This window comes from Streptomyces sp. NPDC050264, from assembly GCF_040655895.1.
In the GTDB taxonomy this organism is placed as follows: Bacteria; Actinomycetota; Actinomycetes; order Streptomycetales; family Streptomycetaceae; genus Streptomyces.
In genome coordinates this window covers 1-55753 of sequence record NZ_JBFAKV010000014.1, presented here as the reverse complement: position 1 = coordinate 55753, position 55753 = coordinate 1, and the positions used below count along the sequence as shown (strand labels likewise).

Annotated in this window: 50 protein-coding genes and 5 pseudogenes (1 of these 55 cut by a window edge); 26 read left to right on the top strand and 29 right to left on the bottom strand. The window is 70.5% G+C overall.

Annotated features, from left to right (window positions below; genetic code table 11):
- Positions 1-743 carry the 5' portion of an ABC transporter permease gene (locus AB0J02_RS24670; RefSeq protein ID WP_363196058.1) on the bottom strand. Its footprint begins 13 nt before the window's first position, so only the first 743 of its 756 coding nucleotides appear in the window; the start codon lies at positions 741-743; the stop codon falls past the left edge of the window.
- A gap of 5 nt (positions 744-748) precedes the next feature.
- Entirely contained in the window at positions 749-1531 is a 783-nt protein-coding gene (locus AB0J02_RS24665) for an ATP-binding cassette domain-containing protein (RefSeq protein ID WP_363195922.1), read from the bottom strand.
- Between the two features lie 81 nt (positions 1532-1612).
- Here AB0J02_RS24665 and AB0J02_RS24660 point away from each other — a divergent pair, with 81 nt between their 5' ends.
- The 4 genes from AB0J02_RS24660 to AB0J02_RS24645 all read left to right on the top strand — a co-directional run bounded on the left by AB0J02_RS24660 (position 1613) and on the right by AB0J02_RS24645 (position 6565).
- The gene (locus tag AB0J02_RS24660) at positions 1613-2251 is read left to right on the top strand and encodes a TetR/AcrR family transcriptional regulator (protein WP_363195921.1); all 639 of its coding nucleotides are present in this window, start codon (positions 1613-1615) and stop codon (positions 2249-2251) included.
- A 174-nt stretch (positions 2252-2425) separates the two neighbouring features.
- On the top strand, positions 2426-3277 hold the full coding sequence (locus AB0J02_RS24655; protein WP_363195920.1) for a 3-hydroxyacyl-CoA dehydrogenase family protein: 852 nt from the start codon (positions 2426-2428) through the stop codon (positions 3275-3277).
- 177 nt (positions 3278-3454) lie between these two features.
- Positions 3455-3778, top strand: coding sequence for an STAS domain-containing protein (locus tag AB0J02_RS24650; protein ID WP_363195919.1), 324 nt, complete (start codon positions 3455-3457; stop codon positions 3776-3778).
- Between the two features lie 249 nt (positions 3779-4027).
- Positions 4028-6565 (top strand): ATP-binding protein, encoded by a 2538-nt coding sequence (locus AB0J02_RS24645; protein ID WP_363195918.1) that lies wholly within the window; start codon positions 4028-4030, stop codon positions 6563-6565.
- A gap of 70 nt (positions 6566-6635) precedes the next feature.
- Here AB0J02_RS24645 and nucS read toward each other — a convergent pair whose 3' ends face one another.
- Positions 6636-7307, bottom strand: a complete 672-nt coding sequence (gene nucS, locus AB0J02_RS24640; protein ID WP_363195917.1) for an endonuclease NucS — start codon at positions 7305-7307, stop codon at positions 6636-6638.
- A 295-nt stretch (positions 7308-7602) separates the two neighbouring features.
- Here nucS and AB0J02_RS24635 point away from each other — a divergent pair, with 295 nt between their 5' ends.
- On the top strand, positions 7603-7995 hold the full coding sequence (locus AB0J02_RS24635; protein WP_363195916.1) for an SCO5389 family protein: 393 nt from the start codon (positions 7603-7605) through the stop codon (positions 7993-7995).
- Between the two features lie 83 nt (positions 7996-8078).
- Here AB0J02_RS24635 and AB0J02_RS24630 read toward each other — a convergent pair whose 3' ends face one another.
- A complete protein-coding gene (locus tag AB0J02_RS24630) occupies positions 8079-9119 on the bottom strand; it encodes an LLM class flavin-dependent oxidoreductase (RefSeq protein WP_363195915.1) in 1041 nt (346 codons plus the stop codon).
- A gap of 212 nt (positions 9120-9331) precedes the next feature.
- Between AB0J02_RS24630 and AB0J02_RS24625 the strand changes: the two genes are divergently transcribed.
- A complete protein-coding gene (locus AB0J02_RS24625; RefSeq protein WP_363195914.1) occupies positions 9332-9661 on the top strand; it encodes an ATP/GTP-binding protein in 330 nt (109 codons plus the stop codon).
- Positions 9662-9730: 69 nt separating this feature from the next.
- On the opposite strand, the gene AB0J02_RS24620 is transcribed toward AB0J02_RS24625, so the two are convergent.
- The 8 genes from AB0J02_RS24620 to mce form a co-directional block, all read right to left on the bottom strand.
- Positions 9731-10603, bottom strand: a complete 873-nt coding sequence (locus AB0J02_RS24620; protein ID WP_363195913.1) for an ABC transporter permease — start codon at positions 10601-10603, stop codon at positions 9731-9733.
- The gene (locus AB0J02_RS24615) at positions 10600-11727 is read right to left on the bottom strand and encodes an ATP-binding cassette domain-containing protein (RefSeq protein WP_363195912.1); all 1128 of its coding nucleotides are present in this window, start codon (positions 11725-11727) and stop codon (positions 10600-10602) included. Before AB0J02_RS24615 ends, AB0J02_RS24620 begins: the two co-directional genes overlap by 4 nt.
- A 124-nt stretch (positions 11728-11851) precedes the next feature.
- A complete protein-coding gene (locus tag AB0J02_RS24610) occupies positions 11852-12610 on the bottom strand; it encodes a hypothetical protein (protein ID WP_363195911.1) in 759 nt (252 codons plus the stop codon).
- A gap of 27 nt (positions 12611-12637) precedes the next feature.
- Positions 12638-13408 (bottom strand): ABC transporter permease subunit, encoded by a 771-nt coding sequence (locus tag AB0J02_RS24605; protein ID WP_363195910.1) that lies wholly within the window; start codon positions 13406-13408, stop codon positions 12638-12640.
- A 1-nt stretch (position 13409) separates the two neighbouring features.
- Positions 13410-14414: an ATP-binding cassette domain-containing protein gene (locus AB0J02_RS24600; protein WP_363195909.1), complete on the bottom strand. Its 1005-nt coding sequence runs from the start codon at positions 14412-14414 to the stop codon at positions 13410-13412.
- An 81-nt stretch (positions 14415-14495) separates the two neighbouring features.
- Positions 14496-15431, bottom strand: a complete 936-nt coding sequence (locus tag AB0J02_RS24595) for a cellulose-binding protein (RefSeq protein ID WP_363195908.1) — start codon at positions 15429-15431, stop codon at positions 14496-14498.
- A 184-nt stretch (positions 15432-15615) separates the two neighbouring features.
- Positions 15616-19602, bottom strand: coding sequence for a polarized growth protein Scy (gene scy / locus AB0J02_RS24590; RefSeq protein WP_363196057.1), 3987 nt, complete (start codon positions 19600-19602; stop codon positions 15616-15618).
- 241 nt (positions 19603-19843) lie between these two features.
- Positions 19844-20284 (bottom strand): methylmalonyl-CoA epimerase, encoded by a 441-nt coding sequence (gene mce / locus AB0J02_RS24585; protein WP_363195907.1) that lies wholly within the window; start codon positions 20282-20284, stop codon positions 19844-19846.
- Between the two features lie 137 nt (positions 20285-20421).
- Between mce and AB0J02_RS24580 the strand changes: the two genes are divergently transcribed.
- The 3 genes from AB0J02_RS24580 (at position 20422) to AB0J02_RS24570 (ending at position 23961) form a co-directional block, all read left to right on the top strand.
- Complete coding sequence (locus AB0J02_RS24580) at positions 20422-21624, top strand: acetyl-CoA C-acetyltransferase (protein WP_363195906.1); 1203 nt, start codon at positions 20422-20424, stop codon at positions 21622-21624.
- A gap of 39 nt (positions 21625-21663) precedes the next feature.
- On the top strand, positions 21664-22620 hold the full coding sequence (gene meaB / locus AB0J02_RS24575) for a methylmalonyl Co-A mutase-associated GTPase MeaB (RefSeq protein WP_363195905.1): 957 nt from the start codon (positions 21664-21666) through the stop codon (positions 22618-22620).
- A 138-nt stretch (positions 22621-22758) separates the two neighbouring features.
- Positions 22759-23961, top strand: a complete 1203-nt coding sequence (locus AB0J02_RS24570) for an MFS transporter (RefSeq protein WP_363195904.1) — start codon at positions 22759-22761, stop codon at positions 23959-23961.
- Between the two features lie 64 nt (positions 23962-24025).
- On the opposite strand, the gene AB0J02_RS24565 is transcribed toward AB0J02_RS24570, so the two are convergent.
- Positions 24026-24652: a PepSY domain-containing protein gene (locus tag AB0J02_RS24565; RefSeq protein ID WP_363195903.1), complete on the bottom strand. Its 627-nt coding sequence runs from the start codon at positions 24650-24652 to the stop codon at positions 24026-24028.
- A gap of 127 nt (positions 24653-24779) precedes the next feature.
- Between AB0J02_RS24565 and AB0J02_RS24560 the strand changes: the two genes are divergently transcribed.
- Positions 24780-25451 (top strand): response regulator transcription factor, encoded by a 672-nt coding sequence (locus AB0J02_RS24560; protein ID WP_363195902.1) that lies wholly within the window; start codon positions 24780-24782, stop codon positions 25449-25451.
- Positions 25448-26866 carry a HAMP domain-containing sensor histidine kinase gene (locus tag AB0J02_RS24555; RefSeq protein ID WP_363195901.1) on the top strand — a complete coding sequence of 473 codons (1419 nt, stop codon included), beginning with the start codon at positions 25448-25450 and terminating at the stop codon, positions 26864-26866. The genes AB0J02_RS24560 and AB0J02_RS24555 overlap by 4 nt, the downstream gene beginning before the upstream one ends.
- Positions 26867-26942: 76 nt before the next feature.
- On the opposite strand, the gene AB0J02_RS24550 is transcribed toward AB0J02_RS24555, so the two are convergent.
- The 4 genes from AB0J02_RS24550 to AB0J02_RS24535 form a co-directional block, all read right to left on the bottom strand.
- Positions 26943-27419 (bottom strand): MarR family transcriptional regulator, encoded by a 477-nt coding sequence (locus AB0J02_RS24550; RefSeq protein ID WP_363195900.1) that lies wholly within the window; start codon positions 27417-27419, stop codon positions 26943-26945.
- Between the two features lie 128 nt (positions 27420-27547).
- On the bottom strand, positions 27548-28297 hold the full coding sequence (locus AB0J02_RS24545; protein ID WP_363195899.1) for an AIM24 family protein: 750 nt from the start codon (positions 28295-28297) through the stop codon (positions 27548-27550).
- A 23-nt stretch (positions 28298-28320) separates the two neighbouring features.
- A complete protein-coding gene (locus AB0J02_RS24540) occupies positions 28321-28980 on the bottom strand; it encodes an AIM24 family protein (RefSeq protein WP_363195898.1) in 660 nt (219 codons plus the stop codon).
- Positions 28980-29618: an AIM24 family protein gene (locus AB0J02_RS24535; protein ID WP_363195897.1), complete on the bottom strand. Its 639-nt coding sequence runs from the start codon at positions 29616-29618 to the stop codon at positions 28980-28982. Before AB0J02_RS24535 ends, AB0J02_RS24540 begins: the two co-directional genes overlap by 1 nt.
- A gap of 139 nt (positions 29619-29757) precedes the next feature.
- On the opposite strand from AB0J02_RS24535, the gene AB0J02_RS24530 reads away from it, so the two are divergent.
- From AB0J02_RS24530 to AB0J02_RS24505, 6 genes and pseudogenes are all read left to right on the top strand, one after another.
- A complete protein-coding gene (locus AB0J02_RS24530; RefSeq protein ID WP_363195896.1) occupies positions 29758-30111 on the top strand; it encodes a DUF3817 domain-containing protein in 354 nt (117 codons plus the stop codon).
- Complete coding sequence (locus tag AB0J02_RS24525) at positions 30108-30404, top strand: MTH1187 family thiamine-binding protein (RefSeq protein WP_363195895.1); 297 nt, start codon at positions 30108-30110, stop codon at positions 30402-30404. The genes AB0J02_RS24530 and AB0J02_RS24525 overlap by 4 nt, the downstream gene beginning before the upstream one ends.
- Positions 30405-30476: 72 nt before the next feature.
- Positions 30477-30986 carry a MarR family transcriptional regulator gene (locus AB0J02_RS24520; RefSeq protein ID WP_363195894.1) on the top strand — a complete coding sequence of 170 codons (510 nt, stop codon included), beginning with the start codon at positions 30477-30479 and terminating at the stop codon, positions 30984-30986.
- Positions 30987-31041: 55 nt separating this feature from the next.
- Positions 31042-31380, top strand: a complete 339-nt coding sequence (locus AB0J02_RS24515; protein WP_363195893.1) for a DUF3817 domain-containing protein — start codon at positions 31042-31044, stop codon at positions 31378-31380.
- Positions 31381-31463: 83 nt separating this feature from the next.
- The gene (locus tag AB0J02_RS24510; protein WP_363195892.1) at positions 31464-33164 is read left to right on the top strand and encodes a methylmalonyl-CoA mutase family protein; all 1701 of its coding nucleotides are present in this window, start codon (positions 31464-31466) and stop codon (positions 33162-33164) included.
- A 102-nt stretch (positions 33165-33266) separates the two neighbouring features.
- Positions 33267-33386, top strand: a pseudogene (locus tag AB0J02_RS24505) (leucine zipper domain-containing protein); the annotation flags it as partial.
- On the opposite strand, the pseudogene AB0J02_RS24500 reads toward AB0J02_RS24505, so the two are convergent.
- A pseudogene (locus tag AB0J02_RS24500) lies at positions 33374-33592 on the bottom strand (response regulator); the annotation flags it as partial. The pseudogenes AB0J02_RS24505 and AB0J02_RS24500 overlap by 13 nt on opposite strands.
- 127 nt (positions 33593-33719) lie before the next feature.
- Positions 33720-33827 (bottom strand): annotated as a pseudogene (locus AB0J02_RS24495) (DNA-binding response regulator); the annotation flags it as partial.
- A gap of 89 nt (positions 33828-33916) precedes the next feature.
- On the opposite strand from AB0J02_RS24495, the pseudogene AB0J02_RS24490 reads away from it, so the two are divergent.
- Both AB0J02_RS24490 and AB0J02_RS24485 read left to right on the top strand, forming a co-directional pair.
- Positions 33917-34096 (top strand): annotated as a pseudogene (locus tag AB0J02_RS24490) (glycosyltransferase); the annotation flags it as partial.
- Positions 34092-34763, top strand: a pseudogene (locus tag AB0J02_RS24485) (GDP-mannose 4,6-dehydratase); the annotation flags it as partial. The pseudogenes AB0J02_RS24490 and AB0J02_RS24485, both read left to right, overlap by 5 nt.
- 27 nt (positions 34764-34790) lie before the next feature.
- Here AB0J02_RS24485 and AB0J02_RS24480 read toward each other — a convergent pair.
- Positions 34791-35420, bottom strand: coding sequence for a TetR/AcrR family transcriptional regulator (locus AB0J02_RS24480; RefSeq protein WP_363195891.1), 630 nt, complete (start codon positions 35418-35420; stop codon positions 34791-34793).
- Between the two features lie 331 nt (positions 35421-35751).
- On the opposite strand from AB0J02_RS24480, the gene AB0J02_RS24475 reads away from it, so the two are divergent.
- The 4 genes from AB0J02_RS24475 to AB0J02_RS24460 all read left to right on the top strand — a co-directional run bounded on the left by AB0J02_RS24475 (position 35752) and on the right by AB0J02_RS24460 (position 40012).
- Positions 35752-36720, top strand: coding sequence for a tetratricopeptide repeat protein (locus AB0J02_RS24475; RefSeq protein ID WP_363195890.1), 969 nt, complete (start codon positions 35752-35754; stop codon positions 36718-36720).
- A 639-nt stretch (positions 36721-37359) separates the two neighbouring features.
- On the top strand, positions 37360-37977 hold the full coding sequence (locus AB0J02_RS24470; RefSeq protein WP_363195889.1) for a DUF6230 family protein: 618 nt from the start codon (positions 37360-37362) through the stop codon (positions 37975-37977).
- 156 nt (positions 37978-38133) lie between these two features.
- Positions 38134-38706: a DUF6114 domain-containing protein gene (locus AB0J02_RS24465; protein ID WP_363195888.1), complete on the top strand. Its 573-nt coding sequence runs from the start codon at positions 38134-38136 to the stop codon at positions 38704-38706.
- Positions 38707-38797: 91 nt separating this feature from the next.
- A complete protein-coding gene (locus AB0J02_RS24460) occupies positions 38798-40012 on the top strand; it encodes a hypothetical protein (RefSeq protein ID WP_363195887.1) in 1215 nt (404 codons plus the stop codon).
- A gap of 114 nt (positions 40013-40126) precedes the next feature.
- On the opposite strand, the gene pyk is transcribed toward AB0J02_RS24460, so the two are convergent.
- From pyk to pta, 3 genes are all read right to left on the bottom strand, one after another.
- Positions 40127-41557 (bottom strand): pyruvate kinase, encoded by a 1431-nt coding sequence (gene pyk / locus AB0J02_RS24455; protein ID WP_363195886.1) that lies wholly within the window; start codon positions 41555-41557, stop codon positions 40127-40129.
- A 74-nt stretch (positions 41558-41631) separates the two neighbouring features.
- Entirely contained in the window at positions 41632-42858 is a 1227-nt protein-coding gene (locus tag AB0J02_RS24450; protein ID WP_363195885.1) for an acetate kinase, read from the bottom strand.
- Between the two features lie 32 nt (positions 42859-42890).
- Positions 42891-44966 carry a phosphate acetyltransferase gene (gene pta / locus AB0J02_RS24445; RefSeq protein WP_363195884.1) on the bottom strand — a complete coding sequence of 692 codons (2076 nt, stop codon included), beginning with the start codon at positions 44964-44966 and terminating at the stop codon, positions 42891-42893.
- A gap of 257 nt (positions 44967-45223) precedes the next feature.
- Here pta and AB0J02_RS24440 point away from each other — a divergent pair, with 257 nt between their 5' ends.
- Complete coding sequence (locus AB0J02_RS24440; protein WP_363195883.1) at positions 45224-46249, top strand: ATP-dependent 6-phosphofructokinase; 1026 nt, start codon at positions 45224-45226, stop codon at positions 46247-46249.
- 14 nt (positions 46250-46263) lie between these two features.
- Here AB0J02_RS24440 and AB0J02_RS24435 read toward each other — a convergent pair whose 3' ends face one another.
- The 4 genes from AB0J02_RS24435 to AB0J02_RS24420 all read right to left on the bottom strand — a co-directional run bounded on the left by AB0J02_RS24435 (position 46264) and on the right by AB0J02_RS24420 (position 50153).
- Positions 46264-46965, bottom strand: a complete 702-nt coding sequence (locus tag AB0J02_RS24435; RefSeq protein ID WP_363195882.1) for a helix-turn-helix transcriptional regulator — start codon at positions 46963-46965, stop codon at positions 46264-46266.
- 88 nt (positions 46966-47053) lie between these two features.
- Entirely contained in the window at positions 47054-47881 is an 828-nt protein-coding gene (locus tag AB0J02_RS24430) for a carbohydrate ABC transporter permease (RefSeq protein ID WP_363195881.1), read from the bottom strand.
- Positions 47882-48688, bottom strand: a complete 807-nt coding sequence (locus AB0J02_RS24425) for a sugar ABC transporter permease (protein WP_363196056.1) — start codon at positions 48686-48688, stop codon at positions 47882-47884.
- Positions 48689-48785: 97 nt separating this feature from the next.
- Positions 48786-50153 carry an extracellular solute-binding protein gene (locus AB0J02_RS24420; protein ID WP_363195880.1) on the bottom strand — a complete coding sequence of 456 codons (1368 nt, stop codon included), beginning with the start codon at positions 50151-50153 and terminating at the stop codon, positions 48786-48788.
- A gap of 228 nt (positions 50154-50381) precedes the next feature.
- Between AB0J02_RS24420 and AB0J02_RS24415 the strand changes: the two genes are divergently transcribed.
- Complete coding sequence (locus AB0J02_RS24415; RefSeq protein WP_363195879.1) at positions 50382-51425, top strand: YncE family protein; 1044 nt, start codon at positions 50382-50384, stop codon at positions 51423-51425.
- Positions 51426-51434: 9 nt separating this feature from the next.
- On the opposite strand, the gene AB0J02_RS24410 is transcribed toward AB0J02_RS24415, so the two are convergent.
- Together AB0J02_RS24410 and AB0J02_RS24405 are read right to left on the bottom strand one after the other, a co-directional pair.
- Positions 51435-52112 carry a response regulator gene (locus tag AB0J02_RS24410; RefSeq protein ID WP_363195878.1) on the bottom strand — a complete coding sequence of 226 codons (678 nt, stop codon included), beginning with the start codon at positions 52110-52112 and terminating at the stop codon, positions 51435-51437.
- Positions 52109-53719 (bottom strand): sensor histidine kinase, encoded by a 1611-nt coding sequence (locus AB0J02_RS24405; protein WP_363195877.1) that lies wholly within the window; start codon positions 53717-53719, stop codon positions 52109-52111. The genes AB0J02_RS24410 and AB0J02_RS24405 overlap by 4 nt, the downstream gene beginning before the upstream one ends.
- Positions 53720-53925: 206 nt before the next feature.
- Between AB0J02_RS24405 and AB0J02_RS24400 the strand changes: the two genes are divergently transcribed.
- Complete coding sequence (locus tag AB0J02_RS24400) at positions 53926-55305, top strand: cation:dicarboxylase symporter family transporter (protein WP_363195876.1); 1380 nt, start codon at positions 53926-53928, stop codon at positions 55303-55305.
- The last annotated feature ends 448 nt before the right edge of the window (positions 55306-55753 follow it).

The window sequence follows — 55753 nt, the reverse complement described above, 5'->3', positions numbered from 1 at the left end:
GCGCGGAAGACACGTGTGCCCACCGTCACGGCGAGCGCGGCGAAGGCGATCGCGGCCAGGGACCCGTACAGCATGTGCGCCGTCGCGTACTGGCCGACGTACGCGTCCCGCATCGCGTCCACCAGGTAGCGCACCGGCATCACGTGCGAGAGCGCGTCCAGCCAGCCGGGCGCGAGCGCCATCGGCAGCATCAGGCCGGAGAGGAGCATCGACGGCATGGTGACCGCGTTGACGACGGGCCCGAACTCCTGCGGCGTACCGACCTTGAAGGCGAGCGCGTACGACAGGGAGGCCAGCGAGACCGTCAGGAGCGCGACGAACGCGAAGCCGATGAGGACACCGGCCGGCGGCGCCCGCAACCCCATCACCAGCGCGGCGAGCACCAGCAGGACCGCCTGGAAGAGGAAGAGCGCGGTGTCCCGCAGTACCCGGCCGAGCAGCAGCGCGAGCCGGCTGACCGGGGTGACGCGCATCCGCTCCACGACGCCGTGGTTCTTCTCCAGGATGATCCCGAAACCGCAGAACGCGGCTCCGAACAGGCCGAGTTGGAGCAGCAGCCCGGGGACCAGGACCTGCCAGGAGCTGCCCGTCGGGCTCAGCGGCAGATCGGTCAGGAGCGGCCCGAAGAAGAGCAGGTACAGCAGCGGCATCAGGATGCCGAACAGCATCTGGAACCGGGAGGAGAGCGTCTGGCGGGCGTACCGCCCGAAGATCAGGAGGGTGTCCGGGACGAGGTCCTTCATCGTGCTCACACCGCCACCGGGGTCGTGTCCACGGGCGCGGGTCCGCGCCCGGTGATCGCCAGGAACGTGTCCTGGAGCGACGCGTCGATCGAGCCGCCGTACGCCAGCTTCAGCGCGCTGGGCGTGCCCTCGGCCGCCACGACGCCCTTGTCCACCACGACGATCCGGTCCGCGAGCGCGTCGGCCTCGTCCAGATAGTGCGTGGTCAGGAACACCGTCGTGCCGTACTCGGCGCGCAGCCCGCGCACCAGGTCCCACAGGTCGGCGCGGCTGCCCGGGTCGAGCCCGGTCGTCGGCTCGTCGAGGAAGAGCACCTGCGGGCGGTGCGTGAGCCCCATCGCGATGTCGAGGCGCCGCCGCTGCCCGCCGGAGAGTGCGCCGGTCTTGCGGTCCATCAGGTCCGCGAGACCGAGACGGGACGCCAACTCCCGTGCTCTGGCGATTGCCTGAGGCTTCGTCAGGCGGTACAGGCGGCCCTGCGTGACCAGCTCCTCGCGTACGGAGACGGACGGGTCGACGCCGCCGGACTGGGCCACGTACCCCACCGCGCGCCGTACCCCCGCCGGGTCGGCCGCCAGGTCGTGGCCCGCGATGGTGGCCGCGCCGCCGGTCGGCGGCAGCAGGGTCGTGAGCATGCGCAGGGTGGTGGTCTTGCCCGCGCCGTTCGGGCCGAGGAAGCCGAGGACCTCGCCGGGTTCGACGCGCAGGTCGATGCCGCGGACGGCTGCCACCGGGCCCTGTTTCGTGTGGAAGGTCCGGGCGAGGCCGGACGCGCTGATGACTGGCATGCGGTCAGAAAAACAGAGTCACTGCAATTTTGCAACGTACCCAAAATTTCAGAGAGGCCAGCGATTGACTAGAATCGCCTCATGGCAGAGGGGCTCAGGGAGCGGAAGAAGCGCCAGACCAGGCAGTACATCTCGGATGTCGCGACCGGGCTCTTCCTGGAACGGGGCTTCGACGAGGTGACGGTCGCGGAGATCGCGGACGCGGCGAACGTCTCCGTGAACACCGTCTACAACTACTTCCCGGCCAAGGAGGACCTGTTCCTCGACCGCTCCAGGGGCGTCGTCGACCGGATGTCCCGCTGGGTGCGCGGCCGCTCGCCGGGCGAGTCCGCGGCCGCCGCCGTCCTGCGGGAGCTGCGCGAGGAGATCGAGGCGGTCTCGCCGCGCGTCGGCCTGATGGACGGCTACAGCGACTTCATGCGCGTCGTGCACGCCGCTCCCGCCCTGCGCTCGCGCCTCTGGGCCATCCAGCAGGAGGTCCACGACAACCTGACCGAGGCGTTGCGCCAGGAGACCGGCGCCGCCGCCGACGACCCGCTGCCCGATCTGATCGCGGGTCAGATCGGCTGGGCGCACCAGACCGTCATGGCGGCCATCGGGCGGCGCATGCTCGCGGGCAGTGCACCGGCCGCGGTCTCCCGCGAAATGCTCGGCGTCCTCGACGACATCGAGGAACTCCTGAGCGAAAAGGTGCTCAACTACGCCGTGCGCGACGCCTGATGCATGCCGACGGGTCCGTACCGGTGTGATGTCCGTCATTCGAGACGTGACGCGCATCTCTAAGCGGTCACACGGCCCCTCACGGGCGCTAGGGTCCGCAAAAGAGCAACGTACAAAAGAGCAACGTGAACAGTGGTCGAGCGGTATGCGGGTACGCGGTTAGGGGATTCGCACGTGGCAGGGAAGCTCGCCGTCATCGGCGCCGGTCTCATGGGATCGGGCATCGCCCAGGTCTCCGCCCAGGCGGGCTGGGACGTCGTCCTGCGCGACGTCACCGACGAGGCCCTCGCCCGCGGCACCGATGGCATCAAGGCGTCGTACGACAAGTTCGTGAGCAAGGGCAGACTGACCGCGGAGGAAGCCGAGGCCGCGCTCGCCCGCGTCACCACGACCACTGATCTGGACGCGGTCGCCGACGCCGACATCGTCGTCGAGGCCGTGTTCGAGAAGCTCGAGGTCAAGCACGAGATCTTCCGGGCGCTCGACAAGATCGTGCGCGCCGACACCGTGCTCGCCTCGAACACCTCCGCGATCCCGATCACCAAGATCGCGGCAGTGACCGAACGCCCCGAACGGGTCGTCGGGGCGCACTTCTTCTCGCCGGTGCCGATGATGCAGCTCTGCGAACTGGTGCGCGGCTACAAGACGAGCGACGAAACCCTCGCCACCACCCGGGAGTTCGCCGAATCCGTCGGCAAGACCTGCATCGTCGTCAACCGCGACGTGGCCGGATTCGTGACCACCCGCCTCATCTCCGCCCTCGTCGTCGAGGCCGCCAAGCTGTACGAGTCGGGCGTCGCCAGCGCCGAGGACATCGACATCGCCTGCAAGCTCGGCTTCGGCCACGCCATGGGACCGCTGGCCACCGCCGACCTCACGGGCGTCGACATCCTGCTGCACGCGACCGGCAACATCTACACCGAGTCCCAGGACGAGAAGTTCGCGCCGCCGGAACTGATGCGCCGGATGGTTGACGCCGGTGACATCGGACGCAAGAGCGGGCAGGGCTTCTACAAGCACGCGTGACGCACGTCTGACGCGATGTCACCCGTCGGGGTGAATTCGGTATCGGTTCGCTTACAGACGGCAACTTATGGCGACTCCAGCCAGTCAGTTGCAGTGACATACCCAGATCACCTGGATCATCCGGATCACCTGACCAACTGAGTACCCGAGTACTTCTGCCTTTCACGGGGAGCGCATATGCACATCAGGGGCGACCACGCCGAGCTGGTCGTCGGGGGCCGCCTCGACGTCCGCAGCGCGGCGGACGCCCGTACGGTCCTGCACACCGCCGTCGACGACGGACTCGGCGACCTGGTGCTCGACCTGTCCGAACTGGACTCGTGGGACGCGACCGGACTCGGCGTCATCATGGGCGCCCACCGCCGCGCCGGCCGCTGCGGACGCCGGCTCGTGCTGCGCGGGGTGCCGCCCCAGATGCAGCGCCTGCTGGTCGCGACCCGGCTGCACCGCATCCTCGCCATCGAAGGCGGCATCGGCGTCGAGTCGCTGCCGCGGGTCTGACACCCCGGCGGAACCGGTCCTCAGGGATGAATGGTTCGTTCCTGTGAGAAGCGCTCACAATCCTCACGAGACTGTGACGTCTCGGGCGGGGCGGGACCCCGAGTGTTCGTAGATACTGTGCGAAGGTCTAGGGTTCGGTCGCCCGCGGAATGACGAACCCGCCGCGCGGGACCGGACCAGAAGCGACAGCGCAGTGTGCACAGGCCGGGAGGGGCAAGGGGCACACCACGCTTTTGGGGGGCTTTGACCATGGACCCGATGAACCGGGGACCCGAAGAATTCGGCCAGGACCGGCGCGACGACACGACCGGCAGCGGCGGCCGTCAGCGCCCGCCGCGCGACCAGTACACACCCGACTTCGGCCAGCCGTCGCCCACGCTCGCACGCACCGTGCAGCTCGTCTCCGGCGACTACCTGCTGACCGTCAACCCGGTCGACGGCAGCGAGATCGAACCCTGCCCGCCCGGGGAGCGCCCCGGCCGGCCCGGCAAGTACGACGCCACGGAGCGCGCCGAACTCGCACGCGCCGCCCGGCCGCCGCTGCCGCCCGGGCCCGCGCTGCCCCGACTGCCGCTCCTGGAGCGCCAGGAAGAGCGCGAGCGGCTCGTCAGGCTCCTCGCCCGCGGCCGTTCCGTACGGCTCACCGGGCCGTCCGGCGCCGGGCGCACCGCGCTGCTCGACCAGATCGCCGAGGACTGTCTCGACATCGCGCCCGACGGCGTCATCCGCCTGTCCGGCCACCGGCGCACGGCGAACGACGTCCTGCACGAGCTGTTCGGCGCGGTCTACAACGCGCCGCTGCACCGCCCCGACCGCGCCCTGCTGCTCGAACTCGTCCACGAGATCGGCGCCGTCGTCGTCCTCGACGACCTCGAATTCGGCGGCGCCGCCCTCGACGAACTCCTCGAGGCGACGCCCGAGTGCGCGTTCCTGCTGTCCGCGACGCCCGACGTCGCCGCGCCGTCCGCCGACTCCCACGTGGAAGAGGTCTTCCTCGGCGGGCTCGGCCGCGGCGGCAGCCTGGAACTCCTGGAGCGCGCCGTCGGCCGCGTCCTCACCGACGACGAGGCGCAGTGGGCGGGCGACCTCTGGTTCGAGTCCGAGGGACTGCCCCTGCGGTTCGCGCAGGCCGGCTCGCTGCTGCGTCAGCGTGACCTGCTCCGCGCCGACCCGGGTGCCTTCGACGCGTTCGGCTTCTACGACGGGCCCGGGGCCGCACCCGTAGACGCGTCCTTCGACGCGGAGGACGGCCACGACGTACCGCTGCCCTCGCTCGCCGACGGAGCCGCGCCCGCCGCGCTGCTCGCGTCCCGGCTCAGCGAGTCGGCCCGCGCCACCCTGCGGTTCGCCGTCGCGCTGGGCGGCGAGATCCCGCACCAGGCGCACCTGCCCGCGCTCGTCGGGGACACGCACGCCGACGCGGCGCTCGCCGAACTCGTCTCCTGCTCGCTCGTCACCGCGGTCGGCGCCCGCTACCGCCTCGCGTCCGGGGTGCAGGTGCAGCTGGAGGCCGCGGGCTACGGCGACGACACCGTCGAGTACGCCCGCACCGCCGCCCGGCACTACGCCTGGTGGGCCGGGCACCCGTCCGTCGGACCCGAGCGGGTCGCCGCCGAGTCCGACGCGGTGCTGGCCGCGCTCGCCGTCCTCGTACCGGCGACGACACCGCCCACCGAGGACGAGACCAGCCCCTCGGTGGAGCTGGCCCGCGCGGCGGCGCCCGCGTTCGCCGCGGGGCTCGCCTGGAGCGCCTGGGAGCGCGCGCTGCGCTCCGGTCAGGAAGCGGCACGGCTCGCCGGCGAGGTCCCCGAAGAGGCCTATTTCCACCACGAGTTGGGGATACTGGCGCTGCTCGGCGGGCATCTCGACCGGGCCCGCGCCGAGCTGGAGGCCTCCATCGGCCTGCGCGGCGCCCTCGCCGACAAGCGGGGTTCGATCGCCGGCCGCCGGGCCCTCGCGCTCGTCGCGGACCGCTCGGGCGGCGCGCTGCCCGGCGGGCGTACGGCCGCGGGTGAGGAAGTCCCGGACGCGATGTACGAGGAGTCGGCGTCGCCGCCCCGTGGCGTGCCGGCCGCGTACCCGCTGCCCGAACCGCCGCGCGTACCGCAGACGGTGGTGAGCCGGCAGGCCCCCGCGGCCGCCTCGCCGGCCGGCACCGGCAAGGCACCCACGCGGAAGTCGATCGTCGGCGGCACCCGGCGCAATCTGGTCGCGGCCGGTGCGGGTGCGCTGCTCGCGGCCGTACTCGGCACGGTCGTGACGCTCGGCGCCACGTCCAACAACGACGAGCCGCCGTCCGACCGGGTGGGCACCAACCCCTCGGCGACAGCGGGGGAGAGCGGCGGCGACCTGGGAGCCGACACGGCCGACCAGGAGGACGGCGACAGCGGCGCCGGTTCCACGTCGGGGCCGACCGACCCCGGAAAGGACGGGATTCCGGGCACCGCGGACGATCCGGCGCCGTCGACGTCGGCCGGCCGGCCGTCGGACGAGCCGAGCGGGTCCAAGAAGCCGGACGACCCGACGAAGTCGCCCAGCAAGTCGCCCTCGAAGCCGCCGAGCACCAAGCCGCCCACCACGAAGCCGCCGACGACGAAGCCTCCGACGTCCTCCGAGCCGCCGCCGTCCTCCGAGCCGCCGACCTCCGAGCCCCCGACGACGCCGCCGGAGTCCTCCCCGGACACGTCCGACTCGGCGAGCAGCCCGGTCGGCAGCGCACCGGTGAGCAGCAGCGCGGCGGTCTCCCCGAGCGGGAGCGGGGCGAGTGACGGCAGCACCGTGATGTGACGCGGTGACGCGACGACGCGGACATGCCGAAGGGGCTGGAGAGATCCAGCCCCTTCGGCATGCCGGCCCGTCAGAACAGGCGGAGCTTGTCGTCCTCGATGCCGCGCATCGCGTTGTAGTCGAGGATCGCGCAGCCGATGCCGCGGTCCGTCGCCAGCACCCGCGCCTGCGGCTTGATCTCCTGGGCGGCGAAGACACCGCGGACCGGCGCGAGGTGCGGGTCGCGGTTCAACAGTTCGAGATAGCGCGTCAGTTGCTCGACGCCGTCGATCTCACCGCGGCGCTTGATCTCCACGGCCACGGTCTGTCCGTCGGCGTCGCGGCAGAGGATGTCGACCGGGCCGATCGCCGTCATGTACTCGCGGCGGATCAGGGTGTACCCCTCGCCGAGCGTCTCGATACGGTCGGCGAGCAGCTCCTGAAGGTGCGCTTCCACGCCATCCTTGATCAGGCCCGGGTCGACGCCCAGCTCGTGCGAGGAGTCGTGCAGGATCTCCTCCATCGTGATGATGAGTTTCTCGCCCGCCTTGTTGATGACGGTCCAGGTGCCTGCCTCGTCTCCGGTCCCCTCCTTCAAGGTGCACGGGGGCGACATCCAGTTGAGGGGCTTGTAAGCCCGGTCGTCCGCATGGATGGACACGCTGCCGTCCGCCTTCACGAGGATCAGGCGGGGGGCGAGAGGGAGATGGGCGGTGAGCCTGCCCGCGTAATCCACGGAGCAGCGGGCGATGACAAGACGCATGGTCGGCAACGCTACTCGACACTCGACGGTCCACGCGATTCGCCCACCCGCCACCCGCCTCCGCCCTGCCCGGGCACCTTCGCGGCGCCCCTTTTGTTTCGGAACCCACCCGTTCGTTAATGGCCGGTTGTGTGCGAACCATGCGCTGCACGCCCTGTTGCCGCCCCGATGCGTTGCATACCGTAGAAGCAGGAGGTCGCGGCGCGTGCACGCTGCGTGTTCGGAGGGTCGTACGCCCGTGGGCTCCTGGCCTGTCCGTCAGCCCCCGTTCCCTGGGGGTGCGAGAGGAGAACCCATGTCGCTCGACGTCTCACCGGCACTGTTGGAACAGGCCGAGCGAGGCGAGGTCGACGAAGCGGAATTCGTCGACTGCGTCCGGACCTCCCTGCCCTATGCGTGGGAGATGGTCAGCTCCCTGGTGGCCCAGCTGAAGGTCGACGGCGGAGAGTTCGCCGACAACCAGACGCCGCCGCCGGACGAGCAGGCACGCGGTCAGCTGCTGCGTGCGCTCGCGAGTGACGCGATACGTGGCGCACTGCAGCGGCACTTCGGTGTACGGCTGGCGTTCCAGAACTGCCACCGGGTCGCGGTGTTCCCGCAGGACCCGTCGGTGGACGAGACGCTGGCCCGCTTCACCTCGGTCCGCAACCAGCTGCTCAACCAGTCACCGGAATATCGTGACTGCTGACGGCTGAACCGGAATGTCTGTCGTCCTGTACGCGGGAGGTGCATCAGTACGGGACGACAGACATCAGGGCCCGTCAGGGACCTTCAGGCCGCGCCGAGTCGGGGAAGTACCTCGGCACCGAGCCGCCGCACGTTCTCCTCTGTCGTCGCCAGGTCGCCCGAGCCCTCGACGAGGAGCGCGAAGCGCGTGATGCCGGTCCGCTCGGAGGTGGCGGCGAGCCGGTCCGCGCACACCTGCGGGGTGCCGACCGGGTGGATCCCGCACAGCAGCTCCGTGTACGCGACAGGGTCCCGCTTCGCCCGCGCGCGTCCGTCCACCGTCACGTGGGCGTCCAGGCCCTGTTTCAGCCACCCCGGCATCGCCTTCAGGAGTGCTTCGCGGGCCTCCGCGCGGTGGTCACCGACCTGGGCGACGCCGGCGGAGACGTGCGACGCCGCCGCCGTCTCCGAGGCCGGGTGGCCGGCTTCGCGCGCGTGACGCCGCCACAGGGCGACCATCTCGGCCTTTTCCTCGTCGCCGACGTGCATGCCGAGAAGCATCGGCAGGCCCCGCTCGGCGGCGAGCCGCACGCTCTTCGGCGACGTACAGGCGACGACGACCTCGGGGCCCGCCGGGTCCGTCGCGCCGATCGCCTCCGCGGGCCGCGGCACGACCGGCACCTCGCGGAACGCGAACCGGTCCCCCTCGCTCGCCACGCGGGCGTCGCGCAGCCAGCGCAGCAGCAGGTCGAGAGAGCCGGGAAAGCCCTGCTCGTACGCCTCGACGCCAGCGCCGAAGACCTCCAGGTCCACCCACGGCCCGCCACGTCCCACTCCCAGCGAGAAGCGCCCGCCGGAGGTGAGGTGCAGCAGGGCCGCCTGCTCGCCGAGGGCCACCGGGTGCGCCGTCGGCAGAACGCTCACCGCCGTGCCGACCCGCAGGGTGCGGGTGCGGCCGAGCAGCAGCGCGGCCAGCGTGATCGCCGACGGGCACGTCCCGTACGGCACGAAGTGATGCTCGGCGAGCCACACCGAGTCCAGGCCCGCCTCCTCGGCGACCTCGGCCGACCGCACCGCGCGGTGCAGTGCCTCCCCTTGCCCCTGCCCAGGGAACTGGGCGGCCAGTACAAATGTTCCTACGCGCATCGCACTCCTGCCTTCCTTGGTGCCGACGCGGGCACTCCCCCTGAAGGCATTAACGGATGACAAGTGCCAAGGGCACGGCCCTGCATGAAGATTGGCAGATTTTCCGGAAAACCTTGACACGGTGCGTGCGGCGGTGAGCGGCATGTACTCCGGCCCCCTCGGCGTACGCTGGACGGGAACCCCTACCCCGTACACACACCGTGAGGTGAGCCGTGTCCCCGCGTCGCAACCGCCCGAAGGTCGGCGGATCGTCCGCAGAGAGCAGCGAGGACGAGGGGCGGCGCTACGGCGGGTTCCAGTCCACCGAGAGCTGGCAGGGCGAGGAGTGGTGTGTGCGCCACGTGGCCGGCGCGAGCGCGGCGGGGAAGACGTACCGCTGCCCGGGCTGCGACCAGGAGATCCCGTCCGGGGTCGCGCACGTCGTGGCGTGGCCGGAGTACGGGGGAGTGGACGACCGGCGGCACTGGCACAAGGCGTGCTGGAACGCGAAGGGCCGCCGCACCACGAAGGTGCAGCGGTCCCGTGGCGCACCGCGGTACTGAGCCCGCGGCGCGATGCGCCCGACAAGTGGCGCGCCCTACAAGTGACGTGCCTTACAAGAGCGAAGTGCCTTACACGTCGCGGCTGTTGAGGGACAGGAAAGCGCCGCCGAGCGTCACCGCCGTGACCACGCCCATGATCCACAGCGGGTCCAGTCCCGACGGGCCGGAGCCGCCGGCCACCGAATTGTCGTAGAGCACGGAGAGCTGGCTGGGGACCGAGTACTCGAAGAGGGCCTGCTGCAGGTCCTTGAGCGAGTCCGAGAACATGAACATCGCGAGGACCAGCGGCAGCAGCACGACGCCGATCATGATCGTGATGGCGCCCGCCGAGTGCCGCACCAGCGTGCCCATGGCGAGCCCGATCAGCCCGATCATCCCGAGGAACAGGCCGACGCCGACGGTCGCCTTGAACCACAGCGTGCCGCTGGGCGAGCCGACGCCCACGATGCCCACCTGCAGCGCCGCCACGAGCGCCGCGAGCACGGTGGTCAGCACGAAGACCAGCGCGAAGAAGACGATGGCCTTGGCGGCGAGCACCCGGCTGCGGCTGGAGCAGGCCGTCATCGTCGTACGGATCATGCCGGTGCCGTACTCCGACGCGACGGTCAGGACGCCGAGCGTGATCACACAGATCGTGCCGAGCAGCACGCCGAAGAAGCCGAAGCTGATCACCTCGTCGGGGCGGGGCTGCTCACCGGCGGTCGAGGCGACGACCGCCGCCGAGGCCAGACCGATGCCGACCATCAGCAGGATCATCACGCCGAGCGTCCACATCGTGGAGCGTACGGAGCGGATCTTCGTCCACTCCGAGGCGATCGCGTCGCCCAGGTGCGCCCTGCGCATCGGGATCGGCGAGGTGTAGTACGAGGCCGGGGCCGCCTGCCGGCCGGGCGTCGCCGGGGGCTGCTGCGGGGCGGCGTAGGGCGTGGGCGGCGTGCTCATCGGGCGTCCTTGTCCATGGTCGGGGCGGCGGCGGGCGGCGCCTGCGGGGGCGCGGCCGCGTACGGGTTCTGGCCCGGGGCCGGCTGCGGCTGCGCCTGGGGCGGCGGCGGGGCGTACCAGCCGGGCTGCCCCTGTCCGGCGACCGGCAGCTGCTGCGGCGGCAGCGTGCCCGGCGGCAGCGGCGGCTGGAAGCCCGCCAGCTGGTCGGTGGTCGAGCGGTAGTCGACGGCGCCCTGCGTCATCCGCATGTACGCCTCCTCCAGCGAGGCCTGGTGCGGCGACAGCTCCCACAGGCGGACGTCCGCGCCGTGCGCCAGGTCGCTGATGCGCGGCAGCGGCAGGCCCGTGACGCGCAGCCCGCCGTCCTGCTCGGGCAGTACCTGGCCACCGGCCTCGGTCAGCGCGGCGGTCAGCTTCTCGCGCTGCTGCGGTTCGGCGTCCGGGGTGCGGACCCGGGCGAAGTCCGCCGAGTTGTGCGAGATGAAGTCCTTGACGCTCATGTCGGAGAGCAGCTGCCCGCGCCCGATGACGATCAGGTGCTCCGCGGTCAGCGCCATCTCGCTCATGAGGTGCGAGGAGACGAAGACGGTGCGGCCCTCGGCGGCCAGCGTCTTCATCAGGTTCCTGACCCAGAGGATGCCCTCCGGGTCCAGGCCGTTGACCGGTTCGTCGAAGAGCAGCACCTGCGGGTCGCCGAGAAGCGCGGCCGCGATGCCGAGGCGCTGGCCCATGCCGAGCGAGAAGCCGTTCGAGCGTCTCTTGGCGACGTCCTGGAGGCCGACGACGCCGAGCACCTCGTCGACCCGGCGGGCCGGGATGCCGGCCAGCTGTGCCAGGCACAGCAGGTGGCTGCGGGCGGCCCGGCCGCCGTGCATCGCCTTCGCGTCGAGCAGGGCGCCGACCTGGCGCGGGGCGTTCGGAAGCTGTGCGTACGCGTGGCCGCCGATGGTCACGTGACCGGAGGTCGGCCGGTCGAGGCCGAGGATCATGCGCATCGTCGTCGACTTGCCCGAACCGTTGGGTCCGAGGAAGCCGGTGACGGTCCCCGGCCGCACCTGGAAGGAAAGGTTGTACACGGCCGTCTTGGCGCCGTAGCGCTTCGTCAGGCCGACTGCCTCGATCATTCTCCGCACCCATCGGAAGGTTATGAAAGGTTCTGAAAGGTTCAGGACGTCGGGGCACACGCCCCCGTAAGGGTTAGGAGGATAACCGGGCGCTGACGGTTCCGGCCAAGAGTGAGTAAAGGGTTCAGAGGGGCCCGGTGGCCCGGAGCAGCCGCGTGCCCTGCTCCCGCAGGGTGGCGGAGGCGGCCGCCTGACGCACCCAGTCCTTCGGGGTCGGCCCCAGCAGCGCGCGCAGCGCGGGGGAGTCGGCCATCAGGGCGGTCAGCAGCTCCGCCTGGTGGCCGCCGCCGGGCCGCGGGGCGCCGGTGGCCGGATCGCGCAGGACGCCGTACTCGCTCACGTAGAGCTGGATGCCGGGGAGCGGGGCGTCGGCGAGGGCCGTCCTGCGGTAGCTCGGCAGCTCGGTCGCGTCGATCGCCCGCAGCTGGGCCTCGTCGAGCCAGGAGACGACCAGTGTGCGCTCGGTACCGGGGGAGAGGAACGGGGCGGCCGCCACGTACCCGTTGCGGCCGATGTGGGCGGAGCAGCCGACGTCGATGCCGCGGATCCGCAGCGGGACCATCGGGACGGCCACCGGGAGGTTCAGCACGCCGAGCTTGTACGCGACCTGCGCCGGGGAGGCGTTGGAGCCGACGGCCAGGACAGGGGTGCGGCCGGAGGTGCCCGCCTGTCCCGCGGCGGCGAGCACGTCGTCGAGGCGGCCGTGGCCCGGGACGGTCCAGTGGGCCGGGTCCGGGTCCGCCGCGTCCAGGGCGAGCAGTTCCTCGCCGAGCAGGAGGGAGGGGGCGGGCACCGGCCGGCCCGGGTAGGTGAGCGGGGCGAGGGCCGGGACGGTGTCGTAGCCGAGGGAGACGAGGGTGCGGCTGGGGTCACTGAGCGCCATGGGGGGCCAGGTTAGCCCCGGGGACCGCTACGCATCCCGCTTCTTCAGCAGCACGTACCCGATGAGCAGCGCGGCCGCCACCCACACCAGCATGATCACGAGCCCGCCCCAGGGCCCGTACGGGGCGTCGTCGTTCGGCGGTGTCACCACCTGCATGATCTTCAGGCCCGCCTGGTCGGGGAAGTACTGGGCGACCTTCTTCGTCGCCGAGACGTTGCCGAGGATGGGGGAGACCAGGAAGAGGAACGGCATGAGGATGCCGAGCGAGAGCATGGGGGAGCGGAGGATCGACGCGATTCCCATGGCGAACACCGCCATCAGCGTCATGTAGACGGCCGCGCCGAGGACCGCGCGCAGCACGTTCGGGGAGCCCAGGCCCGTGCTGTGGTCGCCGAGCATGGCCTGGCCGAGGAAGAACGCCGCGAAGCTGGTGATCAGCGCGACGACCAGCGCGAGCAGCGCGGCGACCGCGACCTTGGAGAACAGGAACGTGGCGCGCTGCGGGACCGCCGCGAGCGAGGTGCGGATCATGCCCGTGCTGTACTCGCTCCCCACCACCAGGACCCCGAAGACCACCAGGGCGAGCTGTCCGAGCGTGAGGCCGGAGAAGGCGGTGACGGTCGGGTCGAAGGTCAGCTTGTCCTCGGTGGAGAGGTTGTTGAAGTCGTTCTTCGACAGGGCGCTGATCAGCATGCCGAGCCCGACGGAGACGATGACGGCGAGGCTCAGCGTGAGGGCCGTCGAGTTCACGGACTTGATCTTGGTCCACTCGGAGCGGAGGACCTGGGCCGCGGGCATCTCAGGCCCCCCTCTCGTCGTTCGCGCCGGTGCGCCGCTGCCAGGTGTCGCCCCAGCCCTGTGGGGCGGGCGGCTGCGCCGGTGGCAGGGGGCCGGAGGCGTCCGAGTGCGCGTGGTACTCCACCGACTCCGCCGTCAGCTGCATGAACGCCTCCTCCAGCGAAGCCTGCTGCGGACTGAGTTCGTGCAGGACGAGCTGGTGGCTGCCGATCAGCTCGCCGAGCTCCTCGGCGGAGTGGCCGTCGACTTCGAGCGTGCCGTTGCCGGACTCGACGGCCGTGATGCCGGCCTCGTGCAGCACGTCGAGGAGGCGCTCGCGCTGCGGCGAGCGCAGCCGGACGTAACTGCGTGAGTTCTGCCGGATGAAGTCCGCCATGGACGTGTCGGCGAGGAGCCGGCCCTGGCCGATGACCACCAGGTGGTCGGCGGTGAGCGCCATCTCGCTCATGAGGTGCGAGGAGACGAAGACCGTACGGCCGGCCGTCGCGAGGGACTTCATCAGGTTGCGGATCCAGTGGATGCCCTCGGGGTCGAGCCCGTTGACCGGCTCGTCGAACATCAGGATCTGGGGGTCGCCGAGGAGCGCGCCCGCGATGCCGAGCCGCTGGCCCATGCCGAGGGAGAAGCCCTTGGCCTTCTTCTTGGCGACCGACGTCAGACCGACGGTGTCCAGTACCTCGTCCACCCGGCCCCGGGGAATGCCGTTGGACTGGGCCAGACACAGGAGGTGGTTGTAGGCGCTGCGACCACCGTGCATCGCCTTCGCGTCGAGGAGCGCGCCGATGTATTTGAGGGGGTTCCTCAGCTGGGCGTAGTGCTTGCCGTCCACGCGCACCGACCCGGCGGACGGGTTGTCGAGGCCGAGCATCATCCGCATCGTGGTCGACTTGCCCGCGCCGTTCGGCCCCAGGAAGCCCGTCACGATGCCGGGTCGCACGGAGAAGGTCAGGTTGTTGACAGCCGTCTTCTCGCCGTACCGCTTGGTCAGCCCCTCGAGCTCGATCATGCGGTCACCGTAGAACGGGCAAAAGCCCCCGGCCACTCGGACGTGGCAGGGGGCTTTTCCGTGTGCACGACGCGGCTCACCTCAGCGGGACTGCTGGGCGGGCACACCCCGCGAGATCGGCTCGTCCTCGGCCGGCGCACCGGCGGCGGCGACCGCGGCACCCGTGAGGGTCGCCAGCATCTCGCGGACGTTCGTCAGCTGGGCGTTGATCGAGTCGCGACGGTTCGTCAGCGCCGCGAGCTCGCGCTCCGATTCGCTGCGGATACGGTCCGCCTTCGCGTTGGCGTCCGCCACGATGTCCTCGGCCTGACGCTGGGCCGTCTCCACCGTCTGACGGGCCCGGCGCTCGGCGTCGGTGCGCAGCTTCTCGGCCTCCAGGCGGAGCTGCTCCGCGCGGTGCTCGATCTCCGCGAGACGCTTCTCGGCCTTCTGCTGACGGGAGGCCAGGTCGCGCTCGGACTGCTCGCGGCGCTTGGCCAGGTTCGTCTCGAAGTCGGCGGCGGCCTGGGCTGCCTTGGCGCGGGTCTCCTCGAAGAGGGCGTCCGCCTCCTCGCGCTTCTGCTGCGCGTCCTTCTGCGCCTCGGAACGCAGCTGGGAGGAGTCGCTCTTGGCCTTCTCGACGATCCGGACGCCCTCGTCCTCGGCCTTGGACTTGCGCTCGGCGGCGAACGACTCCGCGTCGTTGCGCACCTGCTGGGCGGCGGACTCGGCGAGTTCGCGGTGCTGTTCGGCGGCCCGGCGGGCCTCCTCGCGCAGGTCCTTCGCCTCCTCCTCGGCGAGGCGGAGGATCTTCTCGACGCGTGCGCCGAGGCCGGCGTACGACGGCTCCGCGTCGTTCACCTGGGCCTGGGCGTTCTGTGTCTCGAGGTGGAGTTCCTCGATGCGCTTTTCCAGAGCAGTGATTCGAGCAAGAGCGCTGTCACGGTCGGAGACGAGCTTGGAGATACGTTCGTCCACCTGAGCGCGGTCGTACCCACGCCGCACTAGCTCGAAGCCGTAGGGGGAAGTGTCGCTCATGGGGTTCCTGTCGAATGAGACCGGTGAGGTGATAGAGGGAATCCTAGGGGTCAAAGCGGCGTGTCAACGAGCAGATGCCCGTTTGATCTGGAGAATGACACCCCTTTTGAGTGGCGTAGCGGCGGAGCGCTTGCCAGATGCAGGGTTCGAAGGTCCTTGCGAAGCACGACAGTTGCCCTCCTGGCTAGCCCTCTGACCCCTTGCCACCCGAACGTGTGGCCCCGGCGGTGGCGGCCGCCTTGACGCCCCCGTCCTTGCCCCCGTTGCCGGACGGCGTCTCAAACGATTCCAACGCCTCCAGCACGTCCTGGACACGGGAGATCTCGGCGTTGATGTCCGAGCGCCGCCGGACCAGCACATCGAGCTCGTGCTGCCCCTTCTCGATCATGGCCGTGGACTCCGCCTCGGCATCGGCCTTGATCTTTTCCGCCTCACGCGTCAGCTCGGCCTTTTTCTGCTCGGCCTCCTTGAGCAGGCCCTCCGCCTTTTTCACCGCGGCGATACGGACCTTGCCTGCCTCCGAATTGGCGTCGTTGAGCAGGTCCTTGGCCTTGGTCTGCGCCTCGGTGAGCTGCTCCTCGGCGGCCTTGACCAGGGCGTCGCAGCGCTCGCCCGCGTTCTTCATGGCCTCCGACGACTCGCGCCGGGCTCGGTCGTGCAGCTCCTCGATCTCGCCCGTGACGCGGTCGCGCAGCTCCTCGGCGCGCTCTCTGATCTGGGTCGCGTCCCGGCGGGCACCGACGAGCAACTCGTCCGCGTCCGTACGGGCCTTCTCCACCAGCGCGTTGCCCTCGTTGGTGCCTTCGGAGATCAGCCGGTCGGCCTCCCTGCGGGCCGCGCCGACCATCGTGTCGGCCTGCGCCTCGGCGTCGGCGGTCGTCTTCTGCGCCGCCTCCTGCGCCTCGCGCGTCAGCTTGTCGGCCTCCACGGTGGACTCCGTGATGAGCGTGTCGACCTGCTCCGCGGCCTCCGTGCGCCGCTTGTTGGCGTCCTTGCGGGCCTCGTCGAGCATGCGCTCGGACTCCTCCCGCGCCGCCGTCGTCACCCGCTCGGCCTCCGCCGCGGCCGCCGCCTTGACCCGCTCGGCCTCGGTGCGGATCCGCTCGGCGTGCTGCTGCGCGGAACCGACCGTCTCGGCGGCCTCGGCGCGCAGCCGCTCCGCGTCGCCGGTCGCGTCCGCGATCAGCTTCTCCGCGTGGGCGACGGACTCGGTCCGCAGCCGCTCGGCCTCGGCCCGCGTCTCGTTCGTCAACTGCTCGGCGGCGGACGTCGATTCGCCGCGCAGCCGCTCCGCCTCGGTGGTCGCGGCGGTGACGAGCTCCTCGGCCTTCGCCGTCGACTCGGCGCGGACGCGCTCCGCCTCCGCGTTCGTCTCCGTCGTCAGGCGCTCGGCCTCGGTGATGGCCTCACCGATGAGGCTGTCGGCCTGCGTGGCCGCCTCGGAGCGGATCCGGTTCGCGTCGTCGCGGGCCTCGGCCCGCGTACGGGAAGCGTCCTGGTCGGCGCTCGTACGCAGATCCGACACCTCGGTGCGCACCCGCTGGGCGTGCTCGGACGCCTCCGTGCGCAGCCGCTCCGACTCGGTGATGGCCTCCGAAACGGTGCGCTCCGCGAGGGACTTGGCGGCTTCCGACTCGGCGTTCGCCTCGGTGCGGATCCGGTTGGCGTCCTCGCCGGCCCGCTCGCGCTCCGCGTAGGCGTCGGTGCGGACCCGGTCGGCCTCCTCCTGCGCCTCCTGCTTCGTGCGCCCCGCCGCGTGCTCGGCGGCGCTGCGCAGCCCCGCGATCTCCTCCTGGGCCTGCTCCTGCAGCCCGGCCACGGAGTCGCGGACCTGCTGCGCGGTCTGCTCGGCGGTCGACACCATCTCGGTCGCCCGGCGGTCCGCCTCCTCGACGAGCCGGGCCGCCTCGGCCTGCGCCTCGTCGACGCGGGCCCGCGCCACCGCGAGCAGCTCCTCGCTCTGCTCGCGGGCGCGCTCGCGCTCCTGGTCGGCCTCCTGGCGCGCGCTGCCGAGCGTCTCCTCGGCCTCCCGGCGCCGGCGTCCGGCCTCCTCCTGCGCGGCGGCGAGCGTCTCGGCCGCCTCCGTGGCGATCCGCTCCGCCGCGTTCTGCGCCTCGGAACGGATGCGGTCGGCGGACTCCTGCGCCTCCGTCTTGAGCCGCTCGGCCTCGGCGGCGGCCTCGGACCGCAGCTGCACCGCGATGTTCTCCGCCTCGGAGCGGGCCGTCGAGGCGTCCGCCGCGGCCTCCGTGCGCAGCCGCTCGGCCTCCGTCTCCGCCTGCGCCTGCAGCGTCCGTACGCGCTCGGCGGCCTCGGACCTGAGGCGCTCGCTCTCGTCCGCGGCTTCCTTGCGCAGCCGCTCGGCCTCGGCGCGCGCGTCGGCCAGCGCCGTCTCGGCCGTGGTCAGGCGCTCCTCGGCCTCCGTGTGCAGCCGGGTCAGCTCGCGGGCCGCCTCGTCCTGCCGGGTGCTTATGGCGCGCTCGGTCTCGTCCTTCAGGGACTGCGCCGCGCGCTCCGCCTCGGACTTGGTGGCCTCCGCCTGCTCCTCGGCCTCGGCGCGGTACCGCTCGGCCTCGGCGCGCGTGCGCTCCAGCGTCTCCTCGGCCTGCTTGCGCAGCGACGTGGCCCGCTCGATGGCCTCGGTGCGCACCCGCTCGCTCTCGGCGGTCGCCGAGGCCCGCAGCTCGTCCCCGTCCGTGCGCGCCTTGGAGAGCAGCTCCTCGGCGGTCCTGGCCGCCTCCTCGATCTGCTGGACGGCCTCGCGGCGGGCCTCGGCCCGGATCCGCTCGCCCTCGTCGACGGCCTCGGCCCGCAGCTGCTCGGCCTCGCCGCGCAGCCGCCGCGCCTCCTCCTGGAGCTCGACGGTCTTGGCGCGGTACTCCTTGGTGTCGTCCTTCGCGGTGCCCTTGAGCTCCTCGGCGATGTCGTGCGCCTCGGCGCGCAACCGGTCCGCCTCGGCCTCGGCCTCCGCGCGGATCCGCTCGGCCTCCTCGGTGGCGGCCTTCGTCGTCGACTTCGCTTCCTCGGACGCCTTGTTGAGCACGTCCTCGGCGGTACGGGCGGCCTTCGCGAGCTCGCCCGCGGTCTCCTCGGCCGTGACCGTACGGGCCTTCTCCTTGGCCTCGGCGATCAGCTGCTCGGCGTCGGCGCGCGCGGTGGCGACGATCTGCTCGGCCTCGGTCCTGGAGGCCTCGGCCTCCTTGTTGGCCTCCCCGACGAGGCGGGCCACCTGCTCCTTGGCCGTACGCGTGCGCTGCTCGTTGGCCGACTCGGCGCTCGACAGCTGCTTGCTCGCGGCCTCCTTGGCCTCGCTCAGCACCTTCTCGGCCTCGGCACGGGCCTCGCGCAGCGCGGTGTCGGCCTCGCTGATGCGCTGCTCGGCGGCGCGGCTCAGCTCGGTGGCCTGGCGGCGGGCGGCGTCCGACTCGGCGGTCGTCGAGCTCCGCAGCTGCTCGGCGTGGTCGGTGGCCTCCTGCGCCTGCGTCGACGCCGCGTTCAGCAGCCGCTCGGCGTCCTGCCGGGCGCGGGCCAGGATCGCCTGCGCCTGGGCGCTCGCGTTCTCCGCCTCGCTGGTCAGCCGCCGACGGGCCTCGGCGGCGACCCGCTCGGCCTCGGCGCGGGCGGCGGCCAGCGCCTGGTCCGCCTCGGAACGCGACTCGTCGAGCAGCCGGCGGGCCTGCTGTTCGGTGCGGGCACGCAGCTGCTCGGCCCACTGCACGTTCTCGTTGACGTGGTTCTCGACGGTGCGGCGGCGCTCGGCCAGCTCCTGGTCGAGCTGCTGGCGCCGGGTGACCGCCTCGGAGTGCAGCTCCGACTGGAGCCGGGACTGCTGCTCGGCGTGCTCCTGGAGGATGCGCTGCGTCTGCGCGCGGGCCTCGCGCAGCTCGCGCTCGGCATCGGCGCGCAGCTGCTCGGCCTGCGTCTGGGCATTGCGGAGCAGCTGCTCGGCCTGGTAGCCGATGTCCGCCCCGTCGTAGGCAGGCCGGGTCGCGAGGCTGCGCCGCGCCTCGTGCAGCTTGGCGCGCAGCACCTCCACCTGGTAGCCCAGGTCCTCGGCGTGCTGGACGGCCTTCTCCCGCTCGGTCTTCAGCCGGTCCATCTCGGCTTCGAACCGCGAGAGATGGTCGGTCTCAGCCGGCTTGTGGCCGTCCTGGCTCTCGTAGCCCCGCACTGCGCGGTCCCATCCGTCCCCTGGTCGCAAGTTCTTCCTTACGAGCCTCGTCCGTCCGCCGAACGGGGCTCCCGGGGAATGGTGTCAGATCAAAAACGCCGGCGCCCCGGGCTTGCTTCCGCGCAGCCCAACTGCCCCGACCCTCGTCCCCCGATACCCGGACCCCGGCCCACGGCTGTCCCGTCGTCCCGCTTGCACGCGACAGCCGCCCCTTAACCCTACCGGCCCAAGTATGGGGAGGTCAGTGCTGCGCCGACTCCTGTGAGGCTGCAGTGACGAGTTCGGTCAGCACACCGTGGCAGTCCTTGGGGTGCAGAAACGTGATGCGCGACCCCATCGAGCCCCGTCGCGGCTCGTCGTAGAGAACGCGTACGCCCTTGTCCCTGATGTCCGCCGCGTCCGCGTCGACGTCCGCCGTGCCGAAGGCGATGTGGTGCACCCCCTCACCGTTCTTGGCCAGCCACTTGCCCACCGCGGAGTCCTCGCGGGTGGGCTCGAGGAGCTGGAGGTAGGAGGCGCCTCCGTCACTCGTCCCATTGATCTTGAGCATGGCCTCGCGCACGCCCTGCTCCTCGTTGACCTCGGTGTGGAACACCTCGAAGCCGTATGTGGCCCGGTAGAACTCGACGGTCGCGTCGAGGTCGTGACAGGCGATCCCGATGTGGTCGATTCGCGTCAGCATGTTGTCAGTGCAGCGCGGTTCCCGGCGGTTACGCAACGTGCGCGCGATCACACTTGCCGGGCGGTGACGTGCGGCGTACCGCTCAGTACATTCGGGTAAACCCTCGTTCACTTCTCATCCCCAAGGGGCCGTGTCTCATGTCTGGAACGACCGGTACCACCTCAGTGATCGTCGCGGGCGCGCGGACGCCCATGGGCCGTCTCCTCGGCTCGCTGAAGTCCTTCTCCGGGGCCGATCTCGGAGGATTCGCGATCAAGGCCGCCCTCGACCGTGCGGGAATCGGTGGCGACCAGGTGCAGTACGTGATCATGGGTCAGGTGCTGCAGGCCGGGGCAGGGCAGATCCCGGCACGCCAGGCCGCCGTGAAGGCGGGCATTCCGATGAACGTCCCGGCGCTCACGATCAACAAGGTCTGCCTGTCGGGTCTCGACGCGATCGCGCTCGCCGACCAGCTCATCCGCGCCGGTGAGTTCGACATCGTGGTCGCCGGCGGCCAGGAGTCCATGACCAACGCCCCGCACCTGCTGCCCAAGTCCCGCGAGGGCTACAAGTACGGCGCGGTCGAGATGCTCGACGCGATGGCGTACGACGGGCTGACGGACTCCTTCGAGAACATCCCGATGGGCGCCTCGACGGAGAAGCACAACACCCGCCTCGGCATCGCCCGCCCCGCGCAGGACGAGGTCGCCGCCCTCTCCCACCAGCGGGCCGCCGCCGCGCAGAAGAACGGCCTGTACGAGGCGGAGATCACGCCCGTCGAGATCCCGCAGCGCAAGGGCGACCCGGTCCTGTTCAGCAAGGACGAGGGCATCCGCGCCGAGACGACGGCGGAGTCCCTGGGCAAGCTGCGCCCCGCGTTCGCCAAGGACGGCACGATCACCGCGGGCACCTCGTCGCAGATCTCGGACGGTGCCGCCGCCGTGGTCGTGATGAGCAAGGCCAGGGCGCAGGAGCTCGGCCTGGAGTGGATCGCCGAGATCGGCGCGCACGGGAACGTGGCGGGCCCGGACAACTCGCTGCAGTCCCAGCCGTCGAACGCGATCCGGCACGCCCTGGACAAGGAGGGCCTGGAGGTCGCCGACCTCGACCTGATCGAGATCAACGAGGCGTTCGCCGCCGTCGCGGTGCAGTCAATGAAGGACCTCGGGGTTTCCTCGGAAAAGGTGAACGTCAACGGCGGCGCGATCGCCCTCGGCCACCCGATCGGCATGTCCGGCGCCCGCATCGTGCTGCACCTCGCCCTGGAGCTGAAGCGGCGCGGCGGCGGCGTCGGCGCGGCCGCGCTGTGCGGTGGCGGCGGTCAGGGTGACGCGCTCGTCGTGCGGGTACCCAAGGCGTAACCGTTGTTGTCCGTACGGGCTTGAGTGAACGGAGCTGTGATGCAGGACGTCCCCACGCTGGTCGCCCAGGCGAGAGAGGGCAGGCCGCGCGCCGTGGCCCGGCTGATCTCGCTGGTGGAGGGGGCGTCCCCGCAGCTGCGTGAAGTCATGGCCGCGCTCGCGCCGCTGACCGGCAACGCGTACGTGGTCGGGCTCACCGGCTCACCCGGCGTCGGCAAGTCCACGTCGACGTCGGCGCTGGTCAGCGCGTACCGGCGGGCCGGGAAGCGGGTCGGCGTGCTGGCCGTCGACCCGTCCTCGCCGTTCAGCGGGGGCGCGCTGCTCGGCGACCGCGTGCGGATGTCGGAGCACGCCTCCGACCCGGGCGTCTACATCCGCTCGATGGCCACCCGCGGGCACCTCGGCGGCCTCGCGTGGGCCGCGCCCCAGGCGATCCGGGTCCTGGACGCGGCCGGCTGCGACATCGTCCTGGTGGAGACCGTGGGCGTCGGGCAGTCCGAGGTCGAGATCGCCGCGCAGGCCGATACGAGCGTCGTGCTCCTCGCACCCGGTATGGGCGACGGGATCCAGGCGGCCAAGGCCGGAATCCTGGAGATCGGCGACGTGTACGTGGTCAACAAGGCGGACCGGGACGGCGCCGACGCCACCGCCCGCGAGCTGAACCACATGCTGGGCCTCGGCGAGGCACGGGCGCCGGGCGACTGGCGCCCCCCGATCGTGAAGACCGTCGCGGCCCGCGGCGAGGGCATCGACGAGGTCGTCGAGGCGCTGGAGAAGCACCGCGCGTGGATGGAGGAGCGCGGGGTGCTGGCCGAGCGCCGGGCCTCCCGCGCGGCCCGCGAGGTCGAGACGATCGCGGTGACCGCGCTGCGCGAGCGGATCGGCGACCTGTCCGGCGACCGGCGGCTCGGGGTACTGGCCGAGCGGATCGTGGCCGGAGAACTGGACCCCTACCGGGCCGCGGACGAGCTGGTGGAGGGGATCACCGGGAACTGAGTCCCGCCGGTACCTCCGGTGGTCTTCTGTTGTTCCTGAGCCCCTGCTACATTGCCCGGCATGACCTTCCTCCGTGCATAGAACTCCGGTGCGTAGACGCCCCGTTGAGTTCTTTCGCGTGCCCGGAGGAAAACCATCATGTACGCCGCTGTACTGCGGACCCCGTATGCCCTGCGCACCTTTGGCGCCGCCCTGCTCGGACGGCTGTCGTACGGGACCGTCTCCCTCTCCCTGATGCTCGCGGTCAAGGCGGCCACCGGCTCCTACGCCGTCGCGGGCACCGTCATGGCGGTGTTCGGCGCCGCCAGTGTCCTTCTCTCGCCGCTGCGCGCGAAGTTCATCGACCGGTACGGGCCGCGCCGCGCCCTGACCCCGATGGCCCTGGCGTACGCGGTCCTGCTCGCGGTGCTCGCCGCCGTGATCTGGCGGCCCGGGGTCCCCGGGTGGCTGCTCGTCGTACTCGCCCTCCTCGCGGGGGCCGCGACACCGCCGCTGGGCCCGACGATGCGTACGGTCTGGTCCCAACTCCTGCCCGACCGGAGGCTGTTGCAGCGGGCCTACAGCATCGACGGGGTCGCGGAGGAGCTGCTGTTCGTGTCCGGGCCGCTGCTCGTGGGCGTGCTCGTGCTGTTCGCGCCCGCCGCGTTCGGCGTCGCCATGAGCGCCGGGCTCGTCGCCGTGGGGACGCTGGTGTTCGTGGCCTCACCCGTGGTGGGGGCGGTCGCTCCGGCGGCCCGGCAGCACCGGCAGCGGGCGAAGGTCGTGGGCCGGATCAAGCGGCCCGTGATCGTGACGCTGGGCGTCGGTATCGCGCTCGGCGCGGCCGATCTGCTCGTGCTGGCCTTCGTCGAGGACAGCGGACGGGCCGACGCGGCCGCCTGGGTGCTGGCGGCCCTGTCGGCGGGCAGCGCCGTGGGCGGGCTCGTCAACGGCACCGTCGACTGGCGGCTCCCCGCCCGCACCCGGCTGACCCTGCTGGCCTTCGGACTCGCGGCGGCCCTGGGCGCCGCGGCACTCGCCCCCGGGCTGCTCGCCCTCGCGGGGGCGGCGGCCTGCGTGGGCCTCTTCGTCGCGCCGGCCCTGACGACCGCGTACCTCATCGCGGACGACGCGGTGGACCCGGGCCTGCGCACACAAGCGGGAGCCTGGGTCAACACGGCGGTGAACGCGGGCAGTTCGGGCGGCACGGCGGGGGTGGGCCTGTTGGTGGGCCACCTCCCGCTGCCCGTCTGCTTCGCGGCGGCGGCCGTGGCCCCGCTGGTGGCGGGGCTGGTCACGATGGTGCGGCGGCGGGTACCGAAGCCCGTACCTGTCACCGCGTCCAGCCCTTCCGGCGTTTGAGGAGCGGGGTCCGGGGCGGAGCCCCGTGACCCGCGCCCCAGCTCCGGCGAGCGCCAGAACCCGCTCAGTCGTCGTCACCCTGGTCATCGCCGGACCGGTCCACCGACACCGCACCCGACTGAAGGTCGACGTGCCAGTCCTGCTGCTTCCCGTCGGCGGAGGTCGTCTCGACCTCCCACACCCTGACCGACCCGTCGTCATCCGCGTCCACGGAGGTCACCGTCCCCTTGGCGGCCGCGGCACGAGCCGCGTCCTCCGCGGACGTGGACGCACCCTTCAGCGCGGCGGCGACCCGCGCCGGGTCGTCGTCATCGTCCTTCTCGACGTGCGAGCCGAGCACCTTGCCGGTGCCGGGGTCCACGTCGATGTCGTGCCAGGTGTTGCCGGCGCCGATGACGTCGACCTCCCAGACCAGGCGGCCGTCGTCGGAGTCGAGATCGGCGCCCACGGCGACGCCCGACGTGTGCTTCAGCGCGGCGGCGATCGCGTCCTCGGCCTTGACCTGGGCGCCCTTCGCCTCGTTCGCGTTCTCCTGGGCGTCGCTGACGCCGTCGTCCTTGACGCGCACACTCGACTGCGAGCCGGACGAGCCCGACGAGCCACTGTCGGCGACGGCCACCGTGGTGGCGGTGCCCGCGCCCAGCAGGGCGACGGCGGCGATGGCGGCGATGGCGGTAGTACGGCGCTTCATGAGCGTCTCCAGTTCGTCGTTCGGTGTCGTGCTCTTTCCGACGGGAACCAACCTGCCCGAGTGATCCTGAAGCCCCGCTGAAGAAGCCTGAAGAACTCTTCAGGTTCGACCTGCGACCCTGGCTGTCATGCGCTTGTTGATCGTGGAGGACGAGAAGCGGCTCGCCCTGTCGCTGGCCAAGGGGCTCACCGCCGAGGGCTACGCCGTCGACGTGGTCCACGACGGCCTCGAAGGGCTGCACCGGGCGAGCGAGGGAACGTACGACCTGGTCGTCCTCGACATCATGCTGCCGGGCATGAACGGCTACCGGGTCTGCGCCGCCCTGCGCGCCGCCGGCGACGACGTGCCGATCCTGATGCTGACCGCGAAGGACGGCGAGTACGACGAGGCGGAAGGGCTCGACACGGGCGCCGACGACTACCTGACGAAACCCTTCTCCTACGTCGTCCTCGTCGCCCGTGTGAAGGCGCTGCTGCGGCGCCGGGGGAGCGCGGGCAGCGCCTCGCCCGTGCACACCGTCGGGCCGTACGAGGTGGACACCGCGGCGCGCCGGGTCACCCACGCCGAGGATGGTGAAGTCGGCCTGACCGCGAAGGAGTTCTCCGTTCTGGAGCAGCTCGTGCAGCGCGCCGGTGAGGTGGTGTCGAAGAGCGACATCCTCGACCACGTGTGGGACTTCGCCTACGAGGGCGATCCGAACATCGTCGAGGTGTACGTCAGCGCCCTGCGCCGCAAACTCGGCGCCTCTCTCATCCGCACCGTGCGCGGCGCCGGATACCGCCTGGAGATTCCCAGGTGAGGCGGGTCTTCGGCTCCGTAAGGGCGCGCGCGGCACTCGCCGCCACCCTCGTCGTCGCGGTCGCCCTGGTCGCGGCCGGCACCGCCGTGCTGCTCGCCCTGCGCTCCAACCTCACCGAGCAGGCGGGCAGCGCCGCCGACACGGGCGCGCGCCGCGTCGCCACGTCCCTGGCCACCGGCACCGCGCCCGGCGCCCTCGACCTGGACGACGAGGACCAGCCGGTGCAGGTGGTCGACGAGGACGGCAGGCTGGTGGCCGCCTCCGAGGACCTGGAGCGGATCAGCGGGGCCGGTACGGGTGCGGTGAAGCCCGTCCGGGCCCGCACCGACGACGACGGGGACGACCACGGCGGAGACGACGAGGACCACGGCAAGCTCTCCGAGACGACCGGCTACGGCAACGGCAGCGCGACCGTCGACGGGGACGGCGCCGACTACCGGTTCGCCGCGGTCGAGGTGGAGGACACCGCGTACGGCACGCTGACCGTGTACGCGGGCGCTCCCCTCGCGGCCGAACAGAGCGCCGTGTCCACGGCGTTGACCTCCATGCTGATCGGTTTCCCGGTGCTGCTCGTGGTCGTCGGCGGTGTCACCTGGCTGGTGACGCGGCGCGCGCTGCGGCCCGTCGAGGGCATCCGCGCCGAGATGGCCGCCGTCACCGCGTCCCAGGACCTGGCGCGCCGGGTGCCCGTGCCGGGGACGCACGACGAGGTGGCGCGGCTCGCGCGGACGACGAACGAGACCCTCTCCGCGCTGGAGGACTCCGTGGAGCGGCAGCGCCGGTTCGTCGCGGACGCCTCGCACGAGCTGCGCAGCCCGATCGCCAGTCTGCGGACCCAGCTCGAAGTCGGCGCGGCGCACCCGGAGTTGCTCGATGTGGACGGCGCCGTCGAGGACACCGTACGGCTGCAGGAACTCGCCGCCGATCTGCTGCTGCTCGCCCGTCTCGACGCGGGTGAGAAGGCCGGCGGCGCCGAGGTCGATCTCGCGGCCCTGGTCCGCGAGGAGCTCTCGCAGCGCGTCGGCGACCGTCTCCCGGTCACCGCGGACATCCGGGGAACCGCCCAAGTCACCGGATCCCGGAGCCAGTTGGCACGGATACTCGGCAATCTGCTGGACAACGCGCAGCGGCACGCCCGTACCGGAGTCCACGTCGCGGTGGGCCTGGAAGGGGCCGCGGGAGGCCGGGCGGTCCTCACCGTCGCGGACGACGGGGACGGCGTGCCGGAGGGTGAGCGGGAGCGGATCTTCGAGCGGTTCGTACGGCTCGACGACGCACGCTCCCGGGACGGCGGCGGGGCGGGCCTGGGCCTCGCCATCGCCCGGGACGTGGCCGCGCGGCACGGCGGCACGCTGACGGTGCGCACCGCGCCGGACGGCGGAGCCCTTTTCGAACTCGGACTGCCCGTTGGCTAGTTGAGCAAAAACGTTCGGAAGCGTTGGGTCACGGGGGAAGTCGGCGATCCTCCGTGACCCCGGGAATTCGCAGGTGTCACGGTTTGCCGCGCTGCGAACGCAGGTGGTCGGCGATGGGCGTGAGCGCCTTGTGGAGGTTGGCCAGGTCCTCCGGCGCGACGAGGTCCACGAAGTGCTGCCGCACGGAGGCCACATGGTGCGGGGCGACCTTCTGCATGGTCTCCAGGCCGAAGTCGGTGAGCACGGTGTAGAGGCCGCGCCGGTCCGACTCGCAGTTCTCGCGGCGTACCAGCCCCGCGTTCTCCATGCGGGTGATCTGGTGCGAGAGCCGGCTCTTGGACTGCAGGGTCGCCGCAGCCAGGTCGCTCATCCGCATCCGGAGCTCCTCGGCCTCGGAGAGGTTCACCAGGATCTCGTAGTCGTTCATCGTCAGGCCGAAGGGCTGGAGATCCTTTTCCAGCTGGTAGTTCAGCAGCCTGTTGACCTCCAGGTGGGTGCGCCAGGCGCACTGTTCCTCGTCGGTCAGCCACGGCGTGGCAGTTTCGGTCTCCATGAAATCGATTCTACCTAAGAAGTTGAAATGCGAACGAATGTGGGGACTGTGACGCCTCACACCCCAGTGCGCTGAAGGACCTCACGAAAGGGGTCACGCGTTCGACGTCACACTCCGCAGACTACCGCTCACAGCCCGAAGCGACGCTGGAGGTCTCCGAGCTGTCCGGGAAGACGCGGTGCCGCCGACTGACCCGAGCCCGCGCCCGGTCCGCCGCCCGGAACGCCTGCCTGGTGGGGCACGTCACCCGTCATCCGCTCGGGCATCAGCGCCTCGCTGGACTGCAGCAGCACCGTCCCCGCGCCCACGAACTCGAACTGATGCTCCTCGCCGGAGACCCCGCCGACACCCGTCATCGCACGTAGACCGCCGATCACGCCGGTCAGGTACGCGTGGTCGTAGTGATGGCACGGCGACGGGCAGTCGGCCCAGCCGACGAGCGCCTGCGGGTCCACGCGGACCGGCGGTTCCATGAAGACCACGGGACCGTTTGAAGCCGCGACGAATTTGCCGGTGCCAATGAGTGTCAGAAACCCCGGCACAATCGATTGCTTCAGCGCGAGAGTTGGCTGAAAAGCGAGCAGATTGCCCGCGCGGATGGTCAGATTGCCGTCGTCCAGGTCGTACGAGTTCACGTCGAAGGCCCGGTCCGCGAGCAGCATCTTGCCGCTGCCCTCCGCCACCACCCAGTCGCTCGCGTGCAGTGGCGAATGGAACGAGGTGCGCACGAGGCGGTCGAGCCGGCCGTGCCCGATGCCGTTGAACTCCATCCGCCCGTAGTAGGCGATCATCTTGCCCTTCTGCAGGAACCACTGACTGCTCTTGAGTTCCACGCAGAAGGTGTACGCGTTGACGTTGTCGTCGACGGGCAGCGTCATGGGGTCGAAGACCACAGGGCCGGTCACAGCTTCTCCTCCGAGGCCTGGACGTACACCGCGCCGCTCCCGCTGAGCTCCAGCTGGAACGCCTCGCCGCTGCCGCGGCCCACCATGTCCCGCCAGCCGAGGGCCGTGGACAGCTTGTTGCGTACGTCCCCGTGATGGGCGACGTACGCCTGGGGGTCGACGTGCACCGGGTTGCGCGGGGTGATCGGCACCTCGATGACGCCGCCGTGCGCCATCACGGCCACGGACCCCTGCCCCTTGAGCGTCGTCGTGAACAGCCCCTGCCCGGTGACCTGTCCGCGCACCATGCCCATGACGCCGCCCTGCGCGCCCATGAACATCGTGCCCTGCTGCAGCGCCCCGTCGAAGGCGAGCAGCCGGTCCGCCTCCACGTACAACGTGTCGCCGGAGAGCGTGATCACCTGCACGTGATGCCCGCCGTGCCCGAACAGCACGGTTCCGCTGCCCTCGACGCTCATCAGCGGCGTCGCCTCATTGGCCACCCGCCGCCCGAGCATGGACATCACCCCGCCCTGCCCGCCCTGGATGTCGGGCGTGAAGGTGACGTCCCCCTTGTACGCGAGCATCGCGCCGCGCTGGCTGTAGAGGCGCTGTCCGGGCAGGACCGTCGCCTCGATCATCTTCGAGTTGATCTCGCGGAAGTTCGAAGGCGGCATCACACATCCCCCGCGATCGTGTTGCGCTCACTGGGCTGTACGTAGACGAGCCCGTCGCCCTCGAACCGGATCTGGAACGCCTCGCCGCCGCCCTCCCCGAGAAACGTACGGAAGGTGACGCCCGCCTGGAACGACTGGTGCAGATCGCCCTGGTGCGCGATGTACGCGCCCGGGTCGACGGTCAGCGGGTAGTCCCGGCTGACCCGGAGCACCACGGCCGGGCCGTCGCTCATGATCGCGGCCTGTCCGTGCCCTTCGACGGTCGTGGTGAACAGGCCGTTGCCCTGTGAGGCGCCGCGCATCCCCGTGAAGGAGGTGCCCGTCCGCAGGCCCGCCTCCGTGCACAGCAGGTTGCTGGACTCGACGTACAGCTTGTCGCCGCGCAACGCGACCAGGTTGATCTCACTGGCCCGGTCGGCGAACCAGCAGGTCCCCTGGCCCTTCACCTCCATCACCACCAGCTGTTCGCCGGTGACCCGGCGCGTCACCATCCCTCGTATCCCCTCGCCACCCCCGCTCAGCTTCTTGAACGCCATCCGGCCGTCGTACGCGACCATCGACCCGTTCTTCGCCTTCACGCTGTCGCCCGTCATGTCGACGGCGAGCATCTTGCTGCCCTGGAGCCGGAACGTTGCCACGCGTCGAAGGTAGCCGGACCGGGGAGCCCGCCGACAGGTCCCGCGGAACGCGATGCCACAATGAGAAACGCTTGTGCGCATATTCACAAGATCACCGCGCGCAGCACCGCCCGCCCGCCGCTTCTGCCGAAGGTGCCCCGTGGACATCAAGACCGCCTCCGCCCTCCGCCGCCTCCGCCTGGTCTCCGCGCCCGAGGCCGTCTCGTTCCTGCTGCTCATCGTCTGCTCGGTCCTGAAGCGCACGACCGAGTTCAACGCGGTGCCGGTGATGGGCATGGTGCACGGCGTGCTGTTCGTGCTCTACGTGCTCTTCTGGCTGGACGCCTGGAACCGTACGAAGTGGAGCTTCGGCCGCGCCGCCCTCTACTTCGTCCTCTCCGTCCTGCCGACCGGCGGCTTCTTCGCCGAGCGCAAGCTCAAGCGCGAGGCCGACGACGCGGTCAACCTGGCGATCGCCGCCCGCGCCCGCCAGGAAGGGATCGTGAACGCATGATCGTCGCCTTCTCCGTGACGCCCCTCGGGGTCGGCGAGGACGTGGGGGAGTACGTGGCCGACGCGGTCCGCGTGGTCCGCGAATCCGGCCTGCCGAACCACACCGACGCGATGTTCACCTCGATCGAGGGCGACTGGGACGAGGTGATGGACGTCGTCAAACGCGCCGTCGCGACGGTCGAGGCGCGGGCACCGCGGGTCTCGGTGGTGCTGAAGGCGGACATCCGTCCCGGCGTCACCGACGGACTGTCGTCGAAGGTGGCGACGGTGGAGCGGCACCTGGCCGACGGCTGAGCCGTGGAGGGCAATCGGCCAAAGGGCGAGACGGGGCTGACCACCATGTGACCGGCCGGTAAGGTCGAGGCCGTGCCGAAGCCGCTCAGCCTTGCCTTCGATCCGATCGCCCGCGCCGATGAACTCTGGAAACAGCGCTGGGGGTCCGTGCCGTCCATGGGCGCGATCACCTCGATCATGCGCGCGCACCAGATCCTGCTCGCCGAGGTCGACACCGTCGTCAAGCCGTACGGACTGACCTTCGCGCGCTACGAGGCGCTGGTGCTGCTCACCTTCTCCAAGGAGGGTGAGCTGCCCATGTCGAAGATCGGCGAGCGGCTCATGGTGCACCCGACGTCCGTGACCAACACGGTCGACCGGCTGGTGCGCTCGGGCCTCGTCGACAAGCGCCCCAACCCGAACGACGGCCGCGGCACGCTGGCCACCATCACCGACAAGGGCCGCGAGGTCGTCGAGGCGGCGACGCGCGACCTGATGGCGATGGACTTCGGGCTCGGGGTGTACGACGCCGAGGAGTGCGGCGAGATCTTCGCGATGCTGCGGCCGCTGCGGGTGGCCGCGCACGACTTCGAAGAGGAGTGAGCGGGCCGGCGGGCCCGCTTGAAGATCGCGCAAAACGGGCGGTTACGCTCGACGCATGAAGAAGAGCGTGCTGACCCGCTACCGCGTCATGGCCTACGTGACCGGTGTGCTCCTGGTCCTCCTGTGCCTCGGCATGATCGCCAAGTACGTGCTGGGTATCGACGGGGCGGCGGATGCCACGCGCGTCATCGCCATCGCGCACGGCTGGCTGTACGTCATCTACCTGGTGTTCGCCTTCGACCTCGGGTCCAAGGCGAAGTGGCCGGTCGGCAAGCAGCTGTGGGTCCTCATCGCGGGCACCATCCCGACCGCGGCGTTCTTCGTGGAGCGCAAGGTCTCCGCGGAGCTGGAGGCCAAGGTCTCCGACGACGGCGCGAAGCTCGCCAAGGCGTAACACCCCACCGCTCGCACGAGGTGTGAGCGGTTCGCCATCGACATTTACTAGGACGTCCTAGTAAATTGGAGAGCATGGGAAGCATGGACGCTGACGCCATCGCGGAGGGCCGCCGCCGCTGGCAGGCCCGGTTCGACTCCGCCCGCAAGCGGGACGCCGACTTCACGACGCTCTCCGGTGATCCGGTCGAGCCGGTCTACGGGCCGCGGCCCGGGGACACGTACGAGGGGTTCGAGCGGATCGGCTGGCCCGGCGAGTACCCGTACACGCGCGGACTCCATCCGACCGGCTACCGGGGCCGCACCTGGACCATCCGCCAGTTCGCGGGGTTCGGCAACGCCGAGCAGACCAACGAGCGCTACAAGATGATCCTGGCCGCGGGCGGCGGCGGACTCTCCGTCGCCTTCGACATGCCGACGCTCATGGGCCGCGACTCCGACGACCCGCGCTCGCTCGGCGAGGTCGGGCACTGCGGCGTCGCCATCGACTCGGCCGCCGACATGGAGGTCCTCTTCCAGGACATCCCCCTCGGCGACGTCACCACGTCGATGACGATCAGCGGGCCCGCCGTACCCGTGTTCTGCATGTATCTCGTCGCGGCGGAGCGGCAGGGCGTCGACCCGGCGGTCCTCAACGGCACGCTCCAGACCGACATCTTCAAGGAGTACATCGCGCAGAAGGAGTGGCTCTTCCAGCCCGAGCCGCACCTGCGCCTGATCGGCGACCTGATGGAGCACTGCGCCGCGGGCATCCCGGCGTACAAGCCGCTCTCGGTCTCCGGGTACCACATCCGCGAGGCCGGCTCGACGGCCGCGCAGGAGCTGGCGTACACGCTGGCGGACGGCTTCGGCTACGTCGAACTCGGGCTGTCCCGCGGCCTCGACGTGGACGTCTTCGCACCGGGCCTGAGCTTCTTCTTCGACGCGCACCTCGACTTCTTCGAGGAGATCGCCAAGTTCCGCGCGGCCAGGAGGATCTGGGCCCGCTGGATGCGCGACGTGTACGGAGCGCGCAGCGAGAAGGCGCAGTGGCTGCGCTTCCACACCCAGACCGCCGGCGTCTCGCTGACCGCCCAGCAGCCGTACAACAACGTCGTGCGCACCGCCGTCGAGGCCCTCGCCGCCGTGCTCGGCGGCACCAACTCCCTGCACACGAACGCCCTCGACGAGACGCTCGCCCTGCCCAGCGAGCAGGCGGCCGAGATCGCACTGCGCACGCAGCAGGTGCTGATGGAGGAGACCGGCGTCGCCAACGTCGCCGACCCGCTCGGCGGTGCCTGGTACGTGGAGCAGCTCACCGACCGGATCGAGGCCGACGCCGAGAAGATCTTCGAGCAGATCCGCGAACGCGGGCTGCGGGCGCACCCCGACGGGCAACACCCCATCGGCCCGATGACGTCAGGGATCCTGCGCGGAATCGAGGACGGCTGGTTCACCGGGGAGATCGCCGAGTCCGCCTTCCAGTACCAGAAGTCGCTGGAGAAGGGCGACAAGCGGGTCGTGGGGGTCAACGTCCACCACGGTTCCGTCACCGGCGACCTGGAGATCCTGCGCGTCAGCCACGAGGTCGAGCGGGACCAGGTCAGCGCCCTCGCCGGCCGCAAGGCGGCCCGGGACGACGCGGCGGTGCGCTCCGCGCTCGACCGGATGCTGGGTGCGGCCCGCGACGGGTCCAACATGATCGCGCCGATGCTCGACGCTGTGCGGGCGGAGGCGACGCTCGGGGAGATCTGTGGCGTGCTGCGCGATGAGTGGGGCGTGTATACGGAGCCGGCCGGGTTCTAGGTGTATTGATCACGAGCGTTGCCAACGCCGGCGGGGCTTGATCATGGCGAAGACCTCCGGTGTGGTGGAGCTGTCCAGGACTGCACCACACCGGAGGTCTTCGTGTCCCACCGTCATGCCCGGCTGACCGTTCACGGCAGGCGGCTGCTCGTCGAACGGGTCCGCACCGGCCGCCCGGTAGCGCATGTCGCCGCCGAAATGGGCATCTCGCGGCCCACCGCGAGCCCGTCCAGGACCGGCATCCTCACGTCGAGGACGACGGCGTCCGGCTCCCGGCGCGCGAGCGCGCTCAAGCCCCGCCGGCCGTCGGGCGCGGGCGCCACCCGGTAGCCCTCCACCGTCATCGCGTCCTCGACGGCCGAGCGGACCTCCGGGTCGTCGTCCACGACCAGGATCCGGGCCGCACCGCGCTCGCTCGCTGTCGTCATGCCGCAAAGGCTGCCAAACCCGGCTCTTGAAACCCTCTCAGAGCGCCCCGCGACGCTCCCTTCTCATGCGAACCGACTCGCGCAGCCCCCTGCGCACCCCTCTGTCCGTCGTCATCGTCGCGGACGCCACCCGGTAGCCCTCCACCGTCAGCGCGTCCTCGACGGCCGAGCGGACCTCCGGGGCGTCGTCCACGACCAGGATCCGGGCCGCACCGCGCTCGCTCGCTGTCGTCATGCCGCAAAGGCTGCCAAACCCGGCTCTTGAAACCCTCTCAGAGCGCCCCGCGACGCTCCCTTCTCATGCGAACCGACTCGCGCAGCCCCCTGCGCACCCCTCTGTCCGTCGTCATCGGCAAGGGCGGCACCGGCGGGCACATCTACCCCGGACTCGCCCTCGCCGACGCGCTGCGCCGGGCCGTCCCCGACGCGGTGATCTCGTTCGTCGGCACCGAACGCGGCCTGGAGACCCGGCTCATCCCGGCCGCCGGGTACCGGCCGCACACCGGGCGGGTACGTGCAGACGAACGTCGTCGGTACGGAGAACATCGCGGAGGCCTGCCGCGGGCACTCCGTGCGCCGCCTGATCCACACCTCGACGAGTGAGGTCTACGGCACCGCGCTGACGGCCCGATCTCCGAGGACCATCCCCTCCAGCCCCGGTCCCCCGTACTCGGCGCCGACATGCTGTCCCACTGGCACGCCTTCGAGCTGCCGGTGACCGTGGTGCGGCCCTTCGACTCGTATGGGCCGCGGCAGTCCGCACGCGCCGTGATCCCGACGATCCTGGCCCAACTCCACTCCGGGGCACGGGAGATCAAGCTCGGCTCCCTCACCCCGACCGCGACTTCACGTATGTCTCCGACACGGCGCGGGGATTCATGGCGGTGACCGACTGCGACCTCGCGCTGGGGCAGGTCGTCAATCTCGGTAGGGGTCAGGAGATCCCGGTCGGCGAACTGGCGCAGGCACTCGTCGACGCGTCGGGCCGGGACGCCCGGGTCGTCGTCGACCCGGCCCGGCTCCGCCCCTCGGGAAGCGAGGTCCAGCGCCTGCTGTCGGACAACGCCCGTGCGCGTGAACGGGCCGGGTGGGAACCGGAGTTGGGCTGAAGCGGACGTCCGCGTGGGTGGCGTCGAACCTGGAGCGGTTCGCCCCCGCCCGGTACCAGGTCCAGGGCCCTCGGGCCCTTCCCGGCCCGTCAGTCGGACGCGGCCGCCAGACCGCCGAGGAGCAGCGCCGTGAAGCGCCGCACCCACTCCGCGTCCACCGGCTCCGCGCTCACCAGCGTGCGGTGCACGACCGCCCCCGCCGCCACGTCGAAGATCAGGTCCGCCGTCGCCGCGGCGACCCGGGGGTCCGGTGCCGCCGGCAGTTCCCCGCGGCGCTCGGCCCGGGCCCGGCCCTCCAGGACGAGTCGTTTCTGCCGGTCCACGATCGACGTCCGGATCCGCTCCCGCAGCGGAGCGTCCCGGGTGGACTCGGCGACCACCGCCATCAGCGCCGTCTTCGTCTCGGGCCGGTCCAGGATCGCCGCGAACTGGAGCACCACGCCCTCGATGTCGGCGGCCAGGGAACCTTTGTCAGGGAGCCGGAGTTCATCGAAGAGGACCGCGACCGCGTCGACGACGAGTTCGTTCTTGCCGGCCCACCGCCGGTACAGGGTGGTCTTCGCGACGCCCGCCCGCGTCGCGACGTCGCCCAGCGTCAGCTTCGACCAGCCGAGATCCACGAGCGCCGCGCGGGTGGCCTCCAGGATCGCCTCGTCCGCCGCGGCGGACCGCGGCCGGCCGAGTCGACCTGCGCTGGACGACGGCGTGCGGCTCTGCATGGACGCGACCATACCGGCCAGTAGGCATCGTGGCGCGCGTGAGGCAGATCACTCGGGGGCGCCCTCCGGTGCCCCGCCTCCGACAGATACGCTACGAGCCGTAGCGAAAGCTCGATCTCGTACAACCGACTCGGTTCTGCACCCCGGGCGGTCACGACGAGCGGCAACCACAGGTGCCGGGTGGGGACCCGGTACCGAAGCATCAGGAGCCGGGTGGGGACCCGGCGCCGAAGCACCGGGCCGAGTCCGCTCCGTACGTCTCGCAATCCGGCGGGAGGCGACGGAGCCGGACCCGGCCCACAACCGTCCGCGGAAGGGGGAGACTGTACGCATGCAGCCACGGAACATGTCCATGAGCGGAGTCGTCGACCTCGCCGCGGTGAAGGCGGCCCAGGAGGCCAAGGCGAAGGCGGAGCAGGCGCGCGCCGAAGCGGCCCGGCAGGGTGGTGGCGGGGCGGTGTCCCCGTCGAGCCTCGTCATCGACGTCAGTGAGGCGGACTTCGAGCGCGATGTACTGCAGCGCTCCACCGAAGTACCCGTCGTCATCGACTTCTGGGCCGAGTGGTGCGAGCCCTGCAAGCAGCTGAGCCCGCTGCTCGAGCGCCTCGCCGCCGAGTACAACGGCCGCTTCGTGCTCGCCAAGATCGATGTCGATGCCAACCAGATGTTGATGCAGCAGTTCGGGGTCCAGGGGATCCCGGCCGTCTTCGCCGTCGTCGCCGGGCAGGCGCTGCCCCTCTTCCAGGGCGCGGCTCCCGAGGACCAGATCCGCGGCACCCTCGACCAGTTGATCCAGGTCGGCGAGGAGCGCTTCGGACTCACCGGCATCGCCGTGGACGGGGACGCGGAGGACGCCGCACCGGTAGTGGAGACTCCGGCCGGCCCCTACGACGCGCTCCTCGAAGCGGCGGTCCGCGCTCTTGACGCCGGCGACCTCGCGGGCGCCGTCCAGGCGTACAAGAACGTGCTGTCCGACGACCCCGGGAACACCGAGGCCAAGCTCGGCCTCGGCCAGGCCGAGCTGTTGCAGCGCGTGCAGGGCCTCGACCCGCAGGCGGTCCGCAGGGACGCGGCCGAGAAGCCGAACGACGTGGCGGCGCAGATCGCCGCAGCCGACCTGGACCTGGTCGGGGGCCATGTCGAGGACGCCTTCGGGCGCCTGGTCGACGCGGTGGCCCGCTCGGCCGGCGACGACCGGACCGCGGCGCGGGTCAGGCTTCTCGAATTGTTCGAGGTCGTGGGCGCCGACGACCCCCGCGTGAGCACCGCGCGTACGGCTCTGGCCCGGGTTCTCTTCTGAGCCGCCAGTGACCTGTTCTTAAACGCCACGGCTTGTGATGCCGGGGTGAAAATTCTGTCCTCAGGGGCGCACAGCGGCCGCGCTTTACCAAAACTTGGTAAACGCGGCCGCTGTTACTTGGAGTAAGTCAGGGGCTGTCTTCTGTCCGGTCTCGTACCGGAATCAGCCACTTTTTCCCCTCGCTCGACGGCACCCAGCGTTGTCGTTCGATGTCGGGCGGTCGTTGTTCGGTTATCCGTCCGTTACCCGTGAGTAACGAACCCCCTTGTGCGAGCGCCGGGAATGCACCACGATCAGGCACGCTCGGTCCACTCCTCACCGTCCGACAGCCATTCGGACAGCGGGGTTCGTGGGTCCCCACCGGGCAGGTCGACGGCGGACCAAGGGGAGCGCCGTTGGTCTGGGACAGGGGGGTCTCGACCGTCAGGTCGAGCCTGTCCAGCAGGTTGCGCGTGATGGCTCAGGTGCGACCAGTGGTTGTCGCTCGGGGGTGATCGCCGGTGATCAGGGTGCGGATACACACTCCCGATGCGGGCGCTCTCCTTCCCGAGGACGTAGCACTTCTCCCATCCCTGCCCGGCTGAGCCGCTGCAAAGGGCAGTCAGGGCCGGAGATGTACGTCCGAGAAGGAGGAAAGTCATGAAGTCCGTGGCTCGTGGCGGAACCAGATGGAAGCGGTTCGCCGTAGTCATGGTGCCGAGCGTCGCGGCGACAGCCGCGATAGGTGTCGCCCTGTCCCAGGGCGCGCTTGCGGCATCGTTCAGCGTTTCAGGGCAGTCGTTCAAGGTGACGGCGAGCTCGCTCGATGGCAAGGGCTTCGCCCAGTACGGCGCCATCGACTCCGGCAAGACGGGTGCCCACCCGGTCGCCGTCGTCGGCATGAAGACCGCAGAGATCCACGACCTCTGCCAGTCCGTCGTCGTTCCGGTCCCGGTCTTCGGCGATGTGTCGATGACGCTGTCGGCCGGTAGCAACCCGAAGAATCCCGTCGAGGCCAAGACCCTCTACATCGACGCCGATGACCTGAAGGCCGATGCGACCTTCGAGAACATCGACATCGGTGTGGCGGCGGGCGACGCCAGCAAGGGCCCCGGTATCCACCAGGGCGACAAGGCCGACCCCAACTCGTTCGCCCAGCAGGCCGACTCGGTGCACTTCGAGAACGTCCAGCAGCGCGCGTGGGCCACGACGGCCGGCACCTTCAAGCTCTCGGGCCTCAAGATGAGCGTCAAGAAGGGCAAGCACGAGTGCTACTAGTCCGCAAGGGTCCGAACCGGGCCCGGGACTAGGCACTTGATGCGCTGAACGGCCGGGCGCGGGGGCGTGCGGGAAACGCTCCAGGTCGTCCCCGTGCCCGTACCCGGACAGCCATCGTCACCACAGATCAACGCCATTCCCGAGGAGCTGTACGAGATGAGCGCCGAAGCGCACGCAGGGCTGGGCCCGAAGCTTGGTCACATGCGCCAATCGTTCCGAGGGTGGCGCGGTCAGCGCCCGTTCTGGGGTGGCCTCCTGGCTATCCTCGGCGGCATCCCGATCATGTACTTCCCGTACGCGAATCTCACGATCGGCAGCATGACGATCCGGATGGCGACGACGGCGGGAGCCGGGTCGCTCATCATCGGCGTCCTGCTGGTCGTGCTCGGTCTGACGATGTGGTTCCAGCCGCACTCCCGGGTGTTCGCGGGTGTGGCGGCGATTCTTCTCGCCCTGGTCTCCCTGGTGGTCTCCAACTTCGGCGGCTTCATCATCGGCTTCCTGCTCGCCCTGCTCGGCGGCGCCCTCGGCGTCTCCTGGGCGCCCGGCCGGCAGCAGCGCGACGGACAGGCCGTGACGGCCGCGCAGGGCGGTGACGACTCCGGTCCCGAGGACCACGGTGCCGTGCCCCCGATCGCGGGAGCCACCTACCGGGTCTCGGGTGCAAACGACGACGTGTCAGGGACGAGCCCGGACAACGGGACGAACGGGAGGCACCGTGCCGGCTGACGAGGTGCACCACGAGGACTCCTTCGCGGAGCCCCGTGCGAGAACCGGGCGGCATGCAGCACCGAGAAAGCATCTGTTCACCAGGCTGCACATGCCCGCGGGCAAGGCGATAGCCATCGCGGCGATGCCCACGGCCGTACTCATGGGCCTCGGTATGACGCCCACGCTGGCGTCGGCCAAGGACAACCCGACCAAGTTCTCTGCGGACGACTACAAGGCGTGCGCCGACGCGGTGGAGGCGGAGCGGGACGCCAAGGACGGCAGCGCCGCCACCGACGACAAGGACAAGGCGGAGGAGTCCAGGACTCCGTCGCCGTCCGCCTCGGCGTCCACGGACAAGGACGCCGGCAAGGACAGCGGCAAGGACGGCGACAAGGACTCCGGCAAGGATGCGGCCACGCCGACTCCCTCGCCGTCGGCCTCCGCCTCCTCCGGGGCCAAGTCCGGCTCGGGCGAAAGCAAGGACAGCGGGTCCACGGCCACCCCGGCGCCCTCGGCGTCCGAGACCAGGAACCCGCTCGATCCGCTGGGTGTCGGCGACGCGCTCAAGGACCTGTTCACGCCCAAGGACAAGGAGACGGCCAGCCCGACTCCCAGCCCGTCGGCGTCGGAGTCCGCGTCGAAGTCCGGCACGGACGGTGCCAAGGACCTGGGCTCCACGGTCAAGGACACGGTCGACGGTGTCGGTGACACGGTCAAGGACACGACGGACAAGGCCGGCGACGCGGTCAAGGACACCAAGGACGGCGTCGACAAGGCGACCGAGGACGCCACGAAGAAGGCAACGGAGGCGGCGACCCCGTCCCCGAGCGCCACCGGCATCCCGGAGGACTGCCCGGTCGCCACCGACGCCGAGGGCGCCGACGAGGACACCCCGGCCCAACTGCCCAGCGAATCCTGGAAGTTGGAGGCCAGCTCGCTCCTGCTCAAGGGCGCGGACTACCAGGGCCTCGTGGACGTCAGGATGGCTGACGGCTCCGTCAAGCGCGTCATGAAGTACGTCATCTCCAACGGGACGGACATCGGCGATCTGCACCAGATCGCCCCCGGCCCGAACGGCAAGTACTTCCACATCCGTTCGGACAAGGGCTCCACGTCCACCATCCGTGACGGGAAGACGACCATGTACACGGAGGAGCTCTCGGGCAATCTGCTCGGGCTCATCCCCATGACGTTCAACGCGAAGAACCCGCCGCCGATCAACCTGCCGATCCTGTACTTCACCAACGTGAAGGTCACGCAGGCCGCGCAGTTCGGCGGGACTCTGCACGTGCCCGGGCTGCACACCACGGTCGAGGACAGCTGACCGTGCGCTGAAAGTCCGCACGACCTCCGGACCCGTCCGGGAGCCGCACAAATGCCGAGGGCGCCCCCTGTCTCGTACAGGGGGCGCCCTCGGCGCGTGTTCCGGAAGGGACCGTCAGTCGCGGTCGCCGCCGCCCAGGTGGTGCACCCGGACCATGTTGGTGGAGCCGGGGACGCCGGGGGGCGAGCCGGCCGTGATGATCACGGTGTCGCCGTCGTTGAAGCGGTTCAGCCGGACCAGCTCGGCGTCGACGAGCTCGACCATGGCGTCCGTGTTGTCCACGTGCGGCACGACGTAGGACTCCACGCCCCAGCTCAGCGAGAGCTGGTTGCGGGTGTTCTCGTCCGTGGTGAAGGCCAGGATCGGCTGGGCCGCGCGGTAGCGGGAGAGCCGGCGGGCCGTGTCACCGGACTGGGTGAAGGCGATCAGCGCCTCGGCGCCCAGGAAGTCCGCGATCTCGCACGCGGCACGCGCCACGGAACCACCCTGCGTACGAGGCTTCTTGCCCGGAACGAGTGGCTGCAGCCCCTTGGAGAGCAGCTCCTCCTCGGCCGCGCGGACGATCTTCGACATCGTCTTGACGGTCTCGATCGGGTACGCGCCCACCGAGGACTCGGCCGACAGCATGACCGCGTCGGCACCGTCCAGGATCGCGTTGGCGACGTCGGACGCCTCGGCGCGCGTGGGGCGCGAGTTGGTGATCATCGACTCCATCATCTGGGTCGCGACGATCACCGGCTTGGCGTTGCGGCGGCACATCTCCACGAGGCGCTTCTGCACCATCGGGACCTTCTCGAGCGGGTACTCGACGGCGAGGTCGCCACGGGCCACCATCACCGCGTCGAACGCCGCGACGACGCCCTCCATGTTGGCGACGGCCTGCGGCTTCTCCACCTTGGCGATGACGGGGACCCGGCGGCCCTCCTCGTCCATCACCTTGTGGACGTCCTTCACGTCGGCGGCGTCGCGCACGAAGGACAGGGCGACCATGTCGCAGCCCATCTTCAGGGCGAAGCGCAGGTCCTCGATGTCCTTCTCGGACAGGGCCGGGACGTTCACGGCCGCGCCGGGCAGGTTGATGCCCTTGTGGTCGGAGATGACGCCGCCCTCGACGACGATCGTCTTGACGCGGGGACCCTCGATCTCGACGACCCTGAGCTCGACGTTGCCGTCGTTGATCAGGACCTGGTCGCCCTTGGAGACGTCACCCGGCAGCCCCTTGTAGGTGGTGCCGCAGATCGACTTGTCGCCGGCCACGTCCTCGGTGGTGATGGTGAACTCGTCACCCCGCACCAGCTCGACGGGGCCCTCGGCGAAGGTCTCCAGGCGGATCTTCGGGCCCTGGAGGTCGGCGAGGACACCCACCGCGCGGCCGGTCTTCTCGGCGGCGGCGCGCACCCGGTCGTAACGACCCTGGTGCTCGGCGTGCGAGCCATGGCTGAAGTTGAAGCGGGCCACATTCATGCCGGCTTCGATCAGCGAGACGAGCTGCTCTTCGGAGTCGACGGCGGGGCCCAGCGTGCAGACGATTTTGGAACGGCGCATGGGGGCGATCCTATCGGTTTGTTTCGCTACGGAATATTCCGTCTGGTGGAAACTACAAATGGGCGGGCGGGTGCTCAGTCGTTGCGGTTCTCCGGCGGCGCGACCAGCGCGTAGGTCTGCTGCGCGATCTCCAGCTCCTCGTCCGTGGGGACCACGGCGACGGCGACCCGGGCGTACTCGGGCGAGATGATCCGGGCCTCGTCGGAACGTACGGAATTGAGCTCGCCGTCGACCGCGAGTCCCAGCTCCTCGAGCCCCGCGACCGCAGCCTCCCGCACCGGCGCCGCGTTCTCGCCGACCCCGGCGGTGAACGCGATCGCGTCCACCCGGCCGAGCACCGCGTAGTACGAACCGATGTACTTCTTCAGGCGGTGGATGTAGATGTCGAAGGCGAGCCGCGCCTCCTCGTCGCCCTCGTCGATCCGCCGCCGGATCTCCCGCATGTCGTTGTCGCCGCAGAGACCGATCAGACCGCTCTTCTTGTTGAGAAGGACGTCGATCTCGTCCGCGGACATATTGCCCACCCGCATCAGATGGAAGATGACGGCCGGGTCGACGTCTCCTGAACGCGTACCCATCACCAGGCCCTCAAGCGGCGTGAGCCCCATGGATGTGTCCACGCACACCCCGCCGCGCACCGCGGAGGCCGAGGCGCCGTTGCCCAGGTGCAGGACGATGACGTTGACCTCCTCGGGCTCCTTGCCGAGCAGCTGCGCCGTCTTCCTCGACACGTACGCGTGCGACGTGCCGTGGAAGCCGTAGCGGCGGATGCGGTGCTCGTCGGCGGTCTTCACGTCGATCGCGTAGCGCGCCGCCGACTCCGGCATCGTCGTATGGAACGCCGTGTCGAAGACCGCGACCTGCGGCAGGTCCGGACGGAGCGCCATCGCCGTACGGATACCCGTGAGGTTCGCCGGGTTGTGCAGCGGCGCCACCGGGATGAGCCGCTCCACCTCCTTGAGCACCGCGTCGTCGATCACGGTCGGCTCGGAGAAGAAGAGACCGCCGTGCACCACGCGGTGGCCGATCGCGGCCAGCTCGGGGGAGTCGAGGCCGAGCCCGTCCCGCGCCAGCTCGTCGGCGACCGACTTGAGGGCCTCCTCGTGGTCGGCGATCGGCTGCTCCCGCTCCCGTGCCTCGCCGCCCCCGCCGGTCAGCGGCGTGTGCTTGAGGCGTGAGGTCTCCTCGCCGATGCGCTCGACGAGGCCCGCGGCGAGCCGCGAACTGTCGCGCATGTCGAGCAGCTGGTACTTCACCGACGAGGAGCCGGAGTTGAGGACGAGGACTCGGGTCGCGGTCACGGAGAAGCTGCCTTTTCGTCGGGTACGAGGGTTCAGTTGGCCGGCGTCTGGGCCTGGATCGCCGTGATGGCGACGGTGTTCACGATGTCCTGCACGAGCGCGCCGCGGGACAGGTCGTTGACCGGCTTGCGCAGACCCTGCAGGACCGGGCCGACGGCGATCGCGCCGGCCGAGCGCTGCACGGCCTTGTACGTGTTGTTGCCGGTGTTGAGGTCCGGGAAGATCAGCACGCTGGCCTGGCCCGCGACCTCGGAGCCGGGCAGCTTGGTGGCCGCGACGCTCGGCTCGACCGCGGCGTCGTACTGGATCGGCCCCTCGATCTTCAGGTCGCCGCGCAGGCCGCGGACCAGCTCGGTGGCCTCGCGCACCTTGTCGACGTCGGCGCCGGAGCCGGAGGTGCCGGTGGAGTACGACAGCATCGCGATGCGCGGGTCGACGCCGAACTGCTCGGCGGTGACCGCGGACTGCATGGCGATGTCCGCGAGCTGCTGGGCGTTCGGGTCCGGGTTCACGGCGCAGTCGCCGTAGACGAGGACCTTGTCGGCCAGGCACATGAAGAAGACGGACGAGACGATCGCGGCGTCCGGCTTCGTCTTGATGATCTCGAAGGCGGGCCGGATGGTCGCGGCCGTGGAGTGCACGGAGCCCGACACCATGCCGTCCGCCAGCCCCTCCTGGACCATCAGCGTGCCGAAGTAGTTCACGTCGGCGACCACGTCGTGCGCCAGCTCCACGGTGACGCCCTTGTGGGCGCGCAGCTCCGCGTACTTGCCGGCGAAACGGTCCCGCAGCTCGGAGGTCTGCGGGTCGATCAGCTCGGAGCCGGCCAGATCCACGCCGAGGTCGGCGGCCTTCTTGCGGATCTGCTCGACCGGGCCGAGCAGCGTCAGGTCGCAGACACCGCGGCGCAGCAGCACGTCGGCGGCGCGCAGCACACGCTCCTCGGTGCCCTCGGGCAGCACGACGCGGCGCTTGTCCGAGCGGGCCTGCTCCAGCAGCTTGTGCTCGAACATCATCGGCGTGACGCGGTCCGTGGACGGCGCCTGGATGGTCCTGAGCAGCCCCGCCGTGTCGACGTACCGCTCGAAGAGGCCGAGGGCCGTCTCCGCCTTGCGGGGCGTCGCCGCGTTCAACTTGCCTTCCAGGGCGAAGAGTTCGGCCGCCGTGGGGAACGAGCCGCCGGCCACCGCCACCACCGGGGTGCCGGGCGCGAGCCGGTCGGCGAGCTTGAGGATCTCCTCGCCGGGCCGCTCGTTCAGGGTGAGCAGGACGCCCGCGATGGGCGGGGTGCCCGCGCTGTGCGCGGCGAGCGAGCCGACCACCAGGTCCGCGCGGTCGCCGGGGGTGACGACCATGCACCCCGGGGTCAGGGCGTTCAGGAAGTTCGGCAGCATGGCGCCGCCGAACACGAAGTCCATGGCGTCGCGCGCCAGGCCCGCGCCGTCGCCGAGCAGCACCGTGCCGCCGAGGGCGTGGGTGATCTGCGCGACGGTCGGCGCGGAGAGCGCGGGCTCGTCGGGCAGCACGAAGGTGGGCACCGGGAGATGCGCCTCCAGCTGATGGTGAATCCCGTCGCGGTCCTCGGCGGCGACCCGGTTGACGATCATCGCGAGGACGTCGCAGCCCAGGCCGTCGTAGGCGCGGTAGGCGTTGCGGACCTCGGCGCGCACCGACTCGGCGGTCTGCTTCCTGCCGCCGACGACCGGCAGCACGGAGGCGCCGAACTCGTTCGCGAGCCGGGCGTTGAGCGCCAGCTCGTCCGGGAGCTGGGTGTCGGCGAAGTCGGAGCCGAGCACGAGGACGACGTCGTAGTCGCGGGCCACGGCGTGGAACCGGTCGACCAGCTGAGACAGCAGCTCGTCGGTGCCCTGCTCGGCCTGGATCGCGGAGGCCTCGTGGTAGTCGAGGCCGTACACGGTCGCCGGGTCCTGGGACAGCCGGTAACGCGCCCGCAGCAGATCGAAGAGCCGGTCGGGGCCGTCGTGGACGAGCGGGCGGAAGACGCCCACCCGGTCGACCTGGCGGGTCAGGAGCTCCATGACTCCCAGCTCGACGACCTGCCGGCCGTCGCCCCGGTCGATCCCGGTCACGTACACGCTGCGCGTCACGCGTGCTCTCCGTTTCCTTCGTGGTCCTACGCGGTCGGCCGAAAAAAATGGCCGTAATGGAAGCCGTGCCCTCTTGACAATACCTCTGGCGGTGGCTAGGTCGCCCGCCGGACAAAGGTCCTGTACAGCAGGGTCCCCGTGCCCCTCGACAGCATGCCGAAGCCTCATCCGTGGCGTGCGCGAACGCGTCCCCTCCCGGAGCGTGGAAGAATCGCAGTGGCTCACACGTACCGGCAGCGAGCAGGAGACACAGCACGATGCGTATCGGAGTTCTCACCGCAGGCGGCGACTGCCCTGGCCTGAACGCAGTGATCCGGTCGGTCGTGCACCGAGCCGTCACGCACTACGGCGACGAGGTGCTCGGCTTCGAGGACGGCTACGCGGGTCTGCTCGACGGCCGCGCCCGGCCCCTCGATCTCAACGCGGTCAGCGGCATACTCGCCCGCGGCGGCACCATCCTCGGCTCGTCCCGCCTGGAGCGCGACAAGTTCCGCGCGGCCTGCGAGAACGCCAAGCAGCTCGCCGAGGAGATCGGCTTCGACGTCCTCATCCCGATCGGCGGCGAGGGCACGCTCACCGCGGCCCGGATGCTCTCCGACGCGGGCCTGCCCGTCGTCGGCGTCCCGAAGACGATCGACAACGACATCTCCTCCACCGACCGCACCTTCGGCTTCGACACCGCCGTCGGCGTCGCCACCGAGGCGATGGACCGTCTCAAGACGACCGCCGAGTCCCACCAGCGCGTGATGGTCGTCGAGGTCATGGGCCGCCACGCGGGCTGGATCGCCCTGGAGTCCGGCATGGCCGGCGGCGCCCACGGCATCTGCCTGCCCGAGCGGCCCTTCGACCCGGCCGACCTGGTCAAGATGGTCGAGGAGCGGTTCGCCCGCGGCAAGAAGTTCGCCGTCATCTGCGTCGCCGAGGGCGCGCACCCGGCCGACGGCACCATGGACTACGGCAAGGGCGCGATCGACCAGTTCGGCCACGAGCGGTTCCAGGGCATCGGCACCGCCCTCGCCTACGAGCTGGAGAGCCGCCTCGGCAAGGAGGCGCGGCCCGTCATCCTCGGCCACGTGCAGCGCGGCGGCACCCCCACCGCGTACGACAGGGTGCTCGCCACCCGGTTCGGCTGGCACGCGGTGGAAGCCGCGCACCGCGGCGAATTCGGCCGGATGACCGCGCTGCGCGGCACCGACATCGAGATGGTGCCGCTCGCCGACGCCGTCACCGAGCTGAAGACGGTCCCCAAGGACCGCATGGACGAGGCCGAGTCGGTGTTCTAGGCCGTCACGGGCGCCTACGGATTGCGGATCCTGGACCAGAACTCGTCCAGGATCCGCTCCAGGAACACCTGCCCCGCGCCCCCCGCCCCGGCCGAGGATCCGCCGCCCCAGCTCAGCGTGGCGGCCATCAGCGCCTGGTACTCCAGGTGCATCTCGTGCAGCACGTCCTCCGCCTCGCGCCGCTGTACCGGGACGAGCCGTGTCAGCGGCCGCACGTACGCCTGCCAGCGCGTCGTCGCCGCACTGTGCAGCAGCTCGGTGAGCTGCGCGTCCCGCCCGGTCACCGTCGTGAACGCGCGCGGCGTCAGCCGCAGCGTCCCGGCGAGCGCGCTCGACTGCCGGTCGTTGCCCCGCCACTCGCCGGTCTCCTCCATGCGCAGATAGGCGTGGATCTCGATGCCGACGTACCGCGCCACGTCCTCCGGGGCGAGCCCGAGCGCGAGCCGGTGTTCGCGCAACGTCCGCGGAGCTCCGATGAGTTCACCCTGAGTGCACCACAACGCCCCGGCGAGCGCGGTGAGTTCACCCGCCGAGGGCGCCGCCTCGCCGCGCTCCCAGGCGATGATCGTCTCCGGGGTTATGTGCGCGAGTCCGTAGGACGCGCGCATGCCGTACGCGACATGGCCCGGCGCCATGCCGAGCGCCTCGCGGAGGCGACGGGCGGCGGGGGCGTTGAACGGAGGGGTGGGCTGATGCGACGCGGCGGTGTGCTGCACGGGCACAAAGTAGGGGGGAACGGCCCGCTTGGCTACGGTGCGTTCGTCTTGCGTGACATGTCGTAGGAACGTACAGCCGGCAGAGGTGTCAGCCCTTGACCGCGCCGCCGAGCGCGAAACCCCCGCCGAAGCGGCGCGAGACCAGCACGTACAGCAGGATCACCGGCGTCGAGTAGATGATCGAGAACGCCGCGAGCTGGCCGTAGACGACCGTGCCGCGGTTGCCGAAGAAGTCGTTGATGCTGACCGACGCCGGCATCTGGTCGGGGGAGAGCAGCAGCATGAACGGGACGAAGAAGTTGCCCCACATCATGGCGAAGCAGAACACCGTGACGACGGCGACCCCCGGGCCCATCAGCGGCAGCACGATGCGCAGCAGGGACTGGAAGGTGTTCGCGCCGTCCGTCCAGGCCGCCTCCTCCAGCTCCTTCGGCACCCCGTCCATGAAGTTCTTCATCAGCCAGATGGCGAAAGGGAGTTGGGAGGCGGTGAAGAAGTAGATCGTGCCCGCCATCGTGTCGATCAGGTTCACCTGCACGAAGAGCGCGTACACCGGGACCATGATCGCCGTGATCGGCAGACACGTCGCGAAGAGGATCGTCGCCAGGTACGGGTTGTTCAGGCGCGAGCGGTAGCGGGACAGCGGATACGCGGCGAGCGCCGCGCAGACGACCGTGAGGGCCGTCGCGCCGCCGCACAGGATCAGGCTGTTCAGGAGCGGGGTGAAGGTGATGTCCGGCTTCAGGACCGCGTCGAAGTTGTCGAGCGTGGCGTGCGTCGGGAACTTCACCTTCAGGCTCGCGTCCGCGTCCAGGGACGACAGGACCACCCAGGCCAGTGGGAGCACGAAGGCGAAGGTGACGAGGAGCAGGGTCGCGTCGGCGGTGAGCCGTTTTCTGGTGGCGCGGCGGGTCACTCAAGCCTCCGAGCGCAGCAGGCGCATGTAGACCAGCGAGAACAGGGAGCCGACCACCAGCAGGAGCAGGGCGACCGCCGTGCCGTAGCCGATCATGCTCTTCTGGAAGGCCTGCTCGTACATGAACAGGGGGAGGGTCTGGCTGTGGTTGCCGGGCCCGCCGCGGGTCATCACCCAGATCAGGCCGAAGACGGACAGCGTCTGCAGCGTGTTGAGCATCAGGTTCGTGCCGATGGAGCGGCGGATCATCGGCAGAGTGACGTGCCACAGGCGCTGCCAGGCGTTCGCGCCGTCGACCTCGGCGGCTTCCGTGACCTCCTTCGGGATCTCGGAGAGCGCCGCCGAGTAGACGAGCATCGAGAAGGCGGTGCCGCGCCACATGTTCGCGAACGACACCGCGAGGATCGGCAGCGTGTACAGCCAGTTCTGGTCCGGCAGATGGAGCCGGTCGAGGATGGCGTTCAACGTGCCCTCGCGGCGGAAGAACGCGTACAGCAGGAAGCCGGCCACGACCTCCGGCAGCACCCAGGCCGTGACGACCACGGCACCGGTGACCGTGCGGACCGGTTTCGAGGCGCGCTGCATGAGCGCCGCGAGGGCCAGGCCCAGGGTGTTCTGGCCGACGATCGACGACAGGAACGTGAAGACGAGCGTCAGCCGCACCGCGTTGAGGAAGGCGTCGTCCTGGAACGCCCTCGTGAAGTTGTCGAACCCGACGAAGGCCGACTCCGCCTGGCCGGTCAGCTGCAGATCGGTGAACGCGATGTAGGCGCAGTAGGCGATCGGGCCCGCGAGGAAGAGGGCCATGATGATCGTGGCCGGGGCGATGGGCAGGGTGCGGAGTGCTGCGCGGCGGCGGGTCACGTGGCTGCGGTCACCTTCCATTTCCTCAACGCCGTTCTGTTCAGGGCTTGTTGACGACCTTGCCGTCGGCTGCCGTCTTCAACTGCTCGTCGTACGTCGACGCCGCCTTGTCCACCGACGAGTCCCCGGTGGTCACCGACTCCATCGCCTCCTGGATCGCCGTGGACACCTTCGGGTACGCGGGATAGGCCGGGCGGTAGTGGGTCGTGGCGACCAGGTCGGTGAAGAACTCGATGCCGGGCTGCGCCTTCACGTAGGCCGGGTCCGCGGCGACGTCCTTGCGGACGGAGATCCCGGAGTTGGCGATGTACCAGCGCTGCGCGTTGGCCTTCGTCTGCATCGTCTTGATGAAGTCGAAGGCGAGGTCCGGGTTGCTGGACCTGGACGGGACGGCCCAGGTCCAGCCGCCGGACATGCTGACCTTGCCGGGCGCCTGGCCCTCCTGCGTCGGCATGTGCGCGAGCCCCAGCTTCTGCGACCACTCGGGCCACTCGTGGCCACTGCCCTTGATCCAGTCCTGCGGCAGCCAGGAGCCGTCGAGGTTGATGCCGAGCTTGCCCTTGGGCAGCATCTCGCCGCGCACCCGGGTCGCCCAGTTCGGGTCGAGGGCGTCGGAGACATCGGGGCCGAGCTTCTCCTTGAAGACCGTCTCCACGAACGCGAGGCTGTCCTTGAAGGCCTTCGAGCCCGAGATCCACTTGTTCGACGAGGTGTCGTAGAGCGGGTCGGCGCTGCCGGTGCCCGTCCCGTACAGCAGCATCTCGAAGCCCTGCATGGTGGCGGCCTCGCCATTGGGTTTGCCGGAGTAGACGTTGAGCGGGATCGCGTCCGGGACCTTCTTCTTGATGGTGCGGGCCGCGTCGAGGACCTCGGCCCAGTTCTTCGGCTGCCAGGGCGTCGCGATGCCGGCCTTCTCGAAGATGCCCTTGTCGTACCAGAGGCCGCGGGTGTCCGTGCCGTCCGGGACGCCGTACGTCTTCCCGTCCTGGGCCTTCGCGGCGGTCTTCGCGGTGCCGATGAACTGGTCCCAGTCCGACCACGAGTCGAGGTACTGGTCGAGCGGCTTCAGATAGCCGCTGGTGATGTCCGAGTTGATGAGGAACGTGTCCTCGTAGACCAGGTCGGGGGCCGTCTTCGGGGAGCGCAGCATCTGCTGGAGCTTCGTGTAGTACTCGGAGTCCGGGGCCTTGATCGGGACGAGCTCGACCTTCTTGCCCGGGTGGTCCTTCTCGAACTGCTTCTTCATCGCGGCCAGATAGGTGTCCATGACCTTGATCTGGTTGTCCGTGGACTGCTTGAACGAGACCTTCACCGTATTCGCGTCGCTGCCGGAGCCCCCGCCGCATGCGGTGAGCGTTCCGGCGGCCAGCAGGGCGGTGGCGACGAGCAGAGGGGCGGTGGGGCGCACAGGCACGACCTCCTACGACGCTCGCGGGCATCGTTGCCACGCGGGGCTGCCCGTGAACGTACGGGCCGGTTCGGAGCAAGGTCAATGGGTGTGCGCGGTCCCTCGTCACATCGGTGACAACGTTGTAACCGGCCCATGGGGGTGAAGTGGAAAGTTAGGTTAGCCTAAGCTAAGTTAATCTTCGGGTGGTTGTGCAACACCCCTGTCGCAGAAGGAGATTGACGCCGCATGCCTCGCATCACGCCCAGGATCCGCCGTTCCGCCGCCGTCGTGGTGGCCCTCGTCGCGGGTGCGACGACGGCCCCGGCCGCCGTCGCCTCCACCGGTACCGGAGCACCCGCCTCCCTCGCCGCCCCCGTCGCCAAAGGCCTCTACCAGTCGGCGTACTCGGAGCGGAACCACGTCCTGTGGACCGCGTCGGCCGTGGGCCGCCCCCCGGTGACCACGTCCGCCCTGAGCAAGGTCGACCCGAAGACGCTGAAGGTGCTGGCGACGTACACGCCGCCGGTCACCGACGCGGCCACCGGCGCGGTCGAGGCGGTCTACGGCGTCGCCGTCGACGACGAGCACAACACCGTCTGGGTCACCAACACCCGCAACAACAGCGTCGCCGTCTACAGCCAGCGCACCGGCGCCCACCTCGCCACGCTGCCGAACGTCGCGCACGCCCGCGAGATCGTCGTCGACGAGAAGCACGACACCGTGTGGGCGAGCGCCTTCGGCGACGGCAGCCTGGTGGCCTTCGACAGCCGCACGTACAAGGAGAAGAAGCGCGTCACCGTCGAGGGCGCGGGCCCCACCGGAATCGCCGTGAACGAGCGCACCGGCACGGTCTACGCCGCCGACCTCACCAACGACCAGCTCATCGTGGTCGCCGGTAAGTCCACGACGCCGCGGCTCGTCCCGGCCGGCGACGGCCCCATCTCCGTGGCGCTCTCCAAGAACGGCCGCACCGCCTACACGGCCGACAACACCGGCGGCACGGTCTCCGTCGTCGACCTGGACAAGGGACTCGTCACCAAGTCCGTGCCGACGGGCGCCGGACCGCTCTCCGTGGCCACCGACAACCGCTCCGGCGCCGTCGTCGCCGTCAACCGCACGGACGCCACCGCGACCGTCGTCGACCCGCGCAAGGGCACCGTCGTCAAAACCGTCACCACCGGCGCCAACCCCAACCACGTCGAGATCGCGGGCGGCACCGCCTACGTCGTCGACAAGTCCGGCACGGGCCCGACCGGCGAGGACCAGCTCACCCGCTTCCGGATCCGCTAGAGCCTGCTGTCACTTCCAGGAGTAGATCAACTCGGGCCGGCCGACCTGCCCGTACAGCGGACTGCGCACGGCCAGGCCCGAGTCCACCAGGTGCTCCAGATAGCGGCGCGCGGTGATGCGCGAGATACCGACCGAACCGGCGGCCGACGACGCCGTCATGCCCTCGGGCGCGGCCTCGCGCAGCACCTGCGTGACCCGCTCCAGAGTGGGCGCGCTCAGGCCCTTGGGCAGGGCGGCCGGGGCGGGGGAACGCAGGTTGGCCAGGGCCCGGTCGACCTCGTCCTGCCCGGTCGCCTCACCGCTCGACGTGCGGTACTCGGCATAGCGCACGAGCCGGTCGCGCAAGGTCGCGAACGTGAACGGCTTCAGCACGTACTGGACGACCCCCAGCGAGACGCCCTCCCGCACGACCGCCAGATCCCGGGCCGACGTGACCGCGATGACGTCCGCCTGGTGCCCCGCGGCACGCAGCGACCGGGCGAGCGCCAGGCCGTGGCCGTCGGGCAGATGCAGATCGAGCAGGATCAGATCGACCGGCGCCCGGTCCAGGGCGCGCCGCGCCGCGGCGGCACTGTGCGCCTTGGCGACGGTGACGAAGCCCGGCACCCGGTTCACATAGAGGGCGTGGGCGTCGGCGGCGACCGGGTCGTCCTCCACCACCAGGACACTGATCCGCGGGTCCGTCATGACGTTCCGTCCTGGGTTGTCGTCAAGGGCAGCAGCGCGGTGAACGCGGCCCCGCCCTCCGGCGGCTGCGCCAGCTCCAGTGTGCCCCCGTTGCGGCGCACCGCCTGCCGTACGAGCGCGAGGCCGAGACCACGGCCGCCCGGCCCCGCCGGCTTCGTCGACCAGCCCCGCTCGAACACCGCGTCCGTGTGCTCCGGACGCACCCCGGGACCGGAGTCCGTGACCCGCAGCAGCAGGGCGTCGGCCGTGGCACGCGCCGTGACGGTGACCCGGGCGCGCGGTGACCCCTGCGCCGCGTCCACCGCGTTGTCGACGAGATTGCCGAGCACCGTGACCAGATCGCGGGCGGCCAGCGCCTGCGGCAGCAGCCCGTCGTCGATCCGCGTATCGCCGGAGACGACCAGCTCCACCCCGTGCTCATTGGCCTGCGCCGCCTTGCCGAGCAGCAGCGCGGCCAGCACGGGCTCGCTGACGGCACCGACGACCTGGTCGGTCAGCGTCTGGGCCAGCTCCAGCTCCGCCGTGGCGAAGTCGACGGCCTCCTCGGAGCGGCCCAGCTCGATCAGCGACACCACCGTGTGCAGCCGGTTCGCCGCCTCATGGGCCTGCGACCTGAGCGCCTGCGTGAACCCCCGCTCCGAGTCCAACTCGCCCATCACCGACTGGAGTTCGGTGTGATCGCGCAGGGTGACGACGGTGCCGCGCCGGTCACCACTGGCCACCGGCGACGTGTTCACGACCACCACCCGGTCGGCCGTCAGATGCACCTCGTCGACGCGCGGCTCGGCGGCCAGCAGAGCACCGGTGAGCGGCGCGGGCAGCCCCAGCTCGGCGACGCCCCGCCCCACCGCCTCCTCGCCGACGCCCAGCAGCTCGCGGGCCCCGTCATTGATGAGCGCCACCCGCCGCTGCCCGTCGAGCATGACGAGCCCCTCGCGGACGGCGTGCAGCGCGGCCTGGTGATAGGCGTGCATCCGGTGCAGCTCGGTCGCGTTCATCCCATGGGTGTGACGCCGCAGCCGCGCGTTGATGACGTACGTGCCGATACCGCCGAGCACCAGCGCGGCCCCCGCCACCCCCGCGACCGCGATCACCTGCCCGCGCGCCTGCGCCGTGATCTCGTCGATCGTGATGCCGGCGCTGACCAGCCCGACGACCCGGTGCCCGGAACCGTAGACCGGCGTGACCACACGCACCGAAGGACCGAGCGTCCCCGTGTACGTCTCCGGGAACGTACGGCCCGCAAGAGCTGGCCCGATGTGCCCCAGGAACCGCTTGCCGATCTGCCGCTTGTCCGGGTGCGTCCAGCGGATGCCGTGCGGATCCATGATCGTCACGAAGTCGACGCCGGTGTGCCGCTGGACATCATCGGCGTACGCCCGCAGCCGCCCGCTCGGATTCCCCGGCGCCGCGATCGCCGCGCGCACCGAAGGAGAGTCGGCGACCGCCGTGGCCGCCGCCGTCGCCTGCCGCTGCGCGGCCGCCTCCGCCTGATTGCGGTCACTGACGTACGTGAACAGCGCGCACCCCGCGACCACGACCGCGACGAGGACGGCCTGCATCGCGAAGAGCTGGCCGGCCAGGCTGCGGGGGAGAGGGAGGCGCATGCCGCCAGTCTGCCCGGTCGTATAAGTGCGAACTAAATGAACGGAAGGGTGACGGTCCTCACGGCCTGGGAGATAGTCACCGGGATCCGGGGACCGTGAGCCGCACGTCCCCCGCGTACGTGAACCCTTCCGGACCCCTTCAAGGGCCCCGTCCGGAATCCGTTCCCAACCGTTCCAGTACGCCGACGTCGTCGTCAGGAGGAACCGTGGCCGAGTCCGGGACCGCAACCACGCCCCCCGCCATCAAGCGGGACCGCACGCACTATCTCTACATCGCCGTGATCGTGGCGGTGCTGCTCGGCATCGCCGTCGGCTTCATCTGGCCCGACTTCGCCAAGGAGCTCAAGCCCATCGGCACGGGCTTCGTGAACCTGATCAAGATGATGATCTCGCCGATCATCTTCTGCACGATCGTGCTCGGCGTCGGCTCGGTACGGAAGGCCGCGAAGATCGGCAAGGTCGGCGGCCTCGCCCTCGGCTACTTCATCGTCATGTCGATGGTCGCCCTGGCCATCGGCCTGATCGTCGGCAACATCCTGCACCCCGGCAGCGGCATGCACCTCACCGACGCCACGAGAGAGGTCGGCCACACCGCGGCCAAGGACGCCGCGGAAGGCCCGGTCGACTTCATCCTCGGGGTCATCCCGACCACGCTGGTCTCCGCGTTCACCGAGGGCGAGGTCCTGCAGACCCTGCTCGTGGCCCTCCTCGTCGGCTTCGCGCTGCAGGCCATGGGCCGCTCCGGCGAACCGGTCCTGCGCGGCGTCGAGCACATCCAGAAGCTGGTCTTCCGCGTCCTCGGCATGATCATGTGGGCCGCCCCGCTGGGCGCGTTCGGCGCGATGGCCGCCGTGATCGGCGAAACCGGCGTGGACGCCCTCAAGGCCCTCGCCACGATCATGATCGGGTTCTACGTCACCTGCGCCCTGTTCGTGGGCATCGTGCTGGCGGCGATCCTGCGCCTGGCGACCGGCTTCAACATCTTCGCCCTCCTCAAGTACCTGGGCCGCGAGTTCCTGCTGATCCTGTCGACGTCGTCCTCGGAATCGGCGCTGCCGCGGCTGATCGCGAAGATGGAGCACCTGGGCGTGAGCCGCCCGGTCGTCGGCATCACGGTGCCGACCGGCTACTCGTTCAACCTCGACGGCACGATGATCTACCTGACCATGGCGTCCCTGTTCATCGCCGACGCCATGGACCAGCCGATGAGCGTCGGCCAGCAGATCGGTCTGCTCCTCTTCATGATGATCGCGTCGAAGGGCGCGGCCGGTGTCTCCGGTTCCGGCATCGCGGTCCTCGCGAGCGGCCTGCAGTCGCACAAGCCGGCGCTGGTCGACGGGGTCGGGCTCATCGTCGGCATCGACCGGTTCATGAGCGAGGCGCGCGCGCTGACCAACTTCGCGGGCAACGCGGTGGCCACGCTGCTGATCGGCACCTGGACCGGGGAGGTCGACCGGGACCGGGTCGAGCGGGTACTCGCCGGTCAGCTGCCCTTCGACGAACGTACGTTGCTGGACACGAGCACCGACGACACGGAGCTGCCGACACCGCGCGGCGGCGAGACGAAGGAGCCCGTAGGGGCCTGAGCACCGCCCTGGCGGGGTCCGGCACACCACGTGCCGGACCCCGCTTTTGTACTACCGGCCCGGGTGGCGTAGGGTCCTTCGAGTTGTCCCGGAGCCCACGGTTCCAGGGCAGCGCCTCCTGCCGCTCAAGCGGCACCCAAACACCAGCACGATCTCCCAGACCGGGATTGTTTTCGGCGTGCCCGAATTCAATTTCGAAACCGGGTTGCGTACGGCCTGATCGACTCGATTAGGAACGACCGCGAGGATCCGCTAATGTTTGGGACGTCGGAACGGCCCAACGGCCGGGAAGACAAACCCGGTTGACAGGGAATCAGGCCCGAAAGGATCTGATAGAGTCGACACCGCAGGAAGGCCGAAAGGCCGGAAAGCGAAGAGAAAAACCAGCAGGACCCCGAGGAAATCGGATCGGAAAGATCTGATAGAGTCGGAAACGCAAGACCGAAGG

Bases quoted from the DNA above. Each gene is read 5' to 3' on its own strand.
- AB0J02_RS24665 (WP_363195922.1), bottom strand. From the start codon at position 1,531: ATGCCAGTCATCAGCGCGTCCGGCCTCGCCCGGACCTTCCACACGAAA.
- AB0J02_RS24660 (WP_363195921.1), top strand. From the start codon at position 1,613: ATGGCAGAGGGGCTCAGGGAGCGGAAGAAGCGCCAGACCAGGCAGTAC.
- AB0J02_RS24650 (WP_363195919.1), top strand. From the start codon at position 3,455: ATGCACATCAGGGGCGACCACGCCGAGCTGGTCGTCGGGGGCCGCCTC.
- AB0J02_RS24645 (WP_363195918.1), top strand. From the start codon at position 4,028: ATGGACCCGATGAACCGGGGACCCGAAGAATTCGGCCAGGACCGGCGC.
- nucS (WP_363195917.1), bottom strand. From the start codon at position 7,307: ATGCGTCTTGTCATCGCCCGCTGCTCCGTGGATTACGCGGGCAGGCTC.
- AB0J02_RS24635 (WP_363195916.1), top strand. From the start codon at position 7,603: ATGTCGCTCGACGTCTCACCGGCACTGTTGGAACAGGCCGAGCGAGGC.
- AB0J02_RS24630 (WP_363195915.1), bottom strand. From the start codon at position 9,119: ATGCGCGTAGGAACATTTGTACTGGCCGCCCAGTTCCCTGGGCAGGGG.
- AB0J02_RS24620 (WP_363195913.1), bottom strand. From the start codon at position 10,603: ATGAGCACGCCGCCCACGCCCTACGCCGCCCCGCAGCAGCCCCCGGCG.
- AB0J02_RS24615 (WP_363195912.1), bottom strand. From the start codon at position 11,727: ATGATCGAGGCAGTCGGCCTGACGAAGCGCTACGGCGCCAAGACGGCC.
- AB0J02_RS24610 (WP_363195911.1), bottom strand. From the start codon at position 12,610: ATGGCGCTCAGTGACCCCAGCCGCACCCTCGTCTCCCTCGGCTACGAC.
- AB0J02_RS24605 (WP_363195910.1), bottom strand. From the start codon at position 13,408: ATGCCCGCGGCCCAGGTCCTCCGCTCCGAGTGGACCAAGATCAAGTCC.
- AB0J02_RS24600 (WP_363195909.1), bottom strand. From the start codon at position 14,414: ATGATCGAGCTCGAGGGGCTGACCAAGCGGTACGGCGAGAAGACGGCT.
- AB0J02_RS24595 (WP_363195908.1), bottom strand. From the start codon at position 15,431: ATGAGCGACACTTCCCCCTACGGCTTCGAGCTAGTGCGGCGTGGGTAC.
- mce (WP_363195907.1), bottom strand. From the start codon at position 20,284: ATGCTGACGCGAATCGACCACATCGGGATCGCCTGTCACGACCTCGAC.
- AB0J02_RS24580 (WP_363195906.1), top strand. From the start codon at position 20,422: ATGTCTGGAACGACCGGTACCACCTCAGTGATCGTCGCGGGCGCGCGG.
- meaB (WP_363195905.1), top strand. From the start codon at position 21,664: ATGCAGGACGTCCCCACGCTGGTCGCCCAGGCGAGAGAGGGCAGGCCG.
- AB0J02_RS24570 (WP_363195904.1), top strand. From the start codon at position 22,759: ATGTACGCCGCTGTACTGCGGACCCCGTATGCCCTGCGCACCTTTGGC.
- AB0J02_RS24565 (WP_363195903.1), bottom strand. From the start codon at position 24,652: ATGAAGCGCCGTACTACCGCCATCGCCGCCATCGCCGCCGTCGCCCTG.
- AB0J02_RS24560 (WP_363195902.1), top strand. From the start codon at position 24,780: ATGCGCTTGTTGATCGTGGAGGACGAGAAGCGGCTCGCCCTGTCGCTG.
- AB0J02_RS24550 (WP_363195900.1), bottom strand. From the start codon at position 27,419: ATGGAGACCGAAACTGCCACGCCGTGGCTGACCGACGAGGAACAGTGC.
- AB0J02_RS24545 (WP_363195899.1), bottom strand. From the start codon at position 28,297: ATGACGCTGCCCGTCGACGACAACGTCAACGCGTACACCTTCTGCGTG.
- AB0J02_RS24540 (WP_363195898.1), bottom strand. From the start codon at position 28,980: ATGCCGCCTTCGAACTTCCGCGAGATCAACTCGAAGATGATCGAGGCG.
- AB0J02_RS24525 (WP_363195895.1), top strand. From the start codon at position 30,108: ATGATCGTCGCCTTCTCCGTGACGCCCCTCGGGGTCGGCGAGGACGTG.
- AB0J02_RS24515 (WP_363195893.1), top strand. From the start codon at position 31,042: ATGAAGAAGAGCGTGCTGACCCGCTACCGCGTCATGGCCTACGTGACC.
- AB0J02_RS24510 (WP_363195892.1), top strand. From the start codon at position 31,464: ATGGACGCTGACGCCATCGCGGAGGGCCGCCGCCGCTGGCAGGCCCGG.
- AB0J02_RS24480 (WP_363195891.1), bottom strand. From the start codon at position 35,420: ATGCAGAGCCGCACGCCGTCGTCCAGCGCAGGTCGACTCGGCCGGCCG.
- AB0J02_RS24475 (WP_363195890.1), top strand. From the start codon at position 35,752: ATGCAGCCACGGAACATGTCCATGAGCGGAGTCGTCGACCTCGCCGCG.
- AB0J02_RS24470 (WP_363195889.1), top strand. From the start codon at position 37,360: ATGAAGTCCGTGGCTCGTGGCGGAACCAGATGGAAGCGGTTCGCCGTA.
- AB0J02_RS24465 (WP_363195888.1), top strand. From the start codon at position 38,134: ATGAGCGCCGAAGCGCACGCAGGGCTGGGCCCGAAGCTTGGTCACATG.
- AB0J02_RS24460 (WP_363195887.1), top strand. From the start codon at position 38,798: ATGCCCGCGGGCAAGGCGATAGCCATCGCGGCGATGCCCACGGCCGTA.
- pyk (WP_363195886.1), bottom strand. From the start codon at position 41,557: ATGCGCCGTTCCAAAATCGTCTGCACGCTGGGCCCCGCCGTCGACTCC.
- AB0J02_RS24440 (WP_363195883.1), top strand. From the start codon at position 45,224: ATGCGTATCGGAGTTCTCACCGCAGGCGGCGACTGCCCTGGCCTGAAC.
- AB0J02_RS24425 (WP_363196056.1), bottom strand. From the start codon at position 48,688: ATGGCCCTCTTCCTCGCGGGCCCGATCGCCTACTGCGCCTACATCGCG.
- AB0J02_RS24415 (WP_363195879.1), top strand. From the start codon at position 50,382: ATGCCTCGCATCACGCCCAGGATCCGCCGTTCCGCCGCCGTCGTGGTG.
- AB0J02_RS24410 (WP_363195878.1), bottom strand. From the start codon at position 52,112: ATGACGGACCCGCGGATCAGTGTCCTGGTGGTGGAGGACGACCCGGTC.
- AB0J02_RS24405 (WP_363195877.1), bottom strand. From the start codon at position 53,719: ATGCGCCTCCCTCTCCCCCGCAGCCTGGCCGGCCAGCTCTTCGCGATG.